Here is a 56092-nt window from a genome sequence, read left to right as displayed (position 1 = left end):
GGCGGCAACCCCGCGCTCACCGACGAGCAGGTCATCGCCACCGTCGACTGGATGCTTGAAAGCCTGAAGTAAGCCGGCCCTCCGGCTGGTCGCCGACGCCGCCCCCGGGCGGCGTCTTCGTTTCCGCAGTTCCGTTTCCGGTCCCGAGGCCCGCCATGAGCCGCAGCACGCACGCATCGTCCGCCCCGACCCTTCTGCCGGTCCTGGCCGGCGTCCTGGCGCTGGCCCTGTCCGCCTGCGCGGCCATCCCCGCGCGCGATGCGCCGGCGGCCAGCGCGGCGGTCGAGCTTGCGGCGCCGCCGGCCGACTGGACGGTCCACGACGGCCAGCGCGTGCGCATCACCGCGCCGCTGGTGGTCTCCGGCAACCACCGCATCGGCCGCGACGGCACCGTGGTGGCGGCCTTCGGCGAACGCCTGCAAACCCCGACCGAAGTCGCCCTGCCCGGTGCCGCGGCCCGGGCGATCGCCGACGCCAACCGCAAGCGCAGCCTGGTCCTGGTGCTGCCTGCGCGGGCGGCGGGGCATCCCCACATCTGGCGCAGCGGCGGCACGCTGGACGCCGCGGAAGGCGACCTGCAGGTTGGCGAGGACGGCCCGCGCCTGCGGCTGCGCGACGTGGAAGTGCTGCAGCCCGCATCGCGCCCGGCGGCGCCCACGGTGGACGGCGAGGTCCGCGTGGCCAGTCTGAACCTCCAGAACCTGTTCAACGGCGACGGCCGCGGCGGCGGCTTCCCGACCGCACGCGGCGCGCGCACGCCGGAAGACCACAAGGCGCAGCTCGCCCGCCTGGTGGCCACGCTCGGCTCGCTGGATGCCGACGTGGTCGCCCTGCTGGAGCTGGAGAACGACGGTTACGGCGCTGAATCCAGCCTCGCCCAGCTGGTCGCCGCGCTGGACCCGGACGGCCTGCGCTGGCGCTTCGTGGATAGCCACAGCGGACCCGGCGACAACCCGATCCGCGTCGGCATCATCTACCGCGCCGACCGGGTCGAGGCACTTGGCAAGGCGGCCACGCTCGAGGCCGGCCCCTTCGGCCCGCTCAGCCGCGCGCCCCTGGCCCAGGCCTTCCGCGCCGGCAACGGCCCGGCCTTCGTGGTGGTCGCCAACCACTTCAAGTCCAAGGGCTGCCGCGACGCCGCGGGCACCGACCTCGACCAGGGCGATGGCCAGGGCTGCTTCAACGCCACCCGCCGCGCATCGGGCGACGCGCTGCGCGCATGGCTTGCCGGCGATCCGACCGCCAGCGGCAGCGACCTGGTCGTGGTCCTCGGCGACCTCAACGCCTATGCCATGGAAGACCCGGTGCGCGGCTTCATCGACGCCGGCTGGCACGACGCGCTGGCCGCGGCGGACGGCGGACGGCCCTACACCTATGTCTACGACGCCCAGGCCGGCCGCCTGGACCACGCCCTGTTGAGCCCGGCCCTGGGCGGGCGCCTGCAGGACGCCGGAATCTGGCACAGCAATGCCGACGAAGCTGCGAACGTCGCCGATCCGGAAGCCAACGACGGCGAACCGGGCACCGCACCCTGGCGCGCTTCCGACCACGACCCGGTGATCGTCGGGCTGCGGCTGCGCACCCGGTAGGTCCCGGGCTCCCACCACCGTCCGCGGACGGCGGGACGATTATCATTGGCGCCATGAGCCAGCACCCGCCCTTTCCCGATGCGTCCGGCAGCCTGACCCTGGTCGGCCCCGCCGGCGCGCTTGAAGTCGCCGTCGACCTGCCGGCCGACGACGTCACCCGCCTGCCGGCCACCGCCGTGATCTGCCACCCGCTGCCCACCGAGGGCGGGACCATGCACAACAAGGTCGTGACCATGGGCGCGCGCGCGCTGCGCGAGCTGGGCGTGGCCACGGTGCGCTTCAATTTCCGCGGCACCGGTGCGTCGGAAGGCGAGTTCGACAAGGGCGACGGCGAGCGCGGCGACCTGCGCACGGTGGCCGACTGGGTGCGTTCGACGCGCCCGGGCGACCAGCTGTGGCTGGCCGGCTTCAGCTTCGGTGCCTACGTCAGCCTGGCAATGGCGGCCGAGCTGCAGCCCGCGATGCTGATCTCGATCGCGCCGCCGGCCGGCCGCTGGGACTTCGAAAGCATCGTGACGCCGACGATGCCCTGGCTGGTGGTCCAGGGCGAAGCCGACGAAGTGGTCGACCCGCAAGCCGTCTTCGACTGGCTCGACCGTCTCAAGGCCGAACCGGAGCTGGTGCGGATGCCCGACACCAGCCATTTCTTCCATCGCAAGCTCATCGACCTGCGCGGGGCGATCAAGAGCGGCGCGCGCCGGCACCTGCCGACCGCCAATGGCTGAAGCCGCGGACGCAACGCGTCCGTCGCAGGCCTACCGCCAGGGCGTGGCGCGCGGCGACTGGAACGACGACCCGGCACAGCAAGCGCCGCTGGCCGCGCTGGACCGCGTGCACGACGCCGTGGTGGCCGCGCCGCGCCGCAGCTGGCTGAAGCGCACCTTCGGCGGCGGTGCGCCGGCTCCTCGGGGCCTGTACCTGTGGGGCGGCGTCGGCCGCGGCAAGACCTTCATGGTCGACCTGTTCTACGCCGGCCTGCCGTTGCCGGTGGCCAAGCTCGATGCCGGCGGCGGCCACGGTGACGGCAAGCGCCGCACCCACTTCCACCGCTTCATGCGCGTGGTCCATGAGCGCCTGCGCGAACATGCCGGCGAGCGCGATCCGCTGGCGGCGATCGTGGCCGAATGGCGGCGCTCGCTGCGCGTGCTGGTGCTGGACGAGTTCTTCGTCAGCGACATCGGCGACGCCATGCTGCTGGCGCGCGTGCTGGACCGGATGTTCGACGAGGGCATCGTGCTGGTCACCACCTCCAACATCGCGCCCTCCGGCCTGTACGCCGACGGCCTGCAGCGCGCGCGCTTCCTGCCGGCGATCGACCTGCTGGAGCGGCACTGCGAAGTGGTGGAGATCGTCAGCGACACCGACTACCGGCTGCGCGAGCTGACCCGCTCACCGGTCTATCGCGCGCCGCTGGACGCCGGGTCCGACGCCTGGCTTGCGGCGCGCTGGCACGCCCTTGGCGGCGACGACGCGCACCGCGACGGCTCGATCGAGCTCGACGGCCGCCGCATTGCCACCCGCGCGCGCTGCCCCGGCATGGCCTGGTTCGACTTCGAAGCGCTGTGCGAGGGCCCGCGCGCGGCCTCGGACTACATCGGGATCGCGAGCGAATTCCACACCGTGCTGCTGGGCAAGGTGCCGGTGATGGACGCCACGCGCGACGACGCCGCGCGCCGCTTCGTCACCTTCATCGACGAGGCCTACGACCGCAACGTCAAGCTGGTCTGCACCGCCGCGGCCGCGCCGCACGCGCTGTACGAAGGCGAGCGCCTGGCGGGTGCCTTCGAGCGCACCGCTTCGCGCCTGATCGAGATGCAGTCCAGCGACTACCTGGCGCAGCAACACCGCTAGCCGCGGCGCGGCCATGGTGGCGCTGCAGCCGCTGTCACGTTACGGAAGCGACCGACCGGATCCGCTGTCGCCGCAGCCGCGGCCGCTGGCACGGGCCTCCGGCGCTACTATCGCCGCGAGCCCACCCGGAGCACCACCATGCCATCGCGCCCCGCACTGTCGACGCTTGCCCTCGCCCTGCTGCTGGGCGTCGCCCCGGCCCATGCGCAGGACGCGCAGCGCGACGCAGTCACCACCGCAGCGCGGTCGCTGCAGCAGAAGGTGGTCGACTGGCGTCGCGACATCCACCAGCACCCGGAGCTGGGCAACCGCGAGACGCGCACCGCGGCACTGGTCGCGGAGCACCTGCGTGAACTCGGCCTCGAACCGCGCACCGGCATCGCCACCACCGGCGTCACCGCGGTGCTGAAGGGCGGCAAGCCCGGGCCGCGGGTCGCGCTGCGCGCCGACATGGACGCGCTGCCCGTGACCGAGGCCACCGGCCTGCCGTTCGCGTCCAAGGCGACGACGACCTTCAACGGCCAGGACGTGGGCGTGATGCACGCCTGCGGCCATGACGCCCACACCAGCGTGCTGATGGGCGTCGCCGAGGCCCTGGTGGCGATGCGCGACGAGCTCCCGGGCGAAGTACTGTTCGTGTTCCAGCCGGCCGAGGAAGGCCCGCCGGACGGCGAACAGGGCGGCGCGGAGGAGATGCTGGCGCAGGGGATCTTCAAGGACTTCAAGCCCGATGCGGTGTTCGGCCTGCACGTGTTCTCGACCCTCAACGCCGGACAGCTCGGCGTGCGCAGCGGGCCGACGATGGCCGCATCCGACCGCTTCAACATCATGGTCCAGGGCCGGCAGACGCATGGCTCGCGACCATGGGGCGGCGTGGATCCGATCGTGGCCGCGGCCGACATCATCGGCACGGCGCAGACCGTGGTCAGCCGCCGCCAGGACATCTCCCGGCAGCCGGTGGTGCTGAGCTTCGGCGCCATCCACGGCGGCGTGCGCTTCAACATCATTCCCGACCGCGTGGAGCTGGTGGGCACCATCCGCACCTTTGACGACGGCATGCGCGAGGCGGTGTTCGCGGACCTGGCGAACGTGGCCGAAAAGGTCGCGGCCGCGCACGGCGCCACGGTGGTGGCCAAGGTCCCCGATACCGCCGGCACCCCGGTCACCGCCAACGACCCCGCGTTGACCGCGCGCATGCGCCCCAGCCTGGAAGCGGTGGCGGGCGCGGGCAACCTGATCGACATGCCGCTGAACATGGGCGCCGAAGACTTCTCGTACTACGCCCGCGAAGTGCCGGCGGTGTTCTTCTTCGTCGGTGCCACGCCCGCGGGGCAGGATCCGGCGACGGCGCCGAGCAACCATTCGCCGGAATTCTTCCTCGACGAATCCGCGCTCGACCTCGGCCTGCGCGCGATGCTGCAGCTGACCCTGGACTACCTGCACGGCGAGGGCTGAGGGGGCCGGAAAAGCTTTTTGCCACGGAGTTTCGCGGATGGACGCGGATTTACACGGATAGAGCAAGCACGGAGTCCCGATCCCGCCGACGCACACACCGACAGGGCGCGCGATAATGGCGGGATGACCAGTGAACTCCCGCTTGGCCGCGAGGTCGCCTATCCGCGTGCCTACGATCCGTCGCTGCTGTTCCCGATTCCGCGCGCGCAGGGCCGCGCCGCGCTCGGGCTGGATGGCGGCGCCACGCCCTTCGTCGGCCACGACCGCTGGCATGCCTACGAGCTGTCCTGGCTCGACGACCGCGGCCGGCCGGTGGTAGAGACGGCGACCTTCCTGGTGCCGGCGGACTCGCCGAACCTGATCGAGTCGAAGTCGCTCAAGCTCTACCTCAATTCGTTCAACTCCACGCGCTTCACCGACCGCGACGACGTCCACGCCCGGATCAGCGCCGACCTGTCGGCCGCGGCCGGCGCTCCCGTCCCGGTCGCGTTCGGCCTGCCGCCGGTGGATGCCGGCGACGGCACGTGCGCGGCCGCGGCGGCCGAACCCGGGGCGGGGCAGGACGCGCCGGCGCCGCACTCGATCGACGCGCTCGAAGTCGACTGCAACGAATACGACGCCCCCAACCCCGAGCTGCTCGCGGCCGACCCCGGCGAGGTGGCCGACGAGGTGCTGCACTCCGCGCTGCTGAAGTCCAACTGCCCGGTCACCGGCCAGCCCGACTGGGCCAGCCTGCGCCTGGCCTACCGCGGGCCACGTATCGACCGCGCCGGCCTGCTGCGCTACCTCGTGTCGTTCCGCGAGCACGCCGGCTTCCACGAACAGTGCGTGGAGCAGGTCTTCGTCGACGTCATGGCGCGCTGCCGGCCGGAGTCGCTGTCGGTGGAAGCGCGCTACACGCGGCGCGGCGGGCTCGACATCAACCCCTGGCGGGCCACGCCCGGCCTGTCGCCACCCGCAGCCGGGCGGGACCCGCGCCAGTAGGGCGGCCGGACGCGATATTTCCTTAACGGGAGGTCGGTGACTATCCGTCGACGCTTCACGGCGCAGGAGGCCCGAATGACCACCCCCCAGAACCCCAACGACCCCGGCTCGCTGTCACTCAAGCCGGGCGCTACCGGAACCCCGGCCAGCGACGCCGGCAAGCCGGACTTCAGCAACGTGCGCAGCGGCGTCAGCAGCACCGAAGCCCCGGCCGGCGGCCGCCCGGACTTCAGCAACGTGCAGTCTTCGGTCAGCTCCACCGAGGAGACGGTGGGCGCGACGCACTACACGGTGAAGCCGGGCGACACCCTGTCGCACATCGCCCAGGCCCAGTACGGACAGGCCAGCGGGTGGCGGCGGATCTTCGACGCCAATCGCGACCAGCTGGACGATCCCGACCGGATCCAGCCCGGCCAGACGCTGAAGATCCCGGCCGCGGCCCGCGAAGACGACGGCACCACGACCAGCCCACACGGAGACAGGCAATGACACGACACACGATTCCCACCGCGCTGGCCGCGGCACTCCTGGGCACGCTGGCCCTGGCCGGCTGCAAGAAGGACGAGCCCGTGGCGCCGCCTCCCGTGGCCACGCCCGCACCGGTGGCCACTCCGGCCGCCGCACCCGCGCCGCGGGTCAGCGTGACGTCCGTCGACCTCGGCACCGCCATCGACGGCGGCAATCGCGTGGCCACGCCGGCCACGACCTTCGCCCCCACCGACGGCACCATCTACGCGTCAGTGGCCACGGCGTCGTCGGACCCGTCGGTGCCGCAGAACGGACAGCTGACCGCGCGCTGGACGTATGAGGGCGACCAGCTGGTGGACGAGACCAGCCGCGACTTCAGCTTCACCGGCACCGGCACGACCGCCTTCGAAATCACCAAGCCCGACGCCTGGCCCACCGGCAACTACCGGGTGGAGATCCTGCACGACGGCGAAGTGGTGCAGACGCGGGACTTCGAGATCCGCTGAGTCCCCGGGTTGCAACGGGGCGCGGCCTTCCGGGGCCGCGCCTTTTTTCATGTCCGGCTGCGACCCGGCCCTTCGCCCCGCGCGACCCTCCGCCTTTGCCCGGACCGTCGCGAAGCGCGACAATGACCGTCCGAATTCGCCGCGCGCGCTCCGCAGCGCGGCCTCCCTGGAGGAACCCGATGGCAGACTTCACCCCGGCCGTGCCCGCAGGCGGCAGCCCGATCACCAAGACCGCGAAGGGGCTCAGCGTCCCCGACCACCCGATCATTCCCTTCATCGAGGGTGACGGCACCGGCCCGGACATCTGGAACGCCAGCGTGCGCGTGCTCGACGCCGCGGTCGCGAAGGCCTACGGCGGCAAGCGCAAGCTGGAGTGGATGGAAGTCCTGGCTGGCGAGAAGGCCTTCAACCAGACCGGCGAATGGCTGCCCGAGTCCTCGGTCGAGGCCTGCCGCGAATACCTGGTGAGCATCAAGGGCCCGCTGACCACGCCGGTCGGCGGCGGCATCCGCTCGCTCAACGTCGCCCTGCGCCAGATGCTTGACCTCTACGTCTGCCTGCGCCCGGTGCGCTGGTTCGAGGGCGTGCCCTCGCCGGTGAAGAAGCCCGGCGACGTCGACATGGTGATCTTCCGCGAGAACACCGAGGACATCTACGCCGGCATCGAGTTCGAGCCGGGTTCGGCCGATGCGCAGAAGGTGCTCGACTTCCTGCAGAAGGAATTCCCGAAGGGCTTCGACAAGATCCGCTTCGGCACCGCCGACAAAGCCACCGCCTGGAACGACCAGCTGTCCGCGGTCGGCCAGCCGGCCACCGACACCTCGGTCAACGTCGGCATCGGCATCAAGCCGGTCAGCTGGCAGGGCACCGAGCGCCTGGTGAAGTCGGCCATCGAATACGCCATCGCCAACGGGCGCAAGTCGGTGACGCTGGTGCACAAGGGCAACATCATGAAGTTCACCGAAGGCGCGTTCCGCGACTTCGGCTACAAGGTCGCGCGCGAGCAGTTTGGCGCGGTCGAACTCGACGGTGGCCCCTGGCACGTGATCCCCGAGGGCAAGCCGGGCGCCGGCATCATCATCAAGGACGCCATCGCCGACGCCTTCCTGCAGCAGATCCTGCTGCGTCCGCGCGAGTACGACGTGTCGGCCACGCTGAACCTCAACGGCGACTACCTGTCCGACGCCCTGGCCGCGCAGGTCGGCGGCATCGGCATCGCACCGGGCGCCAACATCAACTACGTGACCGGGCATGCGGTGTTCGAGGCCACGCACGGCACGGCGCCGAAGTACGCGGGGCTGGACAAGGTGAACCCCGGTTCGGTGATCCTGTCGGGCGAGATGATGCTGCGCTACATGGGCTGGACCGAAGCTGCCGACGCCATCATCAAGGCGATGGACGGCGCGATCGGCTCCAAGCGCGTGACCTATGACTTCGCGCGACTGATGGACGGGGCGACCGAGGTGAAGTGCAGCGAGTTCGCGGACGAGATCATCAAGCACCTCTGACGACACCTCGCCACACGCTCCATTGTTCTCCCGCAATGCCCGCGACGCCCGTCGCGGGCATTGCTCGTTTCGGGGCCTGGATTCTGGGTTCTTCTCCAGATTGAGGGGGAGGCGTACGGGCGGCCCGACGGGGTGGCTGGCTCTTCTCGAGGCTCCGGGGCTGACGTGACAGTTTGGAACGCTGTTGCGCCGGGAGCTGCTCCGTCCTGGTCCGCGCTGCCCGTCCCGCACACAGGGGGTGTGCTCCCCCGGCCTGTCCGCGTCCTGCTTCCAAGGCCGGCCGCCGGCCATCCATGGCCGGCTGTACGCACACCCACTGTGCGCGGGACGGGCCGTGGAGTTTCTTGGCTTCGGGACGGAGATCAGGAGCGGGCGCGCTCGCGCTCGTAGGGGTCGCCTTGACGTGGCTGCCGCTTGATCCGGTGACGACCGCGCGGTTGCGACGTCTGCGTCGAAGTTGCCTCCGTCCACCACCGCGCAAAAGGTCCGGGTCCGCCGTGGATGCAGGGGGGATGCCCAGAGCGGGCCATGGATGGCCGGCGGCCGGAACCGGGAGCAGGATGCGCATATTCCGGCTGGGCATCCCCCCTGCGTCCGCGGCGGGCAGCGCGCAACCTCCCAGGCACCTACGGAGCACGTACACACCCCGAGGGGAAGAAAAGACCGTCTTGTGGGCCACACTCGGGCCATGGCCTCTTCAACAAGCGATCCGCTGGTGCCGCGCGCGGCCGCGCTGGTGCTGGATGCGTTCGAGGATTACGACGCGCGCTTCGGCGACCTGACGCGGCGGGCGCGGCGGCGCTTCGTCCGTCGCGACTGGCGCGGAGCGCAGGCGGACGCGCTGGCGCGCATCGAGCTGCAGGACGACTTTCTTCCAGAGGCGCTGGGGCGGTTCGAGGCGCTGGTGGGCGAGCGCATGCGCTCGCGGCCGTTCTGGGCGGCGGTGCGCGGGACGTACGAGGCGCTGACGGAGGGCCGCAGTGACGCGGCAATGGCGCGCACGCTGTTCAATTCGATGTCGCGCCGGTTTTTCCTCACCGAAGGCGTCGCGCAGGCGCTCGAGTTCCACCAGCCGGGCGACGGCGCAGCGGGCGACCCGGCCTGTCCCGGCGAGCTGCGCTCGCTGCCCGACGGCGCGGACGCCTGCGAGCGGTGGCAGAAGGCACTGCGCGCGCGAGGCTTTCCGCATCGCGATATCGACGCCGACGCCCGCGCCATCGCGGATGCCGTGGCATCGCGCCTGCCGCTGCACGACGCGAACGTTGCCGACGCCGCCGCGCGCTGCCACGACGATGCGGGCCGCCCCGACGATCCCCGCGGCCCTGACATCGCCCTGCTGGACACCGTCTTCTATCGCGAGCGGCGCGCCTACCTGGTCGGTTGCGTCGAGGCCGCCGACGGGCCACGGCCGCTGGTGGTGGCTCTTGTGAACGGGGCCGAAGGCGTGCGCGCCGATGCGGTCCTGGTCGAACGCGCGCAGGTGTCGATGTTGTTCGGCTACGCACGCAGCTGGTTCCACGCCGACCTGGCGCGCGTCGGCGACGCGGTCGCCTTCCTGCATTCGCTGCTGCCGGCCAAGCCGGTGTCGGAGCTGTACTCGGTGCTCGGCCGCGCCAAGCAGGGCAAGACCGAGCGCTATCGCGAGATCCGGCGCCACTTCGCCGCGCGTCCCGAAGAGCAGCTGGTGCGCGCCGACGGCGTGCGCGGCATGGTCATGGCGGTGTTCACCCCACGCGACCTGCCGGTGGTGTTCAAGGTCATCCGCGACCGCTTCGCCGAACCCAAGGACAGCGTGCGCGCCGACATCGAGGCCAAGTACCGGCTGGTGGCGCGCCGCGACCGCGTCGGCCGTCTGGTCGATGCGCAGGAGTTCCGACGCCTGCGCTTTCCGCGCGCGGCCTTCGCGCCGGACATGCTCGAGGAGCTGCTGACGCAGTGCGCCGAGACCGTCAGCGCCGAGGGCGACGTGGTGCTGCTGCGGCACTGCTACGCCGAGCGCCGGCTGCGGCCACTGGACCTGTTCGCGCGCGAGATGCCGGAGGCCGAGGCGCGGCAAGCGGTGCTGGACTACGGCCAGGCGATCACCGACCTGGCGCGCAGCGGCATCTTCCCGGGCGACCTGCTGCTGAAGAACTTCGGGGTCTCGCGCCACGGCCGCGCGCTGTTCTATGATTTCGACGAGCTCTGCCTGCTGGAAGAGGTCAACTTCCGCGACGTGCCCGAAGTGCGCGAGGAAGACGAAACCCGGCCGCTGGAGGACTGGCTGTACGCGCGGCCGGACGACGTGTTCCCGGCGCTGTTCCCGAACTTCCTCGGCCTGCCGCCGCCGCTGCGGCAGGCCCTGCTCGAGGCGCACCCGGGAGTCTTCCAGGCAGGCTGGTGGCGCGGCATCCAGGCGCAGCTGCGCGGCGGCGGTTATCTCGACGTGCCGCCATATCCGGCATCGGCACGGCTGCCAGGCCCCGACCCCGGCGGAACAGCGACAGCGACAGCGCGCTCGGGCACAGCGCAGTGAGGCCGCGGTCGAAGCTGCCGACACCTGACCGCGGCCGAGGCACGCAGCGAGGCGCAGCATCCGGTGCGGGCGCGGACTGAACGATTTTGCGGGTAGGCTTGCAGCCCGGTCCACAGGAAACACCGCAATGATCCGACGCCTGCCTTTCGCCGTATTGCCGCTCATGCTCGCCGCCTGCGCCGGAGCACCCGCCGCGGGAGGCGATGCCACCGCTCCCGCCGCCGTGCCGCCGCCTGCCACCGGCATGTCGATGCGCGCACCCGACCCGCTGCTCGACCAGGCCCTGGCCGGCGCCTGGCGCTCGCCTGAAAACGTGGCCCGCGACCAGTACCGCCATCCGCGCGACACGCTGGCCTTCTTCGGAATCGAAACCGGGCAGACGGTGGTCGAGATCACCCCCGGCGGCGGCTGGTACGCCGAGATCCTCGCGCCCTGGCTGCGCGCCGGCTACGTCGCCGCGGTCGTCGACCCCGCGGCCCTGCCCGAAGCCCGCCGCGACTACTCCGCGCGCTCCAAGGCCGGCCTGGAAGCGATGTTCGCCTCGGCCCCGGCGCAGTACGGCGATGCCCGTATCGTCGCCTACGATCCCGCGGCACCGGTGCTTGGCCCGGCGAATTCGGCCGACGCCGTGTTGACCTTTCGCAACGTGCACAACTGGCGTTCCTCGGGCCAGGCCGAGGGCATGTTCAAGGGCTTCTTCAACGTGCTCAAGCCGGGCGGCGTGCTGGGCGTGGTCGAGCACCGCGCCGCCGGCGACGTGGCCGACGACGACAAGTCCGGCTACGTCGGCCAGGACCAGGTGATCGCCCTCGCGACCGCCGCCGGTTTCCGCTTGGACCAGGCCAGCGAGATCAACGCCAACCCGCGCGACACCCGCGACCATCCCAACGGCGTCTGGACCCTGCCGCCCGGCAACAACCACGACGCCGAGGACCGCCAGCAGTACCAGGCCATCGGCGAAAGCGACCGCATGACGCTGCGCTTCATCAAGCCCTGAGTGCTGGTCGCGTTCAACAAGCCGCACGGCGTGCTCTGCCAGTTCACCGACAGGAGCACGCCGCCGCGCCCGACCCTGGCCGGCTTCGGCCTGCCGCCAGGGGTGTATCCCGCCGGCAGGCTCGACCACGACAGCGAGGGCCTGCTGCTGCTCACCGATGACGGCGCACTTGCCCACCGCATCACCGACCCGCGCTACCGGCTCGCCAAGACCTATCTGGCGCAGGTGGAGGGTGAACCGGCGCCGGAGCAGCTGGCCCGGCTGGCCGCCGGGGTCACGCTGCGCGACGGGCCGACGCGTCCGGCCCGGGCGCGCCTCGTGGATCCGGCGCCCGCACTGTGGCCACGCGATCCACCGGTGCGGGTCCGCATGACCGTCCCCGACGCCTGGATCGAACTGGTCATCAGCGAGGGCCGCAACCGGCAGGTGCGGCGTATGACCGCGGCGGTCGGGCTGCCGACGCTGCGCCTGGTGCGGGTGGCGATCGGTGCCACCCGGCTTGATGGCCTCGCCCCCGGGCACTGGCGCGAACTCGGGCACGCCACGCCGTTTTCTTCCTGAACGGTTCAGCCGCAATCCGTTGCGCAGGCAGGCATTGCGATGGCGGCAACTCGGTTGCGGGATCTTTCTGCTACCGTCGACGAAGGCGCGCGACATCCGTCACGCGCAGCCGTGGAACAGCGTCATGAAGGCAAGCACCATCCCTGGCCGGGTACTCGTCGTCGACGACCAGCCGGCCAACCTGCGTGTTGTGAGTGCACTGCTCGAACGCCAGGGCCACCACGTGGCTACCGCCGAAAGCGGCGAGGCCGCGCTCGCCGCCGCCGAGGAACAGCGGCCGGACCTGATGCTGCTCGACATGATGATGCCGGGCATGGACGGCTTCGGCGTGATGGAGGAAATCCGCCTGCGCGCGCTGCTGCCACGGGTGCCGGTGGTCTTCCTGACCGCCGCCCAGGACCGCAGCCTGCTGTTGCGCGCCTTCGAGGCGGGCGCGGTCGATTACGTGGTCAAGCCCTTCATCCCCGAGGAGCTGCTCGCCCGGGTCAACGCTCACGTCGGCCTGAAGCTCGCGCGCGACCGTCTGGAGCAGGTGGCGCGCGAACGCCAGGAGCTGGTCAACCTGGTCGCCCATGACCTGAAGAATCCGCTCAGCAGCGTGGTCTTCGCCAGCGACATCCTGGCCTCGGGCACGCTGCGCCCCGAGCGCGTCCCGCGCTACCTGGAAGTGATCCGGGAAAGCGCCGAGGATGGCCTTGGCTACATCCGCCGCTACCTGGAGACCCAGGCCAGCGCCCGGGTGGCTACCAGCGACTCCGACGCCCGGGTGGGGCTGGCCGAAGTGGTGGACTGGATCGTCCGCCGCTACGGCATGCAGCTGGAGGACAGCGGCTGTCGCCTGGTGGTGGGCGAAGTCGGACCTGCCGTGGTGGCGATGGATGCGCTGGTGCTGCGGCAGGTCGCGGGCAACCTGATCAGCAACGCGATGAAATACGCACCGGGGAGCGATGTCGACATCCGCGTCGCTTCCGGCGTGACGGGGTTCTGGAAGCTGTGCGTTTCCGACCGCGGCCCGGGCGTCCCGAAGCACCGCCAGCGCGAGCTGTTCAGCCCATTCACGCGCCTGACGGATGATGACCCCGCGCGCGCCGGCTCATCCAGCGGACTGGGTCTGTCACTCGCAAGGCAGATCGTCGCCAACGCCGGTGGCCAGCTCTGGTACGAGGACCGCGACGGCGGAGGCGCCTGCTTCGTGGTCGAACTGCCCGAGGCGCGGAACGCGGTGGCTTCGTCGCGTTCCGCGGCGGGCGGCTCCCCGGGCTGACCTGGTCGACCGGGGCGGGTCCCTCCTGTTCTAGCGGTCGTCCTGCCGCGACGCTTCGCGCGACGTCGCGGCGTCGACTTCAACGCCCAGGTCGCCGGGCTCCAGCGCATCCCTGATCTGCTGCGGACGCCGCATCGCGGCCTGCTCGGCGGCCTTGCGACGGTGCCGGAGCACGGCATAGGTCGCCGCACCGATGCCGATCGCGGCCGCGGTCAGCGCCACCGGATGGCGACGGGCCACGATTCCGGCCGCGCGCGCACCGGTGCGCGCCGCGCCCAGCGCCACGCCGGCCTGGAGCCATTTGCCGGCGCCCTGCTGCATGCCGCTCAGCCAGGTGCCTGCATCGTGGGGAGCGCCCTGGAGCCATTTGCCGGCACCGTCGGGCACGGCCTGGCGAAAGCCGTCGCCAAGGCGCCCGGCCAGGTCCATGGCCTTGTCGGGAATGGCGTTGCGGACGTCGCGGATGATGGTGCGCTTGCGCATGCGGGTTTCCTCTGGCTTGCACCGGCGCATGGCGCCGGGACGGGAATGGATGACGGGACCGAGTCTGGCCCGTGCTTCGTGGTGCCGGCGTGATCCGGACGAAGCCGTTCAGACACCGCGCGGTCGCGCACGATGGGTGGGCACGGCGTTCCAGGGATCCTCGGGCCAGGGATGCCTGGGGTAGCGGCCTTTCATCTCGCGCCGCACTTCCGGCCAGGTCCGGTCCCAGAAGCTGCGAAGGTCGGACGTCACTTGCAGCGGCCGCCCGGCCGGCGACAGCAGGTGCAGCAGCAGCGGCACGCGACCGTCCGCGATGCGTGGCGTGTCGCCCAGCCCGAACAGTTCCTGCAGCTTGACCGCAAGCACCGGCGGCTGCGGTCGGCCGTCGCCGTCGACGGCGTAGTCGATGGCGCGCGCCTGGCCCGAAGGCACGGTGATGCGCACCGGCGCCAGCGCGTCCACGCGCTGCTGCAGGGCCCAGTCCAGGCGGCCGCGGACGGCCGCCGCCAGCTCGTCGGCGCCCAGCGCATCGAGCCGCGCCTTGCCCGCGAAGGCGGGCCTGAGCCAGTCGTCCAGAGTGGCCATGAGCGCGTCGTCGCCCAGGTCCGGCAGCTCGAGCCCGGGCATCCAGGCGCGCAGGCCGGCCACGCGCGCGCGCCACTGCCGCAGGCCTTCGCTCCACGGCAGCACGCCGAGGCCGAGCGTGCGTACGGCATCGGCCAGCGCCTGCGCCGCGGTGGCGGGATCGACGCGGCCGGCCGGGCGGCTGTCGAGGACGATGCCCGCGAAGCGGCGCACGCGTTCGCCCACCAGCGCGCGCCGGTCCGCGTCCCAGCGGGTCTCGTCGCGCTCGCTGAAGCGCCCGCCGAAGTCGCGCCGCAGCGCCGCCTCGTCGACCGGTGCCGCGCGCAGCAGCAGGGCGTCGCGCGCGTCGTGGCGCAGCTCGCTTGCGACCAGCCACGGCTCCCCGACCAGCTCGCTGTCTTCCAGCAGCCGCGCCATGCGACCGTTTGCGAGCTGGTAGCGGCGCAGGTCGGTCGCGTGCCGCGCGGCGATGCGGTCGGGGAAGGCGTGCGCCAGCAGGTCACCGAGCGCGTGCGCCGGCACCTCGCCCGGTGGCGGCGCATCCGCCCGCAGCCGGCGGCGCCACTGCCGCGCGGAGGCGTCGATCGCCGCCAGCGCGGCGCGGCTGGCCTCGGCCGGGACGCGCCGCGCGCGGAACGCGGCCAGCGCGCGCCAGCGCGAGGCCACGGCGTCGCTGCGCGATCGCAGCGGATCGCGCGACTCGACCAGCGCCGCGAGATCGCAGGCCAGCGCGCGTCCCGCGGGATCGGACGTCGCGAGGAGCATCGCCGCCAGCCGCGGATGGGTGCCGAGCGCGAGCATGCCCCGCCCGCGCGCCGTGATCGCATCGCCGTCCAGCGCACCGAGCGCGCGCAGCAGGTCCCGGGCCGCGGCCAGCGTCCCCGGCGGGGGCGGATCGACGAAGCGCAGCTGGTCGCTGCCCCAGGCCGCGAGTTCGAGCGCCATGCCGGCCAGCTCGACCTGGGCGATCTCCGGCCGCCGCTGCGGCTCCAGCCGCTGCGATTCCGGCCACAGGCGATATGTCCACCCGGCGGCCACGCGCCCAGCGCGGCCCGCGCGCTGGTCGGCGGATGACTGCGCGATGCGGACCACGTCCAGGCGGCTGAAGCCGCTGTTGGGATCGTGCTGCGGCTCGCGCGCCAGTCCGCTGTCGACCACCACCCGCACCCCCGGCAGGGTCACGCTGGACTCCGCGACGTTGGTCGCCAGCACCACCCGGCGGCGGCCATCGGCGGCCGGACGGAGCAGGCGCGCCTGCTCATCGACGGGGAGATCGCCGTGCAGCTGCAGCACCTCGGCGCCCGCGGCATCCACCGCCCCGCCTGCGGCCAGCGCGGCGGCCGCGCGCGCGATCTCGCGGCGGCCGGGAAGGAAGGCCAGCACATCGCCCGGATGGCGCGCGAGCGCATGCTCGACCGCGCGGCGCAGCTGGTGTTCCAGCGCCTCCTCGCGACGCGCCGGGAAGTACGCCAGCTCCACCGGATGGCTGCGCCCCGCGCTGGACAGCCGCGGCGCATCGAGGAAGCCAGCAAGGCGTTCGCCATCGAGCGTCGCCGACATCACCACGATGCGCAGCTCCTCGCGCAGCCCCGCCTGCACGTCCAGCGCCAGCGCCAGCCCCAGGTCGGCGGCGAGATGGCGCTCGTGGAACTCGTCGAACAGCAGCGCACCGACGCCGTCGAGCATCGGGTCGTCCTGCAGCATGCGGGTGAGGATGCCCTCGGTGACGACCTCGATGCGGGTCGCCGACGACACCCGGCTTTCGAAGCGGATCCGGTAGCCGACGGTCCTGCCGACCTCCTCGCCCAGCGACGACGCCATGAACCCCGCCGCCGCGCGCGCCGCCACCCGGCGCGGCTCCAGCATCACGATCCGCCGCCCCTGCAGCCAAGGCGCATCCAGCAGCGCCAGCGGCACCCGCGTGGTCTTGCCCGCGCCGGGCGGCGCCTCGAGCACCAGGCGCGGATGGGCCTCCAGCGAAGCGCGGATCGCCGGCAGCAGCTCATCGATGGGAAACGGAACGTCACTCACCCGCCAAGGATAGGACCTCGGGCACGCAATGCCGCAGCCGGAACACCCCATGCCTGGAAGCACCCCGACACAGCGACGCCCGGAGGCCCGGCCACGCCTCAGGCACCCAACTACAATGTCCCCATGGACCTCATCGACATCGGCCTCAACCTCACGCACGACAGCTTCGACCACGACCGCGACCGGGTCTGGCAGCGCGCCCGCGACGCCGGCGTCACCCAGGCCATCCTCACGGGCGCCAGCCGCGAGCACTCTCCGCTCGCGCTGGAACTCGCCCGCACCCGCCCAGGCGAATGGTTCGCCACCGCCGGCGTGCACCCCCACCACGCCAGCGACTACACCGCAGAGTGCGACGCCGAGATGCGCGCCCTGCACGCGCAACCCGAGGTGGTGGCCGTCGGCGAGACCGGCCTCGACTACTTCCGCGACTTCTCCCCGCGCCCCGCGCAGCGCAAGGCCTTCGAACGCCAGCTCGAGATCGCCGCCGACCTGCTTGCCGAAGGTCGCGGCAAGCCCCTGTTCCTGCACCAGCGCGACGCCCACGCCGACTTCGTCGCGATCATGAAGGACTTCGAAGGCCGCATCGGCCCCGCGGTCGTGCACTGCTTCACCGGCACCCGCGACGAGCTGTTCGACTGCATCGACCGCGACTGGCACATCGGCATCACCGGCTGGCTCTGCGACGAGCGCCGCGGCAGGCACCTGCGCGAAATCGTCGGCAACATCCCGGCCAACCGGCTGATGGTGGAGACCGACGCACCCTACCTGCTGCCGCGCACGCTCAAGCCGATGCCGAAGGACCGGCGCAACGAACCGATGTTCCTGTCGCACATCGTGGACGAGCTTGCGCGCGACCGTGGCGAAGACGTCGCGGTGACCGCGGCGAATGCCACGGCCACCACGCGCGCGTTCTTCCAGCTACCCGCGCCGGCCGCGTAGGCACTGCCGGTTACAGGCGGACCAGCTCCACGCGACGGTTCTTCGCGCGACCTTCGTCGGTGGTGTTGTCGGCCACGGGCTTCGACTGGCCGTGGCCCTTCGCCTGCAGGCGCGCGTCCCCGATGCCCTGTCCGACCAACGCCGCCACCACGCTTTTCGCGCGCGCCTCGGACAGGCGCTGGTTGTGCGCGGCGTCGCCGGTGTCGTCGGTGTGGCCGTCGATCGACAGGCGCAGCGACGGATCGTCGCGCAGCAGCGCAAGCACCTGCTCGATCTGCGGCTGCGAGTCGGGAAGGATGTCGGCCTTGTCGACTGCGAAGTTGACCTGGATCGCGACCCGGCCGTCGGTATCGAGCTGCTGTTTCAGCTCGGACGCCGGCAGCAGCGCAGCGGTCTGCACGAAGCCTTCTCGCTCGGCCACCACCCAGCCGGAGGAGAGATAATCCAGCGCCGCATGCACCCAGACCTGGCGGCCATCGGCAAGGTCGACCCGGTAGACGCGTGATTCGTAGCGGTCCCAGCTGTAACCGGTGGCGCCGCTGTAGAAGCCCTTCAGGTCGCTGTCGTAACGCTCCGACGCCTCCTTGGGGATCCTGCCTTCGAACACCAGGACGCCGCCAGCCTCGGCCATCATCGCTTCGAGGTTGCGGCGCACTTCGTGCATCGAGTTGGAGCGTTCGCGCGTCCTCACGTCCGCGGCGTAGGTCCGGCCCTCCACTTCCTCGAAGCCGCTGCCGGTCCAGAACGGATACATGTCGAAGTCGCGCTGCTTGGGCTTGTTTCCATCGGCATAGCCCGCCGGCAGCGACAGGTAGGGGAACTCGCCGCCCCAGTGCGCGCTGGCCTCGAACGGACGCTCTTCCACCACCACCATCGCAGCGCCGTGGGAATGCGTGGACAGCTGCATCCAGATGTTGCGGTCGGCCTGGCGGATGACGTGCACGCTGGTGGCCGTATCGGCGCCGAGGTTGACGCCTTCGATGAAGCCGCCGCCGATCTCGGCTTCCAGTTGCGGCCCGTAGTAGAGGTCGCGCTGCAGGGGACCCTCGAAGACCTGCTTCGCTCCTGCCTGTGCGAACACCGCTTCAAGGTTGCGGCGCAGTTCGAGCGGGGAGAATTCCTTGTCGCCGCGCTGGTCGCGGGCGACCCCCAGCAGGCTGTTCCAGCTCGCGCCCTCCACCCAGTGCAGCCCGTCGCCGAGCCGGAACGGGAAGCGCGCGTAGCTCCGCTGGTCGGGCGAGTTGACCGGACCGTAGCCGGTAGGCATGGAGAAAAACGGGAGTTCGCCCAGCGACGCGCTGCTCACCGGCACGCTTTCGATATCGAACGGCACCAGCGCGATGGCCTTGCCCTCCTTGTCCACGAGGCCCGGGCCGGGGCGGGCCGCACCGGCGTCGCCAGCATCGCCCGCATCGTCCGCGTCGGGCATCGCCGCCACGGCCGCGGCGTCATCGGCGGGCGGCGTGGCATCGCCGGCAGGTGCTGCAGGTGCGGCAGCGGGATCGCTGCCGGGGTCGGGCGCGGCACCGCAGGCGGACAGCATCATCGCGAGCGCGCACGCGGCGGCCAGGTTCCCTTTGCGCATTCCTCTTGCTCCAGTCAGGGCGGAACGCGCGAGGTTACAACAGGATGATTACGGCACGAAACGCGTCGCGGCCTTGCCGCGGGGATGGTCAGCTGCGCAGCCCGACGCCGCGCTTCAGCAGCCAGAGCCCCAGCGCGCCCAACACCACCACGAAGACCAGCATCAGCGCATACGCCACCCACAGCGGGACGTCGCCCTGCCCGAGCAGGCCGTAGCGGAAAGCGTTGACCATGTAGAAGATCGGGTTGGCGTAGGTCGCCGCGCGCGCCCACTCGGGCAACAACTGGATCGAATAGAACACGCCGCCGAGATAGGTCAGCGGGGTGAGGATGAAGATCGGGACGATCGCGACGTCGTCGAACTTCTTCGCGAACACCGCGTTGACGAAGCCGGCCAGCGCGAAGATGGTCGCGCCCAGCAGCACCGTCGACAGCGTCACCCACGGGTGCGGGATGCGCACGGTCGTGAACAGCATCGCGATGCAGAGCACGATCACGCCCACCATCAGCCCGCGCAGCACCGCGCCTGCGACGTAGCCGCCGAGAATGACCCACGGCGGCATCGGGCTGACCAGCAGCTCCTCGACGTGGCGGCCGAACTTGGCGCCGAAGAACGACGACGAGATGTTGCCGTAGCTGTTCTGGATCACGCTCATCATCACCAGGCCCGGGACGATGAAGTCCATGTAGCTGATGCCGTCCATGGTCCCGATGCGACTGCCGATGAGGCCGCCGAAGATCAGGAAGTACAGCGTCATGGTGATTGCCGGTGGCACCAGGGTCTGGCTCCAGATGCGCAGGATGCGCATCACCTCGCGGCGGGCGATGGTGCCGAGCGCGACCAGGTCGGCGCGCAGGCCGGCCGGCGCGGGCGGGGCGTCGGCGTGGTGCACGGGCGTCGTGCTCATGCCGCGACCCCCGAGCCTGTGGCGGGCGTCTGGCCCGGGTCCCCGGTCATGCGCACGAACAGCTCCTCGAGGCGGTTGGATTTGTTGCGCATCGAGCGCACCCGGATGCCGGCGGCGTCGAGCGCGGAGAACACGCGGTTGAGGTCCATGGAGCGCGGCATGTCGACGTCCAGCGTATGCGCATCGGCCGCGCGCACCTCGGCGCCGGGGATCTCCGGCAGCTCCGGCGGCAGAGCGTCCTCGACGTCGAGCAGGAAGCCTTCTACGTCGAGCTTTGACAGCAGGGTGCGCATCGGGCCCGATTCGACGATGCGGCCGTGGTCGATGATCGCGAGGTTGCGGCACAGGTTCTCCGCTTCCTCCAGGTAGTGCGTGGTGAGGATGATGGTGGTGCCGCTGGCGTTGATCTCGCGCAGCGACTGCCACATGCCGCGGCGGATCTCGATGTCGACGCCGGCGGTGGGCTCGTCAAGGATCAAAAGCCGCGGCGAGGTCATCATCGCGCGCGCGATCATCAGCCGCCGCTTCATGCCGCCCGACAGCGTGCGCGCCATCATCTGCGCCTTGGGCGAAAGGTGCGCGCGATCGAGCTCGACCTTCGCGCGCGCCAGCGCCTCGCGGCGCGGCACGCCATAGAAGCCGGCGTAGTTGACCAGGATGTCGAGCGGCTGCTCGAACATGTTGAAGTTGAGTTCCTGCGGCACCAGCCCGACCAGGCGCATCGCGCGCGCGCGCTCGGCCTGCTGGTCGACGCCGAACACGCGCACCTCGCCCGAGGTCTTGTTGACCAGCGACGAGATGATGCCGATCAGGGTCGACTTGCCGGCGCCGTTGGGGCCGAGCAGGGCGTAGAAGTCGCCGGGCGCGACGTCGAGCGAAACCCCCTTCAGGGCTTCGACGCGGTTGTCATAGGTCTTGCGCAGGTCGCGCACCGACAGGGCGGCGGGCGGGGCGGCGTGACGCATCGTGACTCCTTGGCCGCGGGTGCATGCAGGGGGGCGGTATTATAGGTGCCCTGCGGGTCCCGGCCCGGAAACGGTCCATCCCAAGTGCCCGCACAGTTCCCGCTCAAGCTCGTTTCCCGCCGCATGCTGGCGCCCACCGTGGCCCACCTGGTGTTCACCCGCGACGACGGCCAGCCGCTGGACTACATCCCCGGGCAGTTCCTGCAGGTGCATTTCAACTACGGCGATGGCACCGCCACCAAGCGCAGCTACTCGCTGGCCACCATCCACGACCACGCGATGGGCCCGGGCGAAAGCGTCGAAATCGCCGTCAGCTACGTTCCCGGCGGCGCCGCGACCTCGCTGTTCGAGACCCTGGAGATCGGCGGCACGGTGCAGGCCAGCGGGCCCTTCGGGCGCTTCTGCCTGCAGCCGGCCGACGACAACCGCCGCTACCTGCTGGTCGGCACCGGCACCGGCGTCACTCCGTACCGGGCGATGCTGCCGCTGCTTGAGCAGGCGATGGCCACGCGCGGGATCGAGGTGGTGCTGCTGTTCGGCGCCCGCACGCCCGACGAGCTGCTCTACGGCGACGAGTTCCGCGCCTTCGCCGATGCCCATCCCGGCTTCCGCTTCGTGCCCTGCTTCTCGCGCGAGCTGCCCGCACCCGGCAGCGCGCAGGACCATCCCGACGTGCGCCACGGCTACGTGCAGCAGTTCCTGGCCGAGTTCGCGCCGCAGGCCGAAGGCGACATCGCCTACCTGTGCGGCAACCCGGACATGGTCGATGCCTGCTTCCAGGCGCTCAAGGAACACGGCCTGCCGGTGCCCCGGATCCGCCGCGAGAAATACGTCAGCAGCAAATAGTCCGGCGTGGTGTCAAGTCTGCTTGACACGCGGATCCCGCCGCTGCATTCTCCGTGTCAAGCAAACTTGACACGGGACACCGCCGCCATGCCATCCATCGAACGACGTTACCGCCGCGAGTTCCTGACGGCCATGACGGCCTACGTGGTCGTGCTGTTCATGTCGATGTACGTCCTGCGCGCGGTTGATGCGACCTGGGGACGTGCCCTCGTGGCGCTGCTGCCGGCGATCCCCACCGCATTCGCGGCGCGCGCCGTGCTGCGCTTCGTGCGCGACAGCGACGAGATGCAGCGCAGGATCCAGCTCGAGTCCTTCGCCCAGGCATCGCTGGTGCTGACCCTGGGCAGCTTCGCGCTCGGCCTGCTGGCGCTGGCCGGGGTGCTGCACGTCAACGCGGGCCTGGCGCTGATCCTGGTCCTACCCGCCTATTCCTTCCTGCATGGCGTGTTCGCCTGCATCACCACGCGCCGTTACCGGTGAAGAGCCGCGTCCGCGAACTTCGCGAGGCACGCGGCTGGTCACAGGCGCAGCTTGGCGAACGTCTGGATGTGTCGAGGCAGACGGTGAACGCGATCGAGACCGGCAAGTACGATCCGAGCCTGCCGCTGGCGTTCCGCATCGCGCGCCTGTTCGCGTCACCCATTGAATCCATCTTCCACCCCGAGGATCCCGCATGAGCACACGTGGAACCCCTATCGCCGCGCTGCTGGCCGTCGCGCTCGCGGCCGGCTGCACGGCACAACCCGACGGCGCATTGGCCGACGGCCGGATGCGGCAGGGCGCGATCGAATTCGAGTCCTGCTCGCTGAGCGCGGTCGGCGCCAAGGCCGTCGAGGCGCAGTGCGCGACCTTCGCGGTGCCCGAGGACCACGACGCGACCGACGGCCGCCGGATCGAACTCGCGATCGCCTTCCTGCCGGCCACCGGCCAGGCCGAGCCGGATCCGGTGCTGATGATCGCCGGTGGCCCGGGGCAGTCGGCGCTGGAGTCGTTTCCGCAGGCGGCCGCGGCCTTCGACGACGTGCGCCGCAGCCGCAACGTGGTCCTGGTCGACGCCCGCGGTACCGGCGGCTCGGCGCCGCTGCACTGCAAGGGCGAGGAGGGCCAGAACGCATTCGGCCCGGAACAGGACACGTCGCAGGCCGCCATGCGCGCCTTCGCCGAGCGCTGCCGCGACGCGCTGGCGCCGAGCCACGACCTGCGCCGCTACGCGACCATGGACCACGTGCGCGACCTGGAGGCCGTGCGCGAAGCCCTGGGCGTGCCGCAATTCAACCTGGTCGGCATCTCCTACGGCACGCGCGTTGCCCAGCAGTACGCCAGGGCTTACCCGGCCGCGACGCGCACGGTGCTGCTCGACGGCGTGGCGCCCAACAGCATGGTGCTGGGCCAGGAACACGCGCGGAACCTGGAGCAGGCGCTCGCCACGCAGTTCGAACGCTGCCGCGCCGAACCCGCCTGCGTCGGCAACCTGGGCGACCCGTCGGCGCTGCTGCCCGTGGTCCGCGCGGCGCTGGAGGCGGGCGATCTTGCGCCAGTGGACTACCGCGACCCGGTGAGCGGCGAGTGGCTCGAGGAAACCCCGGGATTCGGCCACCTGGCGGCACTCCTGCGGATGTTCTCCTACCAGCCCGCCGCCGCCGCGACCCTGCCGCTGCTGCTCCACGACGCCTCGCAGGGCCGCTACGCGCCGCTGCTGGCGCAGTCGCGGATGCTGGGCGCGTCGCTGGGCGATGCGATGGCCCACGGCATGCAGCTGTCGGTGATCTGCACCGAGGATGTCGGCGAGATGTCGGTCGATCCGGACGACGCCGGCAGCGTGCTCGGCAATGAAATGGTGTCGCTGCTGCAGGCGCAGTGCGCGGCCTGGCCGACCGCGCCGCGCGCGGAGGGCTTCCGCGAGCCGCTCACCGGCGACGTCCCGCTGCTCGCGGTCAGCGGCGAGTTCGACCCGGTCACCCCGCCTCGCTACGGCGACGAGGTGGTCGCGCACCTGGCGAACGCGCGCCACCTGGTCGCGCCCGGCCAGGGCCACAACGTGATCGCCATCGGCTGCATGCCGAAGCTGGTCGCGCAGTTCATCGAGCGCGCCGACGCCGCCGGCATCGATGCCGGCTGCCTCGATCGCCTGGCCCCGGCGCCGCCCTTCGCCGGCTATTACGGATGGGAGCCCTGAGATGATCGAAGTCCACGACCTGCACAAGACCTTCAAGGCCAAGTCCGGCCCCGTGCACGCGGTGCGCGGCGTCAGCTTCGAGGCCCGCGACGGCGAGATCACCGGCCTGCTCGGCCCCAACGGCGCCGGCAAGACCACCACCCTGCGCATGCTCTATACCCTGATGTCGCCCGAGCGCGGCACGGTGCGCGTGGATGGCCTGGACGCGCAGCGCGACGCCACCGCGGTGCGCCGCAGCCTGGGCGTGCTGCCGGACGCGCGCGGCGTCTACAAGCGCCTGACCGCGCGCGAGAACATCGTCTACTTCGGCCGCCTGTACGGCCTGGACGACGCCACCATCGCCGTGCGCATCGACGAGCTTGCCGGCAGGCTGGGCATGGAGGACTTCCTCGACCGCCGCACCGAGGGCTTCTCGCAGGGCCAGCGCACCAAGACCGCGATCGCGCGCGCGCTGGTGCACTCGCCGCGCAACGTGATCCTGGACGAGCCCACCAACGGCCTGGACGTGATGACCACCCGCGGCCTGCGCGCCTTCCTGCAGGAGCTGCGGGCGCAGGGCCACTGCGTGATCTTCAGCAGCCACATCATGCAGGAGGTCGCCGCACTCTGCGATCGCATCGTGATCATCGCCCAGGGCGAAGTGCGCGCCAACGGCACGCCCGACGAGCTGCGCGCGCAGTCGGGCGAGGACAACCTCGAGGACGCCTTCGTCACACTGATCGGCACCGAGGAGGGCCTGTCCGCATGAGCCTGTTCAACAACACGGTGCTGACCGTCGCCCGCAAGGAGCTGCTGGACCTGTTCCGCGACCGGCGCACGGTCATGCTGGGCCTGCTGATGGGCCCGCTGCTGTTCCCGATGCTGATCCTGGGCATGGGCTCGATGGCCGAGAAGCGCGCGCGCACCCAGCTGGAATCGGTGCTGGACCTGCCGGTGATCGGCGCCGCGCACGCGCCCAACCTGGTGCGCCACCTGGGCACGCGCGACATCAATGCCATCGACCCGCCCGACGACGCCGAGCTCGCGCTGCGCAACCAGGACCACGACGTGGTGCTGCGCATCCCCGAGGCGTTCCCCGAGCGCTGGCGCGAGAGCCGCATGGCGACGGTGGAGATCCTCTACGACTCCTCGCGCCAGGATTCGCGGATCCCGGTGGCGCGGGTGCGCGAGGCGCTGGCGCAGTACGGCAACCAGGTCGGTTCGCTGCGCATGGTCAGCCGCGGGATCAGTCCGGAAGCCACGATCGCGGTGATGGTGGCGCAGCGCGACGTGGCCACCCCGGAATCGCGGCGCGGCATGCTGCTCGCCTTCCTTCCCTACCTGCTGATCTTCAGCGCCTTCGTGGGCGGTGCCTACATGGTGATCGACGTCACCGCCGGCGAGCGCGAGCGGCAGTCGCTGGAGCCGCTGCTGGCCACGCCCAGCTCGCGCAGCGCGCTGATGAGCGGAAAGATCCTCGCCGCCTGCGCGCTGGGCATGCTCAGCCAGCTGCTGATCCTGGTCGCGCTTGCGATCAGCCTGGCGCTGGCGCCGAAGGCGCTGCAGATGGTCGCGCTGACGCCGCAGATGCTGGTGTTGCTGCTGGCGGTGCTGGTGCCGATCGTGCTGATCGGCTGCACGTTGCTGACCCTGATCTCGGCCAGTGTGAAGTCGGTGAAGGAAGCGCAGAGCTACATGAGCGTGCTCATGCTGTTGCCGATCATCCCCACCGTGGTGCTGATGGTCAGCCCGGTGAAGGAGCAGCTGTGGCAGTTCGCGGTGCCCTTCCTGGCGCAGAACCAGATGGTGCTCAAGCTGGTGCGCAGCGAATGGATCGCGCCGATGCAGTGGCTGGTCTACTTCGGCGCCAGCCTCGGCCTGGCCCTGGTGCTGTGGCTGATGGCCGTCCGCCTGTACCACCGCGAGAAGCTGGCGATCTCGGCCTGAGGCCTGTACGCCCGCGGTCGCAAACGATCGCGGGCGTGCGGCGCAGGGACGTGGACACAGAAACGCCCGGCCATTGGCCGGGCGTCTGTCCGTGGGGCGACAGGAAAGCCGCCCCGGTACCGCGGTGGCTCAGCCGCCTGGATTGAACGCGATCGTGCGCCGGGTGGTGACCGGCTCCGAGACCGGCTCGAAGCGCCAGCGGCGGACCGCGGCCACGGCTTCGCGGTCGAAGACGCGCGGCGGGTCGGCGCGGACCACGCGCGCGTCGCTGACGCTGCCGTCGGCCGCCACGGTGAACTCCACCTGGACCTCGCCACCCTGCGCCGCGCGCAGCGCTTCGGACGGGTAGCGCGGCGCGGGCGTGCTCAGCGGCCGCAGCGTCGGCGCGGCGGCCGCTGCCGGCGTCGTTGCGGCGGCGGCCTGCCGGGCCTGGCGCTGCTCGGCTGCGCGCTGTTCGGTGGCGCGCTGCTCCGCCGCCACGCGTTCGGCCTCGGCGGCCCGCGCTGCCGCTTCGCTCTCGGCGCGCTGCTGCTGTGCCAGCTGTTCGCTGGCCTGCCGCTGTTCATCGGCCTGGGCGCGCTCGCGGTCCACGGCAAGCTGGCGCTGGCGCTCGGCTTCCTGCTCGGCGCTCAGCGCCTGCTGGGCAATGCGCCGCTCGACGCCCTCTTCGGCGGTCGCGATCGTGGACTGGAGCCGCGCCAGGGACGGATGGTCGGCATCGGCGCGCTCGACCAGGGCCGCCAGGCGGCGGGCCTCTTCGAAGTCCTCGCGGTCGCGGGCCTGCTCGGTGGCGATCACCAGCATCGGCATGAGGTCGGTCAGCGCGCTGGCGACGGCGGCGTCGCCCGGGGACTTCTCGCGCAGCGCCAGGTAGTACTCCAGCGCGTTGTCGCCGCCTGGCGCATAGAGGCGGCTTTCGGCATAGGCGGTGCGCCCGCGCTCGCGAAGTTCATCGGCGCCGAGCTCGGCCAGTGCACTGGCCTGGGCGGCGACCTGCTCGGCGGCGTCGGCCGCGCCGTTGCCGGCCTGGCCCGCGGCGGGACTGGTGGCTGCGCCGGCGCCGGCGGCATCGGCCGCGGGCACGGTGCCCTCGTCCTTGCCGCACGCGGCGATGGCGAAGACGAGCGCCGCGGCAAGGGCCAGCCGAGGCAGGCTCCCCCGCGCGAAGGCATGGTTGTTCACGGACATCGGTTTGTACTCCCCCTGGTTGTGCGGATGCGCACGTATGCCTAGGACGCGACACGCGGGCCGGTTTGTCAACACCCGGGCCGTCGAGGCGCCCACGCGCTACTTGCCGATGCAGAAGCGCGAAAAGATGTGGCCCAGCAGTTCGTCAGCCCCGACCTGCCCCGTGATGTCGCCCAGCGCGCGGTGCGCGGCACGCAGCGATTCGGCGGCCAGGTCCAGGGCTTCGGCGGCCAGCGCCCGCGCGGCCTCGTCCAGGTGCGCAGTGGCGCGGCCCAGGGCCTGGACGTGGCGCGCGCGCGCGGTGAATTCGCCCTCGCCCGCGGCCGAATCCGCGAATGCGGGCGCGCCGCCCGCGTCCGGCTGGCCGGTCACCAGCTGGCGCAGGCGCAGGTGCAGCGCCTCCATGCCCTCGCCCGTCGTCGCGGACACCGCCAGCGCGCCGGCGGGCGGCGGCGGCGCGCCTGGCGGCAGCAGGTCGCTCTTGTTGTACAGCCACAGCACGCGGGGGACGCCGGCAAGGTCGGCGGCGATCGCGGCCCGGCCGGCGGCCGGGTCGCGCGCGTCCACCACCGCGATCGCGAGCCCGGCCCGGCCCAGCTCGCCGCGGGCGCGGCGCATGCCTTCGCGCTCGATCGCGTCGCCACCGGCGCGCAGGCCCGCGGTGTCGACCAGGGTCAGCTCGGCGCCGTCCACGTGCAGGGTTTCGCGCAGCAGGTCGCGGGTGGTGCCGGCGACGTCGGTGACGATGGCGCGCTCGCTGCCGGCCAGCGCGTTGAGCAGCGAGCTCTTGCCGGCGTTGGGCGGCCCCACGATCACCGCATGCAGGCCGTCGCGCAGGCGCCGGCCGCGTTCGGCGGCGGCCAGGAGCGCGGCCAGGTCCCGCTGCGCCGCGGCAAGGTTCGCGGCCAGCGCGCTGCCGCCCAAGGTGTCCAGCGGCTCGTCCACGAAGTCGATCGCCGCCTCGACATGGACGCGGATCGCCAGCAGCGCCTCGCCGAGGGCGGTGACCCGGCGCGAGAACTCGCCGTCCAGCGAGCGCCGCGCGGCACGCGCCGCGGTCAGGTCGCCGGCGGCGACCAGGTCGGCCACCGCCTCGGCCTGGGCCAGGTCCAGCCGGCCATTGAGGAATGCACGCTCGGTGAACTCGCCCGGCCGCGCCATGCGCGCACCCAGCGCGCAGCAGCGTGCCACCAGGGCCTGCAGCAGCACGGGATTGCCGTGGCCCTGCAGTTCCGCCACGTCTTCACCGGTGTAACTGGCGGGGGCGGCGAACAGCAGCACGATGCCGTCATCGATGGTGTCGCCCGCGGCGTCGACGAAGCGGGCGTACTGCGCATGCCTGGGCCCGGGGGCGCGGCCGTCGCACACCGCGCGCGCGATCTCCGCTGCAGCCGGCCCCGACAGCCGCACGATGCCGACGCCACCGCTGCCGGCGGCGGTGGCAACGGCGACAATGGTGTCGGTCACGACCAGGGTCATCCCTGCACGCCGGGCGGCCTGTGCCGCCCCGCGCCGTCAGTCGGCCGCGATCGCTTTTGCGGGCTTGTCGCCGGCGTCGGGCTTGCCCGGGCCGGGCTTGTCCGCGTACTTGCGGATCAGCCACCACTGCTGCAGCAGGCCCAGCGAGCCGTTGGTCACCCAGTACAGGACCAGGCCCGAGGGGAAGAAGACCATGAACACGCCGAACGCCAGCGGCATCAGCTGCATCATCTTCTGCTGCATCGGGTCCATGCCGACCATCGGCGTCAGCTTCTGCGTCGACCACATCACGATGATGTTGAGCACCGGAAGGATGAACCACGGGTCGCGCGCGGTGAGGTCCTGGATCCAGCCGATCCACGGCGCATGGCGCAGCTCCACCGACTCCAGCAGCACCCAGTACAGGGCCAGCCAGATCGGCATCTGCAGCAGCACCGGCAGGCAGCCGCCGACTGGATTGATCTTCTCCTTCTTGTACAGCTCCATCATGGCGACCTGGAACTTCTGCTTGTCGTCGCCGTAGCGCTCCTTGAGCTGGGCGATGCGCGGCTGGAACTTGCGCATCTTCGCCATCGACTGGTACTGCGCCTTGGACAGCGGGTACAGCACGGCCTTCACCACCAGCACCAGGCCGATGATCGCCCAGCCCCAGTTCTGCACCAGGCTGTGGATCTTGTTGAGGATCCAGAACAGGCCCTCGCCGAGGAAGGCGAAGAAGGCGAAGCGGCTGTAGTCGACCGCGCGGTCGAGGCCCGGCACCTGCTGGGCCTTGATCGGGCCGACCAGCTTCGGGCCCACCCACAGGCGCGCGCTGGTGCTGGCCTGGTCGCCCGGCGCGACGGCCAGGCCCGGGCCGACCTCGCGGATCAGGTACTGCGGCAGGCCGCCGGCACCGGTGGTGGACTGCAGGGAGACGGTGACCTGGTCGGTCGCGCCCGGAATCCAGGCGCTGAAGAAGTGGTGCTGGAGCATGGCCAGCCAGCCGCCGGACTGCTGTGCGTTGACGGGGCCCTCGTCGGCGAAGTCGGCGTAGCGCACGCGCTGGTAGCCCTCGCCGGGGCTGAACCAGGTGGCGCCGTAGAGGCTGAAGGACTCGGGGTTGGTCCAGCCGGTCTTGAGCACCTGCGGCAGGCGGATCAGCTGGCGGTACACATGGCCCTGCCAGAGCGCATCGCCCTTGTTGTAGACCGTGTCGCGCACTTCGATGGCATAGCTGCCGCGGGTCAGGACATAGCTGCGGCGGATGCTGACGCCGTCCGGGCCGTGCCAGACGAAGGGTACTTCGAGGGTGTCGGCGTCCGCGGCGAGCACGTAGTCGGTGTCGGGCGACTCCGGCACGAAGCCGGCCTCGTGCGTGGGCGCGGCGCTGCCCTGGCTGACCCAGCCGCTCTGCGCGGCGTAGAAGGTCGCGGGGCTGTTGTCGAACAGGCGCACGGGCGGGCTGTCGTCGTCGCGCGTCTGCGGGAACTGCAGCAGGTCGGCGCGGGCGACCACCCCGCCCTGCAGGGCGAGGTCGAGGACATCGGTTCGGACATGGACCTGGCCGGCGCCGGTCGGCACGGGCGTGGCCGACACGCCCGGTACGGCCGCGGCCTGCGGCGCCGCGGGCACGGCGCCCGGCACGACGTCGGACGCCACGCCGGCCGCCGGCGCACCGGGAACCGTGGCGGCGGGATCGACCGATGTGGACGTGGTGGCGGCGACATCCGCGGCGACGGGCGCGCGCTGCTCCTTGCCCCATTCCATCCACAGCAGGGTCGCCACCATCAGCAGGGCGAAGATCAGGAAGGTGCGGGTCTGGTTCATGGGGCAGGAGGGCTCATTCGCCGGCGGGACGCGGCGTCGGGTCGGGAAGGATCGCGGTCATCGCGGGAGCTGCGGGTGTCGCGGCGGGCGCGGAGGCCTGCTCGGCCGCCGCGGGCATTGTGCCGTCCGGTCCCGGTGCGGGCAACGCGCCGGCGCGGCGCAGGGCGTCGTGGAACGCAGCGCGAAGGACCGTTCGCGAGGCGCTGGCGGCGGCGGGACGCGCGACAATCACGAAGGCGGCGTCCGGCAGCGTGGCGCGGAGCGCACGGAACTCTTCGCGCAGGGCGCGCTTGATCCGGTTGCGGCCGACGGCGCGGCGGTCGACCTTGCGCGACACCGCCAGGCCCAGGCGCGCCGGCTGGCCGTCGTGGTGCAGGTGCAGGGCGAGGATCGGGGTACCGGTGCGGCGGCCTTCGCCGAACACGCGGTCGAACTCCGCGCGCACGCGAACGCGCGCTTGGCGGGGCAAGCGGCGGTTCATGGCGTGGCGGAACGCAGCGGGCGGCAGGCGTTGGCGCCGCCCGGCGTCATCAGGCGGTGAGGCGCTTGCGGCCCTTGGCGCGGCGGCGGGCCAGGATCTTGCGGCCGTCGGCGGTCGCCATGCGGGCACGGAAGCCGTGGTCGCGCTTGCGCTTGAGGTTGCTGGGCTGGTAGGTGCGCTTGGTGGACATGGCGGTTGCTCGGGTGGGACGCGACGGAAAGAACCGGAGATTCTAGGATGCGTCGCCGCCCCGGGTCAAATCGCGCCCGGCAGCGGGCCGCGGGAGACACGTCGCGGCGGCACGCGGGCAGGGCGCGCGGTGGTAGGCTGGCTGCCCCCTTCCACCTCACCGCCGCTCGTGGTCCGCCACGCCGCGCGGCAGGTCCCGCTGTCGGTAGTCGAACCAGAACGATGGATGCTTGGCCCCGCTGTCTCGAACGCCTGGAAGCCGAACTCCCGGCCGAGGACGTACATACCTGGCTGCGGCCGCTGCAGGCCGCGCGCCGCGACGATGCCACGGTGCTGTACGCGCCCAACGCCTTCGTCCGCGACGCCGTGCACGAGCGCTACATGCCGCGGATCCGGGAGCTCCTGGGCGCCTTCGGCGACGGCGGCACGGTCTCGCTCGAGATCGGCTCCCTGCCCCGCGCCGCCGAGCCCCAGCGTGCCCCGGCCACGGCCGCGGCGACCGCCGCCAGCGCGGCTGCCGGCGCCGCCGCGTTCCATGGCAACCTGGACAGCCACTACACCTTCGAGAATTTCGTCGAGGGCCGCAGCAACCAGCTGGGCCGCGCGGCGGCCTGGCAGGCGGCGCAGAAGCCCGGCGAGCGCGAACACAACCCGTTGCTGCTCTACGGAGGCACGGGCCTGGGCAAGACCCACCTGATGTTCGCCGCGGGCAACGAGATGCGCCGCAACAACCCCGGCGCGCGCGTGCTGTACATGCGCTCAAACGACTTCTACAGCGCCTTCTTCCGCGCGCTGCAGGAGCGCACCGCCGACCAGTTCAAGCGCCAGTTCCAGACGCTCGACGCGCTGCTGATCGATGACATCCAGTTCTTCGCCGGCAAGGACCGCACGCAGGAAGAGTTCTTCCACACCTTCAACGCACTGTTCGAGGGCCGGCAGCAGATCATCATGACCTGCGACCGCTTCCCGCGCGAAGTGGAGGGCCTGGAACCGCGGCTGAAGTCGCGCCTGGCCTGGGGCCTGCCGGTGGCCATCGATCCGCCCGACTTCGAGACCCGGGCGGCGATCGTCCTGGCCAAGGCGCGCGAGCGCGGCACCCACGTCCCGGAGGACGTGGCCTTCCTGCTCGCCAAGAAGATGCCCTCCAACGTGCGCGACCTCGAGGGCGCCCTGAACACGCTGTCGGCCCAGGCCAACTTCACCGGGCGCGCGATCACCATCGACTTCGCGATGGAAACCCTGCGCGACCTGCTGCGCGCGCAGCAGGCGGCGATCAGCATCCCCAATATCCAGAAGACCGTGGCAGACTACTATGGTCTCCAGATCAAGGACATGCTGGGCAAGAAGCGGACGCGTTCGCTGGCCCGCCCCCGCCAGATGGCGATGGCGCTGGCCAAGGAACTGACCGAGCACAGCCTGCCCGAGATCGGGGATGCGTTTTCCGGACGGGACCACACCACGGTCCTGCACGCCTGTCGCCAGATCCGCACCCTGTCGCAGACCGATGGCAAGCTTCGCGAGGACTGGGACAAGCTCATCCGCAAGCTCAATGAGTGACCATCCGCAAGGCTCCCGGGCCCGGTGGATGCGAAGGGGACAAACTGTGGACAAGTCCGGCGCCAGGCAGCGGGTCGAAAACTGTCCACAGCTTGTCCAACCGTGACAGACGACATTGTCAACGGGGTTGTAGCCTCAAAAAGTTGTTTTAATTCAGTGGTTTAGGTGAGTTTTCAACCGTTTTTCCGGACACCACCTCCACCGCATTCAAGTATTTATCCCATTCAAGAGCCAGGGCAAGGGGACATCACCGGCATGCGTTTCAGTCTGCAGCGAGAAGCCTTCCTGAAGCCGTTGGCACAGGTCGTCAACGTGGTTGAACGCCGGCAGACCCTGCCGGTCCTGGCCAACCTGCTGGCGCTGGTGCAGGACGGTCAGCTGTCGCTCACGGGCACCGACCTGGAAGTCGAGATGATCGCGCGCTGCGCGGTCGACGACGCCCAGGACGGTGAGGTCACGATCCCGGCGCGCAAGCTGTTCGACATCGTCCGGGCCCTGCCCGACGGCAGCAAGGTGACCGTCAGCCAGGCCGGTGACAAGATCACAGTGCAGGCTGGGCGCAGCCGCTTCACGCTGGCCAGCCTTCCGGCGAACGACTTCCCGTCGATCGACGAGGTCGAGGCCACCGAGCGCGTCGAGGTCCCGGAGGCTGCGCTGAAGGAGCTGATCGAGCGCACCGCCTTCGCCATGGCGCAGCAGGACGTGCGGTATTACCTCAACGGCCTGCTGTTCGACCTCGGCGACCACCGCCTGCGCTGCGTGGCCACCGACGGCCACCGCCTTGCGCTGTGCGAGGCCGCGCTCGAGGCCGGTGCACAGGCCAAGCGACAGATCATCGTGCCGCGCAAGGGCGTGACCGAGCTACAGCGCCTGCTCGAGGGTGGCGACCGCGTGCTCGAGCTGGAAATGGGCCGCAACCACATCCGCGTGAAGCGCGACGATGTGACCTTCACCAGCAAGCTGATCGATGGCCGCTTCCCGGACTACGAGGCGGTGATCCCGATCGGCGCAGACCGCGAGGTCAAGGTCGACCGCGAAGTGCTGCGTGCGGCGCTGCAGCGTGCGGCGATCCTGTCGAATGAGAAATACCGCGGCGTGCGCATCGAGGTGTCGCCCGGCCAGCTCAGGATCAATGCCCATAACCCAGAGCAGGAAGAAGCCCAGGAAGAAATCGAGGCGGATACCTCGGTTGATGGCCTGGCGGTGGGGTTCAACGTGAACTACCTGCTTGACGCGCTGAGCGCACTGCGCGACGAAACGGTCATCCTGGCGTTGCGTGACGCCAACTCTTCCGCCCTGGTACGGGAGGCGGCCAACGAGCGTTCGCGCCATGTCGTGATGCCGCTGAGGCTGTGAAGCCTGCGAAGTTCCACGTGGAACAGGAACGCCCGGCATTGACCGGGCGTTCTGCTTTTCCGGAGCCGCGTGCGTGGAGCTGACCCGGCTCGACCTGCGCAACCTGCGCAACCTGGCAGATGTTTCCCTGCGCCCGGCGCCCGGGTTGAACGTGCTGATCGGGCCGAACGGGGCCGGCAAGACCAGCGTGCTGGAAGGCCTGCACCTGCTCGCCTATGGCCGGAGCTTTCGCGGCCGGGTCCGCGATGGCCTGGTCCGCACTGGACAGGACGCACTGGAGGTGTTCGCGGAGTGGCGTGTGCCCGGCAAGGAAAGCGACCGGCGCGCAGGCCTGCGCCATTCCGGAGGGAGCTGGGAGGCGCGCCTTGATGGACAGGCGGTCAGCCACCTGGGTGAGCTGTGCGCGGCGTTCATGGTGGTGACATTTGAGCCGGGCAGCCACGCGCTGGTGTCGGGCGGGGGTGAGCCGCGCCGGCGTTTCGTCGATTGGGGCCTGTTCCACGTGGAACAGGGCTTTCTCCCGCTGTGGCGCCGCTATTCAAGAGCCCTGAAGCAGCGCAATGCATTGCTGAAGTCGGCCGCCGGGGTCGCGCAGATCTCGGTCTGGGACCTGGAACTGGCGACGGCCGGCGAAGACCTGACCCGCCGGCGGCTCCTGTACCTGGAGCGGCTGCAGGAACGCCTGGCGCCCGTGGCGCTGGAGCTGGCGCCCTCGCTGGGCGCGATGTCGCTGGAATTCGAACCGGGATGGCGTCGTTCCAGCCTGCCCCTTCTCGACGCACTGGCGGTGTCTCGTGACCGTGACCGGATGCTGGGCCATACCAGCGTCGGCCCACACCGGGCGGACTGGAAGCTTCGGCTGTCGAACAAGGAGGGCGGAGAGGCCCTTTCGAGGGGGCAGGCAAAGCTGGCTGCGCTCTCCTGCCTGTTCGCGCAGGGGGCTGACTGCGCCGCGGAGCAGGGCGATTGGCCGGTGTTCGCTCTGGACGACCTCGCGTCTGAGCTGGATTCGACCCATCGAGAGCGCGTACTGGCGCTGCTGGCGTCGACGCCGGCCCAGGCTTTTGTAACGGGGACCGATGCGCTGGAGGTTTCCGCACCGACGAAGGTGTTCCACGTGGAACAGGGCACCGTCGAACCGTCCCGCTGATGTTCCACGTGGAACACCACGATCAGGTCGGCGTCGGCCGATCGCGGGCGCCAGGAGCGCCCGGCGTCTCACGGCTGCCCACTGCAACAAAGGCGCGATCGCGCTCCGGGAGCAGCATGGCGCCGCCCAAGCCCCTTCAGGTCCCCACTGATACCGCTCACGAGGGCTGTGCATCCCCTCACCCGTCATCCCTGGGGCCCAGGCGCCCATTCACCGCGCCAAGGACCCAGGGCGCTTGCCAACGCCTCCGGACTGGTATAATGGCGGTCTCAGGCCCCTATAAGTAATGTGTCGTGCGCCGGCGTCGCCGCGCGGGCCGTTGCCGGGCGATTCCAACGGCCAGAAGCATCCAGATGACTGACGACACCGGCAGCACCCCCGAAACCGCGAACACCGGCTACGACTCCAGCAAGATCACCGTCCTGCGAGGCCTCGAGGCCGTCCGCAAGCGCCCGGGCATGTATATCGGCGACGTGCATGACGGCACCGGCCTGCACCACATGGTGTTCGAGGTGGTCGACAACTCGATCGACGAGGCGCTCGCCGGCCACGCCGACGACATCAACGTGACCATCCACGAAGACGGCTCGGTCTCGGTGTCCGACAACGGCCGCGGCATCCCGGTGGACATCCACAAGGAAGAGCACGTCTCGGCGGCCGAGGTGATCCTCACCGTGCTGCACGCCGGCGGCAAGTTCGACGACAACAGCTACAAGGTGTCCGGCGGTCTGCACGGCGTGGGCGTGTCGGTGGTCAACGCGCTGAGCGAACACCTGTGGCTCGACATCTGGCGCGACGGCGAGCACCACCGCCAGGAATACGCCCTGGGTGAGCCGCTGTACCCGCTCAAGGTCGTGGAGCCGTCCGGTGGCCGCCGCGGCACCACCCTGCGCTTCAAGCCCGCCACGGAGATCTTCAGCGACGTCGAGTTCCACTACGAGGTCCTGGCGCGCCGCCTGCGCGAGCTGTCCTTCCTCAACTCGGGCGTGAAGATCACGCTCAGCGACGAGCGCGCCGAGCCGCGCCGCGACGTGTTCGAGTACGAGGGCGGCATCGCCTCCTTCGTCGAGCACCTGGCCCAGCTCAAGACCCCGCTGCACCCCCGGGTCATCTCGGTCATCGGCGAAGAGAACGGCATCACCGTCGAGGCTGCGCTGCAGTGGACGGACTCCTACCAGGAGACCATGTTCTGCTTCACCAACAACATCCCGCAGAAGGACGGCGGTACCCACCTGATCGGCTTCCGCGCGGCGCTCACGCGCACGCTGACCAACTACATCGAGCAGAGCGGGATCGCGAAGCAGGCCAAGGTGCAGCTGTCCGGCGACGACATGCGCGAAGGCATGATCGCCGTGCTGTCGGTGAAGGTGCCCGATCCGAGCTTCTCCTCGCAGACCAAGGAAAAGCTGGTCAGCTCGGAAGTGCGGCCGGTGGTGGAGCACACCTTCGGCGCCAAGCTCGAGGCGTTCCTGCAGGAGAATCCGACCGAGGCCCGCGCGATCGCCGGCAAGATCGTCGACGCCGCACGCGCCCGCGAGGCCGCGCGCAAGGCACGCGACCTGACGCGCCGCAAGGGCGCGCTGGACATCGCGGGCCTGCCGGGCAAGCTCGCCGACTGCCAGGAGAAGGATCCGGCGCTCAGCGAACTGTTCATCGTCGAGGGTGACTCGGCCGGCGGCTCGGCCAAGCAGGGCCGCAACCGCAAGAACCAGGCGGTGCTGCCGCTGCGCGGCAAGATCCTCAACGTCGAGCGCGCGCGCTTCGACCGCATGCTGGCGTCGGCCGAGGTCGGCACCCTGATCACCGCGCTCGGCACCGGGATCGGCAAGGACGAGTACAACCCGGACAAACTGCGCTACCACCGCATCATCATCATGACCGACGCCGACGTCGACGGCGCCCACATCCGCACCCTGCTGCTGACCTTCTTCTATCGCCAGATGCCGGAGCTGATCGAGCGCGGCCACGTCTACATCGGCCTGCCGCCGCTGTACAAGATCAAGCAGGGCAAGACCGAGATCTACCTGAAGGATGACGCGTCGCTCGACGCCTACCTCGCCGGAAACGCGGTCGAGAACGCGTCCCTGGTGCCCGCCGAGGGCGAGCCCGGGATCAGCGGCGCGGCGCTGGAGACGCTGCTGCTGGCCTATGCGGCAGCGCGCGAAACCATCACCCGCAACGCATACCGCTACGACCCGGACGTGCTTGGCGCGCTGATCGACTTCACGCCGCTGGACGCCGAAGTGCTTGCCGGCAACGTCGACGAGCGCCACGAGCTGGACATGCTGGAGAAGCGACTCAACGAATCCGGCCTCGGCAAGCCGCGCTACAGCCTCGAGTTCCAGTCGGCCAGCGCGACCGCAGGCCCCGCGATGGTGGTGCACCGCCGCCACATGGGCGTGGAGGCGGTGCAGGTGCTTCCGTTCTCGGCCTTCGAAGGCGGGGAGCTGCGGGCGCTGCGCGACGCCGCGGCGCTGCTGCACGGCCTGGTGCGCGAGGGCGCGAAGATCATCCGCGGCACCCGTGTGCAGCCCATCACCAGCTTCGCCCAGGCCCAGGCCTGGCTGCTGGAGGAAGCGAAGAAGGGCCGCCAGATCCAGCGCTTCAAGGGCCTGGGCGAGATGAACCCGGAGCAGCTGTGGGACACCACGGTGAATCCGGAGACGCGCCGCCTGCTGCAGGTGACCATCGAGGACGCGGTGGGCGCGGACCAGATCTTCAGCACCCTGATGGGCGACGTGGTGGAACCGCGCCGCGCCTTCATCGAGGACAACGCGCTGCGGGTGTCCAACCTGGATGTCTGAACAGGCAGGTTGACGCCGCCTTCAGGCGGCGGCGCCTACAACAGCCGAAGCCCAACCAGGATGCCGCCATGAAGACTCTCCCGCTTGCCCTCGCCATCGCCACCACGGTGGCCGTGGCCGCCTGCGCCACCACGACATCGCCCACCGGGCGGACCCAGTACGTGGGTGCTGTGTCGCAGGAGCAGCTCAACCAGCTCGGCGCCCAGGCCTTCACCGAGCAGAAGGCCAAGATGCAGCAGACCGGCAACGCCACCCAGAAGCGCTACGTGGATTGCGTGGTGCGTGCGGTGGTCGCCCAGCTGCCGCCCGCGCAGCGCCAGATCTCGTGGGAATCGGCGGTCTTCGTCGACGACAACCCCAATGCGTTCGCGCTGCCCGGCGGCAAGGTCGGCGTGTATACCGGCATCTTCAGCGTCGCGAAGACCCAGGACCAGCTGGCGGCGGTGATCGCGCACGAGGTCGGGCACGTGATCGCCAACCACCACGACGAGCGCATCACGCGCCAGATGGGCGCGCAGGGTGCGCTGGGCGTGGTCGGTGCGCTGGTCGGTTCGCGCTACGGCGAAGGCGCCACGCAGACCACGAACCAGCTTGGCGGCGCGGCGCTGCAGACGGCGTTCCTGCTCCCGGGGTCGCGCGCGCAGGAAAGCGAAGCCGATGTCGTCGGCCAGCGGCTGATGGCCGAAGCCGGCTTCGATCCCCGCCAGGCAGTCAACCTGTGGCAGAACATGATGTCCGCCAGCGGTGGCAACCGGCCGGCGCAATGGCTGTCGACGCATCCCGATCCAAGTGCGCGCATCGGCGAACTGCAGTCGCGCGCGACCAGCCTGGTGCCGACCTGGGAGCAGGCGCGCGCCGCAGGGCGACGCCCGGCCTGCGGCTGAATCATTGCACCATCGTCCGATGGTGCGCTCGCGCCGACGCCGCCTGTTCTGGTAGTTTTGGCTCCCCCCAGCACGCTCAGGCCCGGCCGCAGCGTGCCCCGCACACCCGAGGCCTGCCATGTCCGCACTCCCCACCCACCGTTCCCTGCTGGTTTCCGCGATCGTCGCGGTGCTCGCCCTCGGCGTCGCCACCGACGCCGTTGCGCAGACGGCCCACGAGCGCGCCGCCGAGCGCCGCGCCGCGCGGGACGCCGGTGCCGACGGCAAGCAGGACGCCAAGAAGGGCGCCAAGGCCGCCGCGGAATACCCCGCCGCCACCCGTCAGGAACCGGGCCTGAGCGCGAGCGCGCGCATGGGCGCGCGGATCAACAAGGTGTCCGAAGCGCAGCAGGCGGGTGACCTCGCCGCCGCCGAGGCCGCCGCTGCCGACGTGCTGGGCGACGAGAAGGCCAACGCCTACGAGCGCGCGATCACCCTGCGCCTGGTCGCCGACCTGCTGATCAACGAAGACAACGCGCGTGCCAGGGATTACCTGCGCCAGGCCATCGAGCTCGACGGCCTCGGCAACAACGAACACTTCGGCAGCATGCTGATGCTGTCCCAGCTGCAGCTGCAGGACGACGACTATGCCGGCGCCCTGGCCAGCCTGGACACGCTGCTTGACCAGACGAAGTCGGACAAGAAGGACCTGCAGGTCCTCCGCGGCAACATCCTTTACCGCATGGGCCGGCATGACGAAGCCATCGCCGCGCTGGAGCCTGCCGTCAAGGGCAATCCGGACGCGGAGGCGTCGTGGCGCCAGCTGCTGATGGCGGCGTATGCGGAAGGCGATCGCGCAGGCGAAGCCGCCGCGCTCGCCGAGGAGGTCGCCGCGCAGGCGCCGGGCGACAAGCGTGCGCAGCTCAACCTTGCCAGCGTCTACCTGCAGGCCGACGAGCCCGCGAAGGCGATCACCATCTACGAAGGCCTGCGCACGGCCGGCCAGCTCACCGAGGAAGGCGAATACCGCAACCTGTCCGCGCTTTACCTCAACAGCGAGGGCGGCGAGGCCAAGGCCATCGCCGTGCTCAACGAAGGCCTGGAGAAGGGCGCGCTCAAGCCCGACTACAGGACCTACGCGCAGCTCGCGCAGGCGTACTACTTCAGCGACCAGTACGACAAGGCGATCGAGGCCTACCGGAAGGCCGCGCCGCTGGACGACACCGGCAAGACCTACCTGAACCTCGCCAAGGCGCTTGCCAACGAGGGACGCACCGCCGAATCCAAGGACGCGGCGCAGAAGGCCATCGACAAGGGCCTGGACAACCCCGCGGAAGCGCGCGCGCTGCTGGCGCGCTGACGCGGTGGCCCGTGGAAGCAAGGTCGACGGCGCGGTAGAACCACGCGCCATGATTGGTATAAGCTTGGGAATTCCCGCGCTGAACATGGGCGCGGATCCAGACACCATTTTTCGGGGCGCTCGCGACCCGGCCAGAATCGAGTTCTCCGCATGACGCAGCACGCCACGACCCCCGACCGGAACAACGACCAGGACGAGGGCCTGAACTGGGCGCGTATCGCCGGCTTCACCATGGTGGTGGCGTTCCACGCCGCCGCGGTCCTGCTCCTGCTGGCCCCGGTCAATCCGCCCGGCGCCGCACCGGAAGAGGAAGCGGTCACCCGCGTGGTCCTGATCGAACCGCCGCCGCCGCCCCCGCCGCCGCCGCCGCCGCCGCCCAAGCCGCCGGAGCCGCAGCCGATCCGCGAGCTGGTGCCGCCGCAGCCGTCGCCGCTGCCGCCGCCGCCCGAGGAACCGCCGGTGGTGTTCGACGAGCCGTCGCCGATGGATACCCCGGCCCCGCCGCCGGCCCCGCCGGCTCCGCCGGCCCCGGTCGCGAACATCGGCGCCAGCGTGGATCCGTCCTCGAAGAACATGAACCCGCCGAAGTACCCGCCGGCTGCCGCGCGCGCAGGCATCACGGGTACGGTGATCCTCGTGATCGACGTCGACGCCAACGGCAACGTGACCAACGTGTCGGTCGAGAAGTCCAGCCGCAACCGGGACCTCGACCGCTCGGCGGTGGCCGCCGCCCGCGGCTGGCGCTTCAATCCCGAGATCCGGGACGGCGTCCCGGTCGCAGGCCGCGTCCGCGTCCCGGTGGACTTCAACTTCGATTGACAGCCGGCCGCCGCCCGGCAGCCGAGTGCAAAACCGCTGTACCAGCTTCACCCTTTTCCAACACCACAACATCTAGAAGGTAAGCGTCATGCTGCAGGAAACCACTAACGTCCCCGCCGCCGGAGGCAGCAACGCTGCAGCGCTCCAGCAGATGGGTTTCGCGGACATGGTCCAACACATGGATGCCGTCGGCTGGGTGGTGCTCATCACCCTGCTGGTGATGTCGGCCATGTCGATCTACTGGATCATCTTCAACTTCATCAAGCACATGCGCCTGCGTGGAAGCGCCGACCGCGTGATCACCACGTTCTGGGAAACCCAGAACGCCCAGGACGCGATCCGCGCCATGGAAGAGGAATCGCGCAGCGAGCCCTTCTCCAAGGTCGCCCTTGACGCCGCCCAGGCCGCCGCGCACCACCAGCGCCACGAAGGTTCGCGCCTGGTCGAGTCGCTCAACCGCTCCGAGTTCGTCGACCGCGCGCTGCGCCAGGGCGTGACCCGCGAGTCGCTGAAGCTCGAGGCCGGCCTGACCGTGCTCGCCACCGTCGGTTCGACCGCGCCGTTCGTCGGCCTGCTCGGTACCGTGTGGGGCATCTACCGTGCGCTGATCCGCATCGGTGCCAGCGGCCAGGCCGACATCGGCGCGGTGGCGGGGCCCGTGGGCGAGGCGCTGATCATGACCGCGATCGGTCTTGGCGTCGCGATCCCGGCGGTGCTGGGCTACAACTTCTTCGTCCGCCTCAACCGCGGCCTGAACTACAAGCTCGACACCTTCGCGCATGACCTGCACGACTTCTTCGCCACCGGCTCGCGCGTCGGCGAGCAGAAGCGCTGAGGCAGGTAAGGGCCAGTAAGGAGAATCGACATGGCTTACAGTTCAAGCGGTAATGGCCATGACAAGGTCAACGCCACGATCAACATCGTGCCGCTGGTCGACGTGATGCTGGTGCTGCTGATCATCTTCATGGTCACGGCACCGCTGATGGCCCACAAGGTCAAGGTCGAGCTCCCCCGGGCCAACCTGGACGAGCGGCCGGATACGGCTCCCGCGGCGATGCCGATCACCATCGCGGTGACCGATTCGGGCGAGATCTACCTCAACGACCAGCCGGTCACGCTCCAGCTCCTGGAGAGTTCGCTGGCGGTCGAGGCACAGAAGACCCCGCAGCCGCCGGTGAACGTCCGTGCCGACACGACCACGAAGTACGGCGTGGTGAAGGAAGTCGTCAACCTCGCGCAGGCCGCCGGCATGCGCAAGGTGGGCTTCGTCGCCACCCGCGAGAGCAACTGACCCGGAGTTAGCAGCATGGCTTTTTCATCCAATTCCGGTGACGGCCCGATGGCCGACATCAACATCATTCCGCTCTGCGACGTGATGCTGGTGCTGCTCATCATCTTCATGGTCACTGCGCCGCAGCTGTCGTATCCAATCGATATCGACCTGCCGCAGCGCTCGCTGAGTCGTCCGGAAAATCCGGTCGAGCCGCCGGAGCCGATCAAGCTCCGGATCGACGGTTCGGGCCAGATCTTCTGGAACGACAGCCCGGCACCGATCACGGCGCTGCGCAGCATGATGGAGACCGAGGTCCAGCGTGACCCGGCCAACCAGCCCACGCTGCAGATCGACGTGAACGAGGACGCGGACTATGGTGTCCTGGCCAAGGTGCTGGCCGAGGCGAAGAACGCACAGATGATGAAGATCGGCTTTGTGAAGAACTGATCGCGTACCACCCGTCCGCGGCGTCGCCTGCAGCGCGCCGCGAACGGACAACACGCTTGCTTCTTGCGCCGCCCCCACAAGGGGCGGCTTTTTTTGTTTTTTCCTCTGATTCGGAGAAGCGAGGGCCATCGAACGTGAATCCAGGCCACGCGGCCATGGCCAAGCCCGAGCCCTCCTCATGCACCTGCTTCTATCCGCTCTGATCGCTCTTCTGATCCGCGCAAATCCGCGGCAAGTGCCCTTGTTCTCCCGCGGCCCTACAGAAGCGCGAGGTAGCGCCGGACCGTCGTCGCCAGGCCTTCGTACAGCGCCTCGCCGATCAGGGCGTGGCCGATCGAGACCTCTTCGACGCCGGGAACCGCGGCCAGGAAGGCAGCGAGATTGTGCTGGCTGAGGTCATGGCCGGCATTGACGCCAAGCCCCTCGGCCCGGGCGCGGCGCGCGGTGACGGCGCAGGCGGCGAGCGCGCCGGACGCGGTGCCGGCCGCGTATTCTTCGGCGAAGGGGCCGGTGTAGATCTCGATCCGGTCGGCGCCGGTGGCCGCCGCGGACTTGATCGCAGCGTTGCCGCCATCGGAATCGGCATGGGCGTCGGCGAACAGGCTGACCCGACAGCCGAGCGCGCGCAGTTCGGCCACGATGGGCGCCAGGCGGGCGCCGTCGCGGACGAAGTCGAAGCCGTGGTCGGAGGTGATCTGGCCGTCGTCGTCGGGCACGAGGGTGGCCTGGACCGGGCGGGCCTCGCGGCACAGGGCGATGAAACCGGGATAGCCCGGCCGCGGCGCCGCGAACGGATTGCCTTCGAGGTTGAGTTCGACGCCGCGCTCCGCGGCAAGTCCAGCCAACGCCATGACGTCGTCGGCGCGTGCGTGGCGCGCGTCCGGGCGCGGATGCAGGGTCAGGCCGTGGGCGCCTGCGTCCACGCAAGCCTGCGCCGCGCGCAGCATGTCGGGTTCGCCGCCGCCGCGGGAGTTGCGCAGCACGGCGATCTTGTTGAGGTTGACGCTGAGCCGGGTCATGCAGGGCAGGATACCCGTCCCTGCGTGCCCGGCGTGCCGGGCTCAGCCGTGGGGCGGCTCGCCTGCCTGGCCCTGCTCGGCGATGCGGCGTGCTTCCGCCTGCTCGCGCAGGCGCTTCAGCTCGACCGGATCGAGCATCATGCTGTCGTCGCGCGACTGGTTGCCCACGCGCTGCGCGAGCAGGCCCAGCACCCAGGCGACGGTGGCGGCCAGGGCCACCAGCAGGCAGAGCACGGCGAGCACCATCGACGAAGCGTTCAGCGCCACCGCGAACGCGGCCACGGCCAGCAGCAGGAACAACCAGGGCATCGCACGCCTCCACGGGAACTGTCCCGAAGTCTAGCCGCTGGCAGTGCGCGCGCGCGCCTCCGCCGGGCGGTGGCAGCGTGCCGCCGGTCGCAGAACCGGCTCCGCGGGCCTAGAGCAGCGGCGACATCAGCCGCGCCAGGGCCTCGGGCAGGCGCGCACGCAGGAGCGGGCGGCGGGCGCCGCGCTGCACCCGCGGTGCGTGCGCCAGCTCGCCTTCGATCAGCGTGGCCAGCTCCGCGGCGATCGCCGGATCGTCGAACAGCACCGAAACCTCGAAGTTGAGGCGGAAGCTGCGGTGGTCGAAGTTGGCGCTGCCGATCACCACCAGCTCGTCGTCGACCAGCAGCGACTTGCTGTGCAGCATGCGCGGGCCGTACTCGTAGATCTTCACCCCGGCCGCGAGCAGCGGGCCGAAGTAGGAGCGCGCGGCCAGCGTCACCAGCCGGGAATCGCTGTCGCGGGGCACCACCAGGCGCACGTCGAGGCCGGCGAGCGCCGCCGAGGTCAGCGCCATCATCGCCGCCTCGCCGGGCACGAAGTAGGGCGTGGTCAGCCACACGCGTTTCTTCGCGGCCTGGATCGCCGAGACATGCAGCCGATGGATCGCCTCCCAGGGCGAGTCCGGGCCGGACACCAGCACCTGTGCACGGACCGGGCCTGGCGCGGCCTCGCGCGGCGTATCGCGGGCGACGTCGGACAGGAAGGCATGGTCGCCGGTGGCGTAGGCCCAGTCTTCGCAAAACACCAGCTGCAGCACGCGCACCACGGCGCCTTCCAGGCGCAGGTGCAGGTCGCGATAGGCGGCGTCGCCCAGGCGCTCGTCCTGTTCGTCGGTGATGTTCATGCCGCCGGTGTAGCCCACGCGGCCATCGATCACCACGATCTTGCGATGGGTGCGCAGGTTCGCCCACGGCCGCCGCCAGACGTGGCCGAAGCGCATCGGATGGAACCAGGCCACTTCGCCGCCGGCGTCGACCAGCGGCTGGAAGAAGCGCCGCGCACGCGCCGAACCGATGGCGTCCATCAGCAGCCGCACCTGCACGCCCGCTCGGGCGCGTTCGGCCAGGGCATCGCGCAGCGCGGCGCCGGTGCGGTCGGGCTCGAAGATGTAGTACTCCAGGTGCACGTGCTTCGTGGCCGCTGCGATGTCGGCCAGCAGCGCCTGGTACTTGGCGGCGCCGTCCACCAGCAGGCGCACGTCGCGGGCGCTCGACTGGGACAGGCCGGTGGTGGCGGTGGCCAGGCGCGCGAGCTCGACCGCGTCGGCATGCGCGGCGTCGGCGAAGGCTTCGCCGGCGGGCGCCGCCTGGCGGCTGCGCGCGCGCCGCAGTCGCTGGCGCTCGATACGCTGCGGCCCGAACACGTGGTAGATCAGGAAGCCCAGGTACGGTAGCAGGGCCAGGCCCAGCAGCCAGCTGAGGGTGGCTACGGGCTCGCGCTTCTGCAGGATGATCCAGCCGCCCAGCAGCACGAGGTAGGCCGCCCATGCGGCGATCAGCCAGGCACCCAGGTGGGGTATCGACAGCAGCGCCTGCCAGGCTTCGCGCAACGCGTCCACACAGGGCTCCCCGTCGCAGGAGCTGCGACACACGGGGCGTAGGCTATCCCGATGCGCGACGATGGCAAAGCCAAGCTTGCGGTCATGGGGGCCCTGAAAGGCCGCGGGTCCGCCTCGTGGGTGCCCGGCCGCTTCGAACAGCGCAGCGCCAGCCGCGAGGACGACGGCTGGGGATCGGGCCATGACTTCTCCGACGCCGCCGGCGAGGCGCTGGAGCCCGGCCCCGACACCACGGTCACCGCGGAGCGCGCGCGCAGCATCATCAGCCGCAACCAGTCGCCCGACGTTGGCTTCGGGCAATCGATCAATCCCTACCGCGGCTGCGAGCACGGCTGCGTGTACTGCTTCGCGCGCCCCAGCCACGCCTACCTCGACCTCTCGCCGGGGCTGGACTTCGAGACCCGGCTGTTCGCCAAGACCAACGCCGCCGAGCTGCTGCGCGCGGAGCTGGCGCGACCGCGCTACCGCTGCGCGGTGATCGCGCTGGGGGTGAACACCGACGCCTACCAGCCCATCGAGCGCAGCCGGCGCATCACCCGCGCCCTGCTGGAAGTCCTGGCCGAGACGCGCCACCCGGTGCACCTGATCACCAAGAACGCGCTGGTGTTGCGCGACCTCGACCTGCTGGCGCCGATGGCCGCGCAGGGCCTGGTGCAGGTGGCGGTGTCGGTGACAACGCTGGACAACCGCCTGGCCGCGCGCATGGAGCCGCGCGCGTCCGCGCCGCACACGCGCCTGAAGGCCATCGCGGGGCTGCACCAGGCGGGCGTGCCGGTCAGCGTGATGGTGGCGCCCGTGATCCCGGCGATCACCGACAGCGAACTCGAGGCGATCATGGGCGCCGCACGCGAGGCCGGCGCATCGGACGCGTCGTACGTGCTGCTGCGCCTTCCGCACGAGCTGAAGGACGTCTGGCGCGAGTGGCTGGCCCTGCACTACCCCGAGCGCGCTGCGCACGTGATGAGCCTGGTGGCGCAGATGCGCGGCGGCCGCGACTACGACAGCGCCTTCGGTAGCCGCATGCGCGGCGAAGGGCCTTTCGCGCAGCTGCTCGCGGCGCGCTTCAGCCGTGCCTGGCGACAGCTCGGGTTCGCGCATCTTCCGGCGCTGGACTGCACGCGCTTCGTCGCGCCGCGGCCTGCCTCGCCGCAGGGCCAGCTGTTCTAGAGGGCGTCCAGGCAGCGGAGGGAATTCACGGATCCTATACGCCACCACGACGGCACGGTGGTGTACGGTTCCGCGATGAAACAGGATCCAACCCATGCACCGCCGCCTGCCGGTGGGGCGCGGGTCGATACGCACGACCCGTCCGCGGACGTGGGCGACACCACCGCCGCACGACTGAACGAATGCGAAGCGCAGCTGGCCAGCGTCCTGAAGGACCAGGCCCTGGTGTCCTACGGCATTGCCCATGATCTGCGCGCACCGCTGCGCGCGATCGAGGGTTTCGCCGCGATGCTGGAGTCCGGGTCCGGCGAGACGCTGGATGCCACCGGCCGCGACCACCTTGCCAGGATCCGGGCTGCCGCCGCGCGCATGGCTGCGCTGCTGGACGCGCTGCAGGCGCTGTCACGCGCCTCGCACGACCATCTGAATATCGCCGACGTCGACGCCAGCCTGCTCGCGGACTGGGCGCTGATGGAGCTGCGCGATGCCGATCCCGGACGCCTGGTCGAAGCCAGTGTGCAGTCCGGCATGCGCGTTCGCGCGGACGAACGCCAGCTCAAGCTCCTCTTCGACCATCTGCTCCACAACGCCTGGAAGTTTTCCGGAGTTCGCGACACGGTGCGCATCGCCATCACCGCCGAATGCCACGGCGAACGCGTGCGGATCCACGTCCGCGACCAGGGCAGCGGTTTCGACACCAGCCATGCGGGGCGCGTGTTCGAACCCTTCCAGCGCGTTCACGGCCCCGACGAGGGCGGCGGCCATGGCCTGGGCCTGGCGATCGCGCAGCGCATCGCCAGGCGGCTCGGCGGAAGCATCGGGGTCGACTCCGAGCCCGGGCGGGGCAGCGTGTTCCACGTCGAGCTTCCTGCCGCGCAAGACACCCGGCCGTGATGAACACCAGGCCGATCCTGCTGGTCGAGGACAATCCGGACGACGTGGAGCTGACCCGGATCGCGTTCGCCGAAGCGAAAATCGCCAATCCGCTGCACGTCGTCGGCAACGGCGTGGAAGCCCTGGATTATCTGTTCGCGCAGGGCAAGCATGCCAGCCGGGATCCCGGTGACCACCCTTCGCTGGTGCTGCTGGATCTCAACATGCCGCGCATGGATGGCCGCGAGGTGCTGCAGGCGATCCGCGCCGAGCCCACCCTCCGCAGCCTGCCGGTGGTGGTGATGACGACCAGCGCCGAGCCCTTCGATGTCGAGGCCTGCTATTCGCTTGGTGCGAACAGCTATATCCGCAAGCCGGTCGACTTCGGCCAGTTCATGTGGGCGGTGAAGCAGGTGGGGATGTACTGGCTAGTGCTGAACCATCCGCGCGAGGGGTAGTTGTTCGCTTTTACGCACCGGCAAATAGCGCTTCGGCGCGCTGGAAGAGGATCCAGCTGGTGGCGATGAACTTGTCGCCGCCTGCGGGGCGGTTGCCGCGGTGGGTGTGGGTGAAGGCGGTCGGGGCGATCAGGAGGTCGCCGGTGCGGGGCTTCACCTTGCGCTGCTGGAACATGAATTCGGTTTCACCGGCGTCGAAGCCGTCGTTGAGATAGACCGTCCACAGCAGGTGCCGGTGCAGGGTCTCGGCCTGCGGATCGTGCGGGTAGAGCTCGCAGTGCCAGTAGGGATAGCCGCCTTCGCCGGCCGCGTACCACTGCAGGTTGACCGGTCCGGGTCGCAGGCAGGCCATGGCCTGCCGGCCGAGCGTGCGGTCGTCCATGGCGGTGATGTCCCCGGCCTCGAGCCGGCGCAGGCCACCGTCGGCCATGGGCTGCTGCAGCATCAGCGGCGCGATCAGGACCTGCGGGTAGCGGCGGATGTACGCGAGCAGCCCGCGGTAGACGGCCACGTTGAGCGCCTGCTCGGCATCGGCCCATTCGGGGCGCCCGGCGAGGGCGATGTCGCGGCTCTTTTTCAGCTCCGGGAACACGCCGCCGCCGACGCGGCCAGGCTGCAGCGCATCACTGGCGCGCATGCGTTCGACGATGGCGGCGCAGGTGGCGGCGTCGAGCGCGCCGGGCGTCACTTCGATGAAGTCTGCTGCGGACGCGTGGCTCATCGGAGTGCCTCTGTTCGTCGTGGGAGCGTCGAGTGTCGGAGGGTGGTCAGGAGGCGTCGTGGTCGCGGTGGTAGCGGGTGGCGGCTTCGACTTCGGCCTTCGAGCCGAGGAAGACGGGGACGCGCTGGTGCAGTTGGCCCGGCGCGATCTCCATGATGCGGTCGCGGCCGTTGGTGGCGGCGCCGCCGGCCTGTTCGACCAGGAAGGACATGGGATTGGCCTCGTACATCAGGCGCAGCTTGCCGGCCTTGGAAGGATCCTTTTTGTCCCATGGATAGATGAAAATGCCGCCGCGGGTGAGGATGCGGTGCACGTCGGCGACCATCGAGGCCACCCAGCGCATGTTGAAGTCCTTGCCGCGCGGGCCTTCGCTGCCCACCAGCAGGTCGCGCACGTAGTCCTGCATCGGCGCCTCCCAGTGGCGCTGGTTGGACATGTTGATCGCGAACTCCTTCGTCTCCTCCGGGATGCGGATGGCCTCGCGGGTGAGTACGAAGACGCCCTGTTCGCGGTCGAGGGTGAAGGCGTGGGTGCCGTGGCCGAAGGTCAGCACCAGGGTGGTCTGCGGGCCGTAGACGCAGTAGCCGGCGGCGACCTGGGCGGTGCCGGGCTGCAGGAAGTCCTCGTCGCAGGCGGCGGTCACGCCCTCGGGGCAGCGCAGCACGGAGAAGATGGTGCCGACCGAGACGTTGACGTCGATGTTGCTGGAGCCGTCGAGGGGATCGAACAGCAGCAGGTAGTTGCCGCGCGGATAGGCGTCGGGGATGGGGTGGCAGTGCTCCATCTCTTCGGAGGCGCAGGCGGCGAGATGCCCGCCCCAGGCGTTGGCCTCGAGCAGGATGTCGTTGGACAGCACGTCGAGCTTCTTCTGCGCCTCGCCCTGCACGTTGCCGGTGCCGGCATCGCCGAGCACGCCGCCGAGCGCGCCCTTGCCGACCGCGATCGAGATGCTGGTGCAGGCGCGCGCGACCACCGCGATCAGCTGGCGCAGGTCTGCGTTGATGCGGCCGGCGCGCTGCTCCTCGATCAGGTGGCGGGTGAGGGAGACGTGGCTGGACATCGCGGACCTGCGGAGTGGCGGACGGGGCGCCATTGTCGCCCAAGGGGCAGCGGGGTGCAGGGCTGAAGGGTCGAAGGGCTGCGGGAACGCACCAGCCTCGTCCGGCCCGAGCCTCGTGGGAGCGGCTGTAGCCGCGAATGTTCCGCGGGGCATCGGAGCCGGGCTTGGCGACGGCCAGGGGTCGTCGGGTCCTCCGCCGGCTGACCACGTGGTGGTCTTTATGCCGGCTGCGGACCCGACAACCCCTGGCCCCGATTGCTGTCGCGGGGTTGAGCGCGACAGAACGCTGCGCAGGGGAGCGACTTTGCGAAACCCTTAGCGGCGGTCGAACTGCCACTCGAGGCCGAGGAGCCAGGTGCGGTCGGCGCCGGGTTCGTAGAAGCGGCCGTTGCCTTCGTTCACGATCACCGAGCCGATGTGGTCGCGGTCGAGCAGGTTGTCGATGCGGGCGAACAGGCGGAGCGGGCCGGTGGCGGTGTTCCAGCTGCGCGAGGCCTCGACGTGCAGCAGGCCGTAGCCGGAGGCGGACTGCGTGCCGGCATCGTTGACGGCGACGTTGCCGATGGCTTCGCCTTCGAGCGCGGCGCGCCAGGGGCCGCCGTTCCACTGCAGGCGGGCGAAGGCCTGGCGCTCGGGGACGCCGGGGATGCGGCGATTGGAATCACCGGTGCCGCCGATGCAGGCATCCGGCGCGGTGCCCGCGCCGCCGCAGCCGCGGAACTCCGCGTCCAGCTGCGTTGCCGCCAGCCGCAGGTCCCAGGACTCGCCCAGCGGCTGCAGCCAGGACAGCTCCACGCCCTGGCGGCGCGCGCCGCCGGCGTTGCGGTAGCTGCTGCGGCCGGAGACGTTGCGTGCGACCGCGATTTCGTCGTCGGTATCGGCACGGAACAGCGCGGCCTCGAGCATGCCGCCGGTGGGCGTGCGCCACTTCATGCCGAGCTCGTAGTTGTCGCTGACCGCCGGGCGCAGGTCGAAGGCCAGGCCCGCGCCGCCGTCTGCGCGGTAGGAGAGTTCGTTGAAGGTGGGGGTTTCGAAGCCGCGGCCGGCCGAGGCGTAGATGCGCAGGTGCTCCGAGGGCGCGAAGGTGATGCCGGCCACGGGCGAGGTCTCGCTGAACTCCACGCGGCCGCTGTCATCGGGATTGCCGGCGGCGACGTAGCGGTCGCGCGAGCTGAACTCGACCTCGCTGTGGCGCGCGCCGAGCAGCAGCGACCAGCGCGGCGCGACCTGCCACCAGGCCTGGGCGTAGACGTCGTTGGCGTCGACGTTGTTGCGCTCGTCCCGGCGCAGCGTCCCGCGCACGCCGAGCGCATCGCCGACGAAGTTCTCGAAGCCACGGCGATGCTGGCGCTGGCGCTCGCCGTTGGCGCCAAGCGCGAACTCCAGCGGCCGCTCCGCGAGCGAACCGCTCGAGGTCCAGCGTGCGTCGTAGCCGGCGTAGCCGTTATCGAGGTTGATGACGCCGCCGGAATGCAGCGGGTTGCCCTGCGGCGCCGGCGGGATCGGTAGCACCTGGGTGACCTCGCGGTCGCCGCCCCAGGCCGAGACACGCAGCGTGTTCGCATCGCCGAAGCCGTGCTCGTAGATGGCGCCGGCCTGCGACTGGCGCACGGTCTTGCGGGTGTCGTAGATGTGCGCGTTGGCGACGGCCTGGCGCGGGTTTTCGCGCACCTGCGAGGCGGTGAGGCCCAGCGGATCGCGCGCTTCGGGGATGTCGACGTGGTTGAGCACCAGCGACAACCGGCGGCGCTCGCCCAGGTCGAAGCCGAGCCTGAGGTTGGCCACGTCGCGGCGCGCCGCGGAATGATCGCGCCAGCCGTCGGTGTCCAGGCGCGACACGGCGAAGTTGTAGCCGACCACGTCGTTGCCGCCGAGCAGCCTTGCCGCACCCGTCCAGGTGCCGTCGCTGCCCACGGTGGCGCGCAGTGACCAGGGATCGCCGGCCTGGCCGTCGGCGCTGTGGATCGAGACCACGCCGCCGGACGAGTTGCCGTGCAGGGCCGAGAACGGCCCGCGCAGCACTTCGATGCGATCGGCGCCGGCGAGGCTGAAGTGCGAGAGCTGGCCCTGGCCATCGGGCATCGAGGCCGGGATGCCGTCCGCATACAGTCGCAGCCCGCGCACGCCGAAGGTCGCGCGCGAACCGAAGCCGCGGATCGAAAGCTGGGTGTCCTGCGCCAGGTTCTGGCGATCGCGCGCGAGCAGTCCGGGGATGCCGCGCAGGGCATCGGAGACATCGGCGTTGGCGCCGGAGATGTCGCCGCCGAGGTCGATGGTGGCGGTGGAGGCGGGCGTGTCAAACGCGGAAACGGTGCGCAGGCGGGTGGCTTCGACGACGAGGGTGTCGAGGGTGGTGGGGTCCGCGGCGGTGGCAGAGGCGGGGTCCGCAGGGTCCTGGGCGAGCGCGGGCGCGGCCGCGAAGGTGAGGGCGATGGCGATGGCAAAGGGCAGCGTTGCCAGCGCGGAGGCGGCCGGCGAAAGGGGGGGCATGGACGTCATGCGGGCATTGTCGCCTGCGGCAGGGTGGTCAGCGGGTGTATGCGGGGGAAAGCTGTGTTCCCGCAGGCTGCAGTGGCCTGGGGATCGCGGCTGGAGCCGCTCCCACGGGTGGTGGGTGCGGGTCAGACGTCGCCTTCGGTGGACCAGCCTTCGCCGGTACCGCGGTGGTAAACGTGGTCGGTGTCGTACACGGTGCCGGCGGGGATGGAGTCCTGCTCGGCCAGGCGGGCGTAGATCGGGGTGAAGTCGGGCTCGGTGGCGGCCATCAGCTGCTCGAAGCTGTCGATGACGAAATAGGTCTTCTGGTAGGTGTCGATGCGGTAGCGCGTGCGCATGATGCGTTCGAGGTCGAAGCCGATGCGATTGGGCGCCGGCGATTCCAGGCAGTGCACCGATTCGCCGCTGGAGGAGACGATGCCGCTGCCGTAGATGCGGAGCCCGTCGGCCTGCCGGATCAGCCCGAACTCCACCGTGTACCAGTACAACCGCGTCAGGTTCTGCAGCGCGTCGGCACCGATCGCGTGCGCCTTGACCCCGCCGCGTCCGTAGGCCGCCATGTAATCGGCGAACACCGGGTTCATCAGCAGCGGCACGTGGCCGAACAGATCGTGGAAAAGATCCGGCTCCTCGATGTAGTCGATCTGGTCCGGACGGCGGATCCACCAGGTGACCGGAAAGCGGCGGTTGGCCAGGTGCTCGAAGAAGTCGAGCTCGGGCAGCAGGCCCTCCACCCCGATCAGCCGCCAGCCCGTGGCGGGCTCCAGAACGGCGTTGAGATCGTCGTACTTCGGGATCCGGTCGGGGGTCATGCCCATCGCGTCCTGCGCCTGCAGGAATTCGTCGCTGGCGCGCCCGACCAGCAGCTTGCGCTGGCGTTCGAACAGCGTGGCCCAGGTCGAATGGTCCGCGCCGGTGTAGCCGGCCCAGTTCTGGTCGACCACGCCGGTGGCGTAGACCGGCACCTTGCCCTTGTCGGTGTGGAGGTTCTCGACGCGGCGGGGCTGGGTGGGGGCGGGCGTGGACATGGCAGGGCTCCGGGGTGAAGGGCGGACCGGCCGGGCGCACTGCCATGACGCTTTTGCGTGCAGGTTTGTGCGCACGAGGCCCGCTACCCATCGACTCTAGCCACTTGTCAGCGCAATATGGTTGCATTCGTTGCGCCAGAGACGCAGTGGGGCGCAAGAATATTGTGTACAGACGCTGGAGCACCGCATGGCCCTGACCGACAGCCTCGACCGCGTCGACATCCAGCTTCTGGCAGAGCTGCAGCGGCGCGGCCGCCAGAGCAACGCCGAGCTGGCCGAGCGCGTGCACCTCTCGCCCTCCGCGTGCCTGCGGCGCGTTCAGCGGCTGGAGCGCAGCGGAGTGATCGCCGGCTACCGCGCCGAAGTGGATCCCGAACGCCTGGGCCTTGGCCTGACCGCATTCGTCCGGATCCGCCTGAACCACCACGACGCCGCCGCCGTGGCCGACTTCGCCCGCGGCGTGAACGAGTGGGACGAAGTGGTCGCCTGCCACGCCCTGACCGGCGACATGGACTACCTGTTGCAGGTGATGGTGACCGATCTCGAACACTTCTCCCGCTTCCTGCTGGACCGCGTGCTGGCCCGCCCCGGCGTGGGCGACGTCAACTCAAGCTTCGTGCTGCGCACGGTCAAGGCGATGCGCGGGCTGCCATTGCCCACGCCGTGAACGCGGGCACGCGGCCGCGGCCTGGACGTCACTCCCGATCGAGCGGACTGAGCACCCCGCCGGCACCCCGGCCGAGCACGTGCGTATAGATCTGCGTGGTCGCGACATCCTTGTGCCCCAGCAGCTCCTGCACCGTGCGGATGTCGTGCCCCGACTCGAGCAGGTGGGTCGCAAACGAATGGCGCAACGTGTGGCAGGTGGCCGGCTTGACGATGCCGGCCGCGGCGCGGGCCGACTTCACCGCGCGCTGCAGCACCCCTTCATCGACATGATGCCGCCGACGCGCGCCACTGCGCGGATCCACCGACAGCCGCTGCGCCGGGAACACCCACTGCCAGCCGAGCTCGCGCCCGGCCGTCGGGTACTTGCGCCCAAGCGCGTGCGGCAACCATACCTCGCCGAATCCCTCCTGGAGGTCCCGCGCGTGCAGGATGCGCACCCGCTCGACCTGGGCCATGAGTCCGGCCTCGAGCGTGCGGGGCAGGGGCACCCGCCGATCCTTGCCCCCCTTGCCGTTGCGCACGATGATTTCACGGCGCCCGAAGTCCATGTCCTTCACCCGCAGCCGCGCCGTCTCCATCAAGCGCATGCCCGCACCGTAAAGCAGCGAGGCCATCAGCCCGACCTGGCCGTCGACCAGGGCCAGAAGCGCGCGGACCTCCGCGTTGGTCAACACCACGGGAAGCCTTTTCGGACGCTTTGCCCGCGTGACCGAACCCACCCAGGGCAACTCGAGGCCCAGGACCTCCTTGTAGAGGAAGAGCAGCGCGGACAGTGCCTGGTTCTGCGTGCTTGCCGCCACGTCGTCGCGCACGGCAAGCATGGACAGGAAGGCTTCCACCTCCGCCAGCCCCAGCTCGCGCGGATGGCGCCGCCCGTTGGCAAGGATGAAGCGGCGCGCCCAGCCTACGTAGGCGCGCTCGGTGCGGATGCTGTAGTGCCTGGCCCGGCAACGGATGCGCACCTGGTCGAGCAGACGTGGAGGCTGCGCCGGTACGCTCGACGCCGCATCGCCCAGCGACCCGGTTACCGCCTCGTTCCTGCCCCGGTATTCCATACCGCCTCATCCATGAGGTAATTGTCCGAATCATTACCGCGCGCCGCCGACACAGGAAGTAGGTAAGTGGGTGATCTGTGGTGGGATTTTCCCGACAGGGAGGCGAGGGGGGACTACGTCGGGACCTGCTACATTCCGCTTTTGGGATCTACTTAGTGTTAGGCGCCACTAATGGCTATCTCGAAGGATCAGCTAAAGGAAGCCGGGCGATTCGAGCTTGCCGACCCGACGACACTCGACGGACTTGACGAGTGGGCATTGTGGCTTGAGGCCATGTTGCATGGTCCCTGCTACATTTTCTTCCGCAACGGCGAACCAATTCTTCTTCAAGGGAAGCAGTTGGTAGAGCGGCTGAACGGGCTTAGGCTAGAGATCTATCCTGACGAGCATCCACCGCCTCACTTTCATGTGCGTGCGCCAGACTTGAATGCTAGCTTCGCGATCGAAGACTGCAGGCTTCTCAGGGGGCAGCCGTCTCCCGATGTGCTAGACAAAGTCAGGTACTGGCACCAACATTCGAAGCACAAGCTCATTGAGGTGTGGAATGCGACGAGACCCACCGATTGCCAAGTGGGACCGTGCGATGGCGCCTAACCATTCATTCAAGCCGACGCCGCTTCGCGGCGCGGCTTAACTCAAGTGTTAGGCCCCACCGTTGGGGCAATTTGGCAACTCAGGAGAAAGGCGATGACTCAGTATCTGATCGAGCGTGAGATAGCCGGCGCCGGAGACATGTCAGAGCAGGCACTCCGTGATGCGTCCAAGC

General features: G+C 70.3%; 53 protein-coding genes (1 of these 53 cut by a window edge). 35 read left to right on the top strand and 18 right to left on the bottom strand.

The genetic code is table 11. The features are described 5' to 3' along the window. From WCE39_RS08685 to WCE39_RS08625, 13 genes are all read left to right on the top strand, one after another. Nucleotides 1-72, top strand: partial view of a c-type cytochrome gene (locus WCE39_RS08685; protein WP_343276291.1) — the 3' end only. Its footprint begins 444 nt before the window's first position; 72 of the gene's 516 nt are visible here — the last part of the coding sequence; its start codon lies beyond the left edge, outside the window; its stop codon occupies nucleotides 70-72. Nucleotides 73-155: 83 nt separating this feature from the next. Further along, entirely contained in the window at nucleotides 156-1589 is a 1434-nt protein-coding gene (locus WCE39_RS08680) for an ExeM/NucH family extracellular endonuclease (protein ID WP_343276290.1), read from the top strand. 53 nt (nucleotides 1590-1642) lie between these two features. Next, nucleotides 1643-2314 (top strand): alpha/beta hydrolase, encoded by a 672-nt coding sequence (locus tag WCE39_RS08675; RefSeq protein WP_343276289.1) that lies wholly within the window; start codon nucleotides 1643-1645, stop codon nucleotides 2312-2314. Next, complete coding sequence (gene zapE, locus WCE39_RS08670; RefSeq protein ID WP_343276288.1) at nucleotides 2307-3440, top strand: cell division protein ZapE; 1134 nt, start codon at nucleotides 2307-2309, stop codon at nucleotides 3438-3440. The genes WCE39_RS08675 and zapE overlap by 8 nt, the downstream gene beginning before the upstream one ends. Nucleotides 3441-3578: 138 nt before the next feature. Next, a complete protein-coding gene (locus tag WCE39_RS08665) occupies nucleotides 3579-4895 on the top strand; it encodes an amidohydrolase (protein WP_343276287.1) in 1317 nt (438 codons plus the stop codon). 123 nt (nucleotides 4896-5018) lie between these two features. Further along, nucleotides 5019-5879, top strand: coding sequence for an NADPH-dependent 7-cyano-7-deazaguanine reductase QueF (queF, locus tag WCE39_RS08660; protein ID WP_343276286.1), 861 nt, complete (start codon nucleotides 5019-5021; stop codon nucleotides 5877-5879). Between the two features lie 111 nt (nucleotides 5880-5990). Next, complete coding sequence (locus WCE39_RS08655) at nucleotides 5991-6368, top strand: LysM peptidoglycan-binding domain-containing protein (protein ID WP_343276550.1); 378 nt, start codon at nucleotides 5991-5993, stop codon at nucleotides 6366-6368. After that, the gene (locus WCE39_RS08650) at nucleotides 6365-6853 is read left to right on the top strand and encodes a hypothetical protein (protein ID WP_343276285.1); all 489 of its coding nucleotides are present in this window, start codon (nucleotides 6365-6367) and stop codon (nucleotides 6851-6853) included. Before WCE39_RS08655 ends, WCE39_RS08650 begins: the two co-directional genes overlap by 4 nt. A gap of 179 nt (nucleotides 6854-7032) precedes the next feature. Then, nucleotides 7033-8361: an isocitrate dehydrogenase (NADP(+)) gene (gene icd / locus WCE39_RS08645; protein WP_343276284.1), complete on the top strand. Its 1329-nt coding sequence runs from the start codon at nucleotides 7033-7035 to the stop codon at nucleotides 8359-8361. A 688-nt stretch (nucleotides 8362-9049) separates the two neighbouring features. Then, the gene (gene aceK, locus WCE39_RS08640; protein WP_343276283.1) at nucleotides 9050-10876 is read left to right on the top strand and encodes a bifunctional isocitrate dehydrogenase kinase/phosphatase; all 1827 of its coding nucleotides are present in this window, start codon (nucleotides 9050-9052) and stop codon (nucleotides 10874-10876) included. Nucleotides 10877-11003: 127 nt separating this feature from the next. Further along, nucleotides 11004-11873: a class I SAM-dependent methyltransferase gene (locus WCE39_RS08635; protein WP_452299573.1), complete on the top strand. Its 870-nt coding sequence runs from the start codon at nucleotides 11004-11006 to the stop codon at nucleotides 11871-11873. Continuing rightward, the gene (locus WCE39_RS08630; RefSeq protein WP_343276282.1) at nucleotides 11874-12434 is read left to right on the top strand and encodes a pseudouridine synthase; all 561 of its coding nucleotides are present in this window, start codon (nucleotides 11874-11876) and stop codon (nucleotides 12432-12434) included. A gap of 124 nt (nucleotides 12435-12558) precedes the next feature. Beyond that, entirely contained in the window at nucleotides 12559-13698 is a 1140-nt protein-coding gene (locus tag WCE39_RS08625; protein WP_343276281.1) for a hybrid sensor histidine kinase/response regulator, read from the top strand. Nucleotides 13699-13728: 30 nt separating this feature from the next. Here the strand turns inward: WCE39_RS08625 and WCE39_RS08620 are convergent, their stop codons facing one another. After that, nucleotides 13729-14181: a hypothetical protein gene (locus WCE39_RS08620; protein ID WP_343276280.1), complete on the bottom strand. Its 453-nt coding sequence runs from the start codon at nucleotides 14179-14181 to the stop codon at nucleotides 13729-13731. Nucleotides 14182-14289: 108 nt separating this feature from the next. After that, complete coding sequence (hrpB, locus tag WCE39_RS08615; RefSeq protein ID WP_343276279.1) at nucleotides 14290-16848, bottom strand: ATP-dependent helicase HrpB; 2559 nt, start codon at nucleotides 16846-16848, stop codon at nucleotides 14290-14292. Between the two features lie 72 nt (nucleotides 16849-16920). Between hrpB and WCE39_RS08610 the strand changes: the two genes are divergently transcribed. Further along, complete coding sequence (locus tag WCE39_RS08610; RefSeq protein WP_343276278.1) at nucleotides 16921-17736, top strand: TatD family hydrolase; 816 nt, start codon at nucleotides 16921-16923, stop codon at nucleotides 17734-17736. Nucleotides 17737-17746: 10 nt separating this feature from the next. Here WCE39_RS08610 and WCE39_RS08605 read toward each other — a convergent pair whose 3' ends face one another. The 3 genes from WCE39_RS08605 to WCE39_RS08595 all read right to left on the bottom strand — a co-directional run bounded on the left by WCE39_RS08605 (nucleotide 17747) and on the right by WCE39_RS08595 (nucleotide 21193). Continuing rightward, nucleotides 17747-19321 carry an OmpA family protein gene (locus WCE39_RS08605; protein WP_343276277.1) on the bottom strand — a complete coding sequence of 525 codons (1575 nt, stop codon included), beginning with the start codon at nucleotides 19319-19321 and terminating at the stop codon, nucleotides 17747-17749. Nucleotides 19322-19409: 88 nt separating this feature from the next. Then, complete coding sequence (locus WCE39_RS08600; protein ID WP_343276276.1) at nucleotides 19410-20228, bottom strand: ABC transporter permease; 819 nt, start codon at nucleotides 20226-20228, stop codon at nucleotides 19410-19412. Next, nucleotides 20225-21193 (bottom strand): ABC transporter ATP-binding protein, encoded by a 969-nt coding sequence (locus WCE39_RS08595; RefSeq protein ID WP_343276275.1) that lies wholly within the window; start codon nucleotides 21191-21193, stop codon nucleotides 20225-20227. The genes WCE39_RS08600 and WCE39_RS08595 overlap by 4 nt, the downstream gene beginning before the upstream one ends. 84 nt (nucleotides 21194-21277) lie before the next feature. Between WCE39_RS08595 and WCE39_RS08590 the strand changes: the two genes are divergently transcribed. From WCE39_RS08590 to WCE39_RS08565, 6 genes are all read left to right on the top strand, one after another. Then, entirely contained in the window at nucleotides 21278-22039 is a 762-nt protein-coding gene (locus tag WCE39_RS08590) for a ferredoxin--NADP reductase (protein ID WP_449284007.1), read from the top strand. 87 nt (nucleotides 22040-22126) lie between these two features. After that, a complete protein-coding gene (locus WCE39_RS08585) occupies nucleotides 22127-22519 on the top strand; it encodes a hypothetical protein (protein ID WP_343276274.1) in 393 nt (130 codons plus the stop codon). Next, the gene (locus WCE39_RS08580) at nucleotides 22516-22716 is read left to right on the top strand and encodes a helix-turn-helix transcriptional regulator (RefSeq protein WP_343276273.1); all 201 of its coding nucleotides are present in this window, start codon (nucleotides 22516-22518) and stop codon (nucleotides 22714-22716) included. Before WCE39_RS08585 ends, WCE39_RS08580 begins: the two co-directional genes overlap by 4 nt. After that, nucleotides 22713-24215, top strand: a complete 1503-nt coding sequence (locus WCE39_RS08575) for an alpha/beta hydrolase (RefSeq protein ID WP_343276272.1) — start codon at nucleotides 22713-22715, stop codon at nucleotides 24213-24215. Before WCE39_RS08580 ends, WCE39_RS08575 begins: the two co-directional genes overlap by 4 nt. A 1-nt stretch (nucleotide 24216) precedes the next feature. After that, a complete protein-coding gene (locus tag WCE39_RS08570) occupies nucleotides 24217-24963 on the top strand; it encodes an ABC transporter ATP-binding protein (protein ID WP_343276271.1) in 747 nt (248 codons plus the stop codon). Further along, entirely contained in the window at nucleotides 24960-26141 is a 1182-nt protein-coding gene (locus tag WCE39_RS08565) for an ABC transporter permease (protein WP_343276270.1), read from the top strand. The genes WCE39_RS08570 and WCE39_RS08565 overlap by 4 nt, the downstream gene beginning before the upstream one ends. Nucleotides 26142-26270: 129 nt before the next feature. On the opposite strand, the gene WCE39_RS08560 is transcribed toward WCE39_RS08565, so the two are convergent. The 5 genes from WCE39_RS08560 to rpmH form a co-directional block, all read right to left on the bottom strand. Then, a complete protein-coding gene (locus tag WCE39_RS08560; protein ID WP_343276269.1) occupies nucleotides 26271-27329 on the bottom strand; it encodes a TonB family protein in 1059 nt (352 codons plus the stop codon). Between the two features lie 99 nt (nucleotides 27330-27428). Beyond that, nucleotides 27429-28808 (bottom strand): tRNA uridine-5-carboxymethylaminomethyl(34) synthesis GTPase MnmE, encoded by a 1380-nt coding sequence (gene mnmE, locus WCE39_RS08555; RefSeq protein ID WP_343276268.1) that lies wholly within the window; start codon nucleotides 28806-28808, stop codon nucleotides 27429-27431. Between the two features lie 36 nt (nucleotides 28809-28844). Beyond that, complete coding sequence (gene yidC, locus WCE39_RS08550) at nucleotides 28845-30614, bottom strand: membrane protein insertase YidC (protein ID WP_343276267.1); 1770 nt, start codon at nucleotides 30612-30614, stop codon at nucleotides 28845-28847. Between the two features lie 13 nt (nucleotides 30615-30627). Further along, nucleotides 30628-31095 (bottom strand): ribonuclease P protein component, encoded by a 468-nt coding sequence (gene rnpA, locus WCE39_RS08545; RefSeq protein WP_452299572.1) that lies wholly within the window; start codon nucleotides 31093-31095, stop codon nucleotides 30628-30630. 49 nt (nucleotides 31096-31144) lie between these two features. Continuing rightward, nucleotides 31145-31285 (bottom strand): 50S ribosomal protein L34, encoded by a 141-nt coding sequence (gene rpmH, locus WCE39_RS08540; RefSeq protein ID WP_343254571.1) that lies wholly within the window; start codon nucleotides 31283-31285, stop codon nucleotides 31145-31147. Nucleotides 31286-31506: 221 nt separating this feature from the next. Here rpmH and dnaA point away from each other — a divergent pair, with 221 nt between their 5' ends. The 10 genes from dnaA to WCE39_RS08490 all read left to right on the top strand — a co-directional run bounded on the left by dnaA (nucleotide 31507) and on the right by WCE39_RS08490 (nucleotide 42913). Continuing rightward, entirely contained in the window at nucleotides 31507-32841 is a 1335-nt protein-coding gene (gene dnaA / locus WCE39_RS08535) for a chromosomal replication initiator protein DnaA (RefSeq protein WP_343276265.1), read from the top strand. A gap of 255 nt (nucleotides 32842-33096) precedes the next feature. Then, complete coding sequence (dnaN, locus tag WCE39_RS08530; RefSeq protein WP_343276264.1) at nucleotides 33097-34197, top strand: DNA polymerase III subunit beta; 1101 nt, start codon at nucleotides 33097-33099, stop codon at nucleotides 34195-34197. Nucleotides 34198-34270: 73 nt separating this feature from the next. Then, on the top strand, nucleotides 34271-35347 hold the full coding sequence (recF, locus tag WCE39_RS08525; protein WP_343276263.1) for a DNA replication/repair protein RecF: 1077 nt from the start codon (nucleotides 34271-34273) through the stop codon (nucleotides 35345-35347). A 353-nt stretch (nucleotides 35348-35700) separates the two neighbouring features. Continuing rightward, nucleotides 35701-38151, top strand: a complete 2451-nt coding sequence (gyrB, locus tag WCE39_RS08520; RefSeq protein ID WP_343276262.1) for a DNA topoisomerase (ATP-hydrolyzing) subunit B — start codon at nucleotides 35701-35703, stop codon at nucleotides 38149-38151. A 68-nt stretch (nucleotides 38152-38219) separates the two neighbouring features. Beyond that, nucleotides 38220-39035 (top strand): M48 family metallopeptidase, encoded by an 816-nt coding sequence (locus WCE39_RS08515; RefSeq protein ID WP_343276261.1) that lies wholly within the window; start codon nucleotides 38220-38222, stop codon nucleotides 39033-39035. A gap of 118 nt (nucleotides 39036-39153) precedes the next feature. Beyond that, on the top strand, nucleotides 39154-40374 hold the full coding sequence (locus tag WCE39_RS08510) for a tetratricopeptide repeat protein (protein ID WP_343276260.1): 1221 nt from the start codon (nucleotides 39154-39156) through the stop codon (nucleotides 40372-40374). 150 nt (nucleotides 40375-40524) lie between these two features. Continuing rightward, nucleotides 40525-41193 carry an energy transducer TonB gene (locus tag WCE39_RS08505; protein ID WP_343276259.1) on the top strand — a complete coding sequence of 223 codons (669 nt, stop codon included), beginning with the start codon at nucleotides 40525-40527 and terminating at the stop codon, nucleotides 41191-41193. Nucleotides 41194-41281: 88 nt separating this feature from the next. Continuing rightward, complete coding sequence (locus WCE39_RS08500) at nucleotides 41282-42028, top strand: MotA/TolQ/ExbB proton channel family protein (protein WP_343276258.1); 747 nt, start codon at nucleotides 41282-41284, stop codon at nucleotides 42026-42028. A gap of 30 nt (nucleotides 42029-42058) precedes the next feature. Then, complete coding sequence (locus tag WCE39_RS08495; protein WP_343276257.1) at nucleotides 42059-42484, top strand: ExbD/TolR family protein; 426 nt, start codon at nucleotides 42059-42061, stop codon at nucleotides 42482-42484. Between the two features lie 15 nt (nucleotides 42485-42499). Beyond that, the gene (locus WCE39_RS08490; protein ID WP_343276256.1) at nucleotides 42500-42913 is read left to right on the top strand and encodes an ExbD/TolR family protein; all 414 of its coding nucleotides are present in this window, start codon (nucleotides 42500-42502) and stop codon (nucleotides 42911-42913) included. 257 nt (nucleotides 42914-43170) lie between these two features. Here the strand turns inward: WCE39_RS08490 and WCE39_RS08485 are convergent, their stop codons facing one another. From WCE39_RS08485 to cls, 3 genes are all read right to left on the bottom strand, one after another. Continuing rightward, nucleotides 43171-43932: a pyridoxine 5'-phosphate synthase gene (locus WCE39_RS08485; protein ID WP_343276255.1), complete on the bottom strand. Its 762-nt coding sequence runs from the start codon at nucleotides 43930-43932 to the stop codon at nucleotides 43171-43173. Nucleotides 43933-43974: 42 nt separating this feature from the next. Continuing rightward, entirely contained in the window at nucleotides 43975-44241 is a 267-nt protein-coding gene (locus tag WCE39_RS08480; protein ID WP_343276254.1) for a hypothetical protein, read from the bottom strand. Between the two features lie 109 nt (nucleotides 44242-44350). After that, nucleotides 44351-45799, bottom strand: coding sequence for a cardiolipin synthase (gene cls / locus WCE39_RS08475; protein ID WP_343276253.1), 1449 nt, complete (start codon nucleotides 45797-45799; stop codon nucleotides 44351-44353). Nucleotides 45800-45850: 51 nt separating this feature from the next. Here cls and WCE39_RS08470 point away from each other — a divergent pair, with 51 nt between their 5' ends. The 3 genes from WCE39_RS08470 to WCE39_RS08460 all read left to right on the top strand — a co-directional run bounded on the left by WCE39_RS08470 (nucleotide 45851) and on the right by WCE39_RS08460 (nucleotide 48297). Next, nucleotides 45851-46966, top strand: coding sequence for a PA0069 family radical SAM protein (locus WCE39_RS08470; protein ID WP_343276252.1), 1116 nt, complete (start codon nucleotides 45851-45853; stop codon nucleotides 46964-46966). A 75-nt stretch (nucleotides 46967-47041) separates the two neighbouring features. Beyond that, nucleotides 47042-47860, top strand: coding sequence for a sensor histidine kinase (locus WCE39_RS08465; RefSeq protein WP_343276251.1), 819 nt, complete (start codon nucleotides 47042-47044; stop codon nucleotides 47858-47860). Continuing rightward, nucleotides 47860-48297 carry a response regulator gene (locus WCE39_RS08460; RefSeq protein ID WP_343276250.1) on the top strand — a complete coding sequence of 146 codons (438 nt, stop codon included), beginning with the start codon at nucleotides 47860-47862 and terminating at the stop codon, nucleotides 48295-48297. Before WCE39_RS08465 ends, WCE39_RS08460 begins: the two co-directional genes overlap by 1 nt. A 10-nt stretch (nucleotides 48298-48307) precedes the next feature. Here the strand turns inward: WCE39_RS08460 and WCE39_RS08455 are convergent, their stop codons facing one another. The 4 genes from WCE39_RS08455 to phhA all read right to left on the bottom strand — a co-directional run bounded on the left by WCE39_RS08455 (nucleotide 48308) and on the right by phhA (nucleotide 53602). Next, nucleotides 48308-49018: a 2OG-Fe(II) oxygenase gene (locus WCE39_RS08455; protein ID WP_343276249.1), complete on the bottom strand. Its 711-nt coding sequence runs from the start codon at nucleotides 49016-49018 to the stop codon at nucleotides 48308-48310. A 46-nt stretch (nucleotides 49019-49064) separates the two neighbouring features. After that, entirely contained in the window at nucleotides 49065-50078 is a 1014-nt protein-coding gene (locus tag WCE39_RS08450; protein ID WP_343276248.1) for a class 1 fructose-bisphosphatase, read from the bottom strand. 315 nt (nucleotides 50079-50393) lie between these two features. Further along, nucleotides 50394-52568, bottom strand: a complete 2175-nt coding sequence (locus WCE39_RS08445; protein WP_343276247.1) for a TonB-dependent receptor family protein — start codon at nucleotides 52566-52568, stop codon at nucleotides 50394-50396. A 131-nt stretch (nucleotides 52569-52699) separates the two neighbouring features. Next, on the bottom strand, nucleotides 52700-53602 hold the full coding sequence (phhA, locus tag WCE39_RS08440) for a phenylalanine 4-monooxygenase (protein WP_343276246.1): 903 nt from the start codon (nucleotides 53600-53602) through the stop codon (nucleotides 52700-52702). 187 nt (nucleotides 53603-53789) lie between these two features. On the opposite strand from phhA, the gene WCE39_RS08435 reads away from it, so the two are divergent. After that, nucleotides 53790-54269 carry an Lrp/AsnC family transcriptional regulator gene (locus WCE39_RS08435; protein WP_343276245.1) on the top strand — a complete coding sequence of 160 codons (480 nt, stop codon included), beginning with the start codon at nucleotides 53790-53792 and terminating at the stop codon, nucleotides 54267-54269. A gap of 28 nt (nucleotides 54270-54297) precedes the next feature. On the opposite strand, the gene WCE39_RS08430 is transcribed toward WCE39_RS08435, so the two are convergent. Continuing rightward, a complete protein-coding gene (locus WCE39_RS08430) occupies nucleotides 54298-55326 on the bottom strand; it encodes an integron integrase (RefSeq protein ID WP_343276244.1) in 1029 nt (342 codons plus the stop codon). Nucleotides 55327-55497: 171 nt separating this feature from the next. On the opposite strand from WCE39_RS08430, the gene WCE39_RS14290 reads away from it, so the two are divergent. Continuing rightward, complete coding sequence (locus WCE39_RS14290; protein ID WP_449284055.1) at nucleotides 55498-55920, top strand: DUF4160 domain-containing protein; 423 nt, start codon at nucleotides 55498-55500, stop codon at nucleotides 55918-55920. The last annotated feature ends 172 nt before the right edge of the window (nucleotides 55921-56092 follow it).

It is taken from the genome of Luteimonas yanweni, from assembly GCF_039548475.1.
Lineage (GTDB): Bacteria > Pseudomonadota > Gammaproteobacteria > Xanthomonadales > Xanthomonadaceae > Luteimonas.
This window is presented reverse-complemented; position numbering and strand designations above follow the sequence as displayed.

What these genes read in the sequence shown, in the direction of transcription:
- WCE39_RS08585 (WP_343276274.1), top strand. Translation starts at nt 22,127, where the DNA reads ATGCCATCCATCGAACGACGTTACCGCCGCGAGTTCCTGACGGCCATG.
- WCE39_RS08480 (WP_343276254.1), bottom strand. Translation starts at nt 44,241, where the DNA reads ATGCCCTGGTTGTTCCTGCTGCTGGCCGTGGCCGCGTTCGCGGTGGCG.
- WCE39_RS08510 (WP_343276260.1), top strand. Translation starts at nt 39,154, where the DNA reads ATGTCCGCACTCCCCACCCACCGTTCCCTGCTGGTTTCCGCGATCGTC.
- WCE39_RS08650 (WP_343276285.1), top strand. Translation starts at nt 6,365, where the DNA reads ATGACACGACACACGATTCCCACCGCGCTGGCCGCGGCACTCCTGGGC.
- WCE39_RS08575 (WP_343276272.1), top strand. Translation starts at nt 22,713, where the DNA reads ATGAGCACACGTGGAACCCCTATCGCCGCGCTGCTGGCCGTCGCGCTC.
- dnaA (WP_343276265.1), top strand. Translation starts at nt 31,507, where the DNA reads ATGGATGCTTGGCCCCGCTGTCTCGAACGCCTGGAAGCCGAACTCCCG.
- WCE39_RS08595 (WP_343276275.1), bottom strand. Translation starts at nt 21,193, where the DNA reads ATGCGTCACGCCGCCCCGCCCGCCGCCCTGTCGGTGCGCGACCTGCGC.
- WCE39_RS08635 (WP_452299573.1), top strand. Translation starts at nt 11,004, where the DNA reads ATGATCCGACGCCTGCCTTTCGCCGTATTGCCGCTCATGCTCGCCGCC.
- WCE39_RS08515 (WP_343276261.1), top strand. Translation starts at nt 38,220, where the DNA reads ATGAAGACTCTCCCGCTTGCCCTCGCCATCGCCACCACGGTGGCCGTG.
- WCE39_RS08490 (WP_343276256.1), top strand. Translation starts at nt 42,500, where the DNA reads ATGGCTTTTTCATCCAATTCCGGTGACGGCCCGATGGCCGACATCAAC.
- WCE39_RS08450 (WP_343276248.1), bottom strand. Translation starts at nt 50,078, where the DNA reads ATGTCCAGCCACGTCTCCCTCACCCGCCACCTGATCGAGGAGCAGCGC.
- WCE39_RS08430 (WP_343276244.1), bottom strand. Translation starts at nt 55,326, where the DNA reads ATGGAATACCGGGGCAGGAACGAGGCGGTAACCGGGTCGCTGGGCGAT.
- WCE39_RS08495 (WP_343276257.1), top strand. Translation starts at nt 42,059, where the DNA reads ATGGCTTACAGTTCAAGCGGTAATGGCCATGACAAGGTCAACGCCACG.
- queF (WP_343276286.1), top strand. Translation starts at nt 5,019, where the DNA reads ATGACCAGTGAACTCCCGCTTGGCCGCGAGGTCGCCTATCCGCGTGCC.
- hrpB (WP_343276279.1), bottom strand. Translation starts at nt 16,848, where the DNA reads ATGGGGTGTTCCGGCTGCGGCATTGCGTGCCCGAGGTCCTATCCTTGG.
- WCE39_RS08465 (WP_343276251.1), top strand. Translation starts at nt 47,042, where the DNA reads ATGAAACAGGATCCAACCCATGCACCGCCGCCTGCCGGTGGGGCGCGG.
- WCE39_RS08610 (WP_343276278.1), top strand. Translation starts at nt 16,921, where the DNA reads ATGGACCTCATCGACATCGGCCTCAACCTCACGCACGACAGCTTCGAC.
- WCE39_RS08560 (WP_343276269.1), bottom strand. Translation starts at nt 27,329, where the DNA reads ATGTCCGTGAACAACCATGCCTTCGCGCGGGGGAGCCTGCCTCGGCTG.
- gyrB (WP_343276262.1), top strand. Translation starts at nt 35,701, where the DNA reads ATGACTGACGACACCGGCAGCACCCCCGAAACCGCGAACACCGGCTAC.
- phhA (WP_343276246.1), bottom strand. Translation starts at nt 53,602, where the DNA reads ATGTCCACGCCCGCCCCCACCCAGCCCCGCCGCGTCGAGAACCTCCAC.
- rpmH (WP_343254571.1), bottom strand. Translation starts at nt 31,285, where the DNA reads ATGTCCACCAAGCGCACCTACCAGCCCAGCAACCTCAAGCGCAAGCGC.
- WCE39_RS08565 (WP_343276270.1), top strand. Translation starts at nt 24,960, where the DNA reads ATGAGCCTGTTCAACAACACGGTGCTGACCGTCGCCCGCAAGGAGCTG.
- yidC (WP_343276267.1), bottom strand. Translation starts at nt 30,614, where the DNA reads ATGAACCAGACCCGCACCTTCCTGATCTTCGCCCTGCTGATGGTGGCG.
- WCE39_RS14290 (WP_449284055.1), top strand. Translation starts at nt 55,498, where the DNA reads ATGGCTATCTCGAAGGATCAGCTAAAGGAAGCCGGGCGATTCGAGCTT.
- zapE (WP_343276288.1), top strand. Translation starts at nt 2,307, where the DNA reads ATGGCTGAAGCCGCGGACGCAACGCGTCCGTCGCAGGCCTACCGCCAG.
- WCE39_RS08455 (WP_343276249.1), bottom strand. Translation starts at nt 49,018, where the DNA reads ATGAGCCACGCGTCCGCAGCAGACTTCATCGAAGTGACGCCCGGCGCG.
- WCE39_RS08485 (WP_343276255.1), bottom strand. Translation starts at nt 43,932, where the DNA reads ATGACCCGGCTCAGCGTCAACCTCAACAAGATCGCCGTGCTGCGCAAC.
- WCE39_RS08505 (WP_343276259.1), top strand. Translation starts at nt 40,525, where the DNA reads ATGACGCAGCACGCCACGACCCCCGACCGGAACAACGACCAGGACGAG.
- WCE39_RS08665 (WP_343276287.1), top strand. Translation starts at nt 3,579, where the DNA reads ATGCCATCGCGCCCCGCACTGTCGACGCTTGCCCTCGCCCTGCTGCTG.
- aceK (WP_343276283.1), top strand. Translation starts at nt 9,050, where the DNA reads ATGGCCTCTTCAACAAGCGATCCGCTGGTGCCGCGCGCGGCCGCGCTG.
- WCE39_RS08675 (WP_343276289.1), top strand. Translation starts at nt 1,643, where the DNA reads ATGAGCCAGCACCCGCCCTTTCCCGATGCGTCCGGCAGCCTGACCCTG.
- dnaN (WP_343276264.1), top strand. Translation starts at nt 33,097, where the DNA reads ATGCGTTTCAGTCTGCAGCGAGAAGCCTTCCTGAAGCCGTTGGCACAG.
- rnpA (WP_452299572.1), bottom strand. Translation starts at nt 31,095, where the DNA reads ATGAACCGCCGCTTGCCCCGCCAAGCGCGCGTTCGCGTGCGCGCGGAG.
- WCE39_RS08680 (WP_343276290.1), top strand. Translation starts at nt 156, where the DNA reads ATGAGCCGCAGCACGCACGCATCGTCCGCCCCGACCCTTCTGCCGGTC.
- icd (WP_343276284.1), top strand. Translation starts at nt 7,033, where the DNA reads ATGGCAGACTTCACCCCGGCCGTGCCCGCAGGCGGCAGCCCGATCACC.
- mnmE (WP_343276268.1), bottom strand. Translation starts at nt 28,808, where the DNA reads ATGACCCTGGTCGTGACCGACACCATTGTCGCCGTTGCCACCGCCGCC.
- WCE39_RS08435 (WP_343276245.1), top strand. Translation starts at nt 53,790, where the DNA reads ATGGCCCTGACCGACAGCCTCGACCGCGTCGACATCCAGCTTCTGGCA.
- WCE39_RS08600 (WP_343276276.1), bottom strand. Translation starts at nt 20,228, where the DNA reads ATGAGCACGACGCCCGTGCACCACGCCGACGCCCCGCCCGCGCCGGCC.
- WCE39_RS08570 (WP_343276271.1), top strand. Translation starts at nt 24,217, where the DNA reads ATGATCGAAGTCCACGACCTGCACAAGACCTTCAAGGCCAAGTCCGGC.
- WCE39_RS08500 (WP_343276258.1), top strand. Translation starts at nt 41,282, where the DNA reads ATGCTGCAGGAAACCACTAACGTCCCCGCCGCCGGAGGCAGCAACGCT.
- WCE39_RS08460 (WP_343276250.1), top strand. Translation starts at nt 47,860, where the DNA reads ATGAACACCAGGCCGATCCTGCTGGTCGAGGACAATCCGGACGACGTG.
- WCE39_RS08625 (WP_343276281.1), top strand. Translation starts at nt 12,559, where the DNA reads ATGAAGGCAAGCACCATCCCTGGCCGGGTACTCGTCGTCGACGACCAG.
- WCE39_RS08470 (WP_343276252.1), top strand. Translation starts at nt 45,851, where the DNA reads ATGCGCGACGATGGCAAAGCCAAGCTTGCGGTCATGGGGGCCCTGAAA.
- WCE39_RS08605 (WP_343276277.1), bottom strand. Translation starts at nt 19,321, where the DNA reads ATGCGCAAAGGGAACCTGGCCGCCGCGTGCGCGCTCGCGATGATGCTG.
- WCE39_RS08620 (WP_343276280.1), bottom strand. Translation starts at nt 14,181, where the DNA reads ATGCGCAAGCGCACCATCATCCGCGACGTCCGCAACGCCATTCCCGAC.
- WCE39_RS08445 (WP_343276247.1), bottom strand. Translation starts at nt 52,568, where the DNA reads ATGCCCCCCCTTTCGCCGGCCGCCTCCGCGCTGGCAACGCTGCCCTTT.